We start from the raw sequence: 56,357 nt of genomic DNA, 5'->3' as shown, positions 1-56,357 counted from the left end.
GAGCGATCGGAAAAAGGCATTTCAAGTTGGATCGGTGGCCCTCTTGTATTACAAGAAAAAGTGAAATTGGGAGAATCGGTTGATTTTTGGGATGGAATAGAGGCTCTGAATTCTCCCAGCATTCCCCAAATCATGGAGACTCTTGTTCAAGGCGAGCCTGTTGGTGTTGTGGATGTCGGGCTTGCAAGTTTGGAGTTAATTGAAAATCCATTAAGTCCAGTTATGGATGGGGCTGTCGAATCATGTCTCAGCGCTCTTAAAGCCGCTAATACGCCACCCGTTGCCGTTAAGACAGCGGCTGCAATGGGTAAAGCAGTTCAGGAGATTTCTCAGGAAGCTACAAAACCTTCTGTGTGGGAAATGGCTGAGGGAAAAGATCATAGCCATTCATCTGCTTTACCCGGTACTTCCATAATGCCCTAAGGAGGACTAAAAGCAATTTGGGCAAAAAGGGCTGCGCCCTGGGTGAGAACTTTTTCATTGATACGAAATTCAGGTGAGTGCCAGGTTGCGCCGACGTGTTGGGATTCGTCATGTGTGCCTAAAAAGAAGTAACAGCTTGGAACTTGATCAGCGATGAAAGAGAAGTCTTCTCCGCCCATCATAGGAGTGGTGGTTTGAATTTGATTTTCCTCGTAGGCCAAAGCTTGGGCAGCTTTTCTTACTACTTCGGCAGCTTGGGTGTTGTTATGTAGGGGGGGATTGCCTTTTTCCCATTTAAAATGGTAAGTGGCGCCGTGGGCTTGGGTGATGCCGCGAATTAAATTTTCCAACTGATCGCGTAATTGATGATGAATTTCATGTGTCAAAGCGCGAGTGGTGCCATTAAGAAAGACTTTGTCTGGGATGACGTTGTAAGCTTGACCCGCTTGGATTTTACCGAAAGAAATTACGGCACTATCTGAGGGACAAATTTTTCGACTAATAATAGTTTGCGCGGCGCCAATCATTTCGGCGGTTATGGTGATGGGGTCGATGCAATGTTGCGGAAAAGCGCCGTGACCGCCTTTGCCGATGATTTCGATTTCAAATTTTCCCGCCGCAGCCATGACGGCACCAGTATTGATGCCTAAAACGCCTGCGGGCAAGCCGGGATGGTTGTGCAAGGCATAAGCGTTTTTTACTCCTTCAAAAGCGCCGGCTTTTAAGAAATCTTTTGCGCCACCAGGAATGACTTCTTCAGCATGTTGAAATATGAGACGAATAGGATGTTTTAATTCGCTTTCATGTTTTTTAAGGAGGGTGGCGGCGCCTAATAAGATGGCCGTGTGCGCATCGTGTCCGCAAAGGTGTGCTTTGCCAGGAATTTTGGATCGAAAGGGTAGATCATTTTTTTCTTCAATGGGCAGGGCATCAAAATCGGCGCGTAGAGCAATGATAGGACTGGCTGCGGTGGGCCTGGGGCCAAGAGAGGCAAGAATGCCTGTTGCGCCAATGGGCGCTTGAAAAGGGATGCCGATTTCTTTGAGTCGACCTTGGATAAATTGGGAGGTCCATTGTTCTTCATGCGCGGTTTCAGGATGTTCATGTAGGGCGCGACGCCAATGGATAAGGGTTTCGGACAATTCTTTGGCTTCTCTTAAAAGCGAAGTTGGCATATAGAAACAAGCATAGCGGATATGAAACAAGTGCAAGTGAAAGTTCGTGTGCCGGCGACAACGGCGAATTTAGGGCCCGGGTTTGATTGCTTAGGTGTGGCGTTGAAACTTTATAATACCATCGCCATCAAACGTGAAAATTCTAATAAAATTTCATCAGGCATGATTCGCGAAAGTGCGAATTTATTTTTTAAATCGATTCAGCAAAAGCCTTTTTCTTTTTCCACAACTATTCAGGGTGATGTGCCGATTTCGCGAGGATTGGGTAGTAGTGTGACTTTACGTGCGGGAGTGGTTTCAGGTTTGAATTTTTTAGCAGGCGAGCCTTTGTCGCAAGCGGAATGTTTGAATTTAGTGATTCAGTTAGAGGGGCATCCTGACAATGCTGCGCCGGCATTTTTAGGTGGGTTTACTGTCGCAACAGATGAAACGATTTTGCGAGTTCCCATTTTGCCGAAGCTAAAATTTATTGCTGTGATACCTGAAATTGAAGTAGAGACCGAAAAGGCGCGAAAAGTTTTGCCGAAAACTTTACCTTTTACCGATGCGGTAAAAAGTGAAAAGCAAGCCGCGCTGGTGGCGGCAGCGTTTGCTGCGCAAAAATATGAGTTGTTGCAAAACGCGTTTGAAGATCGGTTGCATCAACCTTATCGCAAAAAACTTTTGCCTTTTTTAGATGAGGTTGTTGAAGCGGGTATGCAAGCGGGTGCATTAGGAGGTTTTTTAAGTGGATCAGGTTCGACAATGATGTGTCTAAGTTTAGGAAGTCCAAAACTAGTGGCTCAAGCCATGAAAAAAATTTTGGCTAAACGACGTCTTTCATTCAAGGTTGTTATTTTAGAAGCAGACAATGAAGGGATTCGAGTGTTGGTTGGCTAATCACAAAGTCGTTCCAGACCCAATAAACACTAAGAAAACTTTTTTGCTTGTTGTTAAAAGTGTTGTAACTTCACAAAATTATTTTTAAGGAAAGTTTAAAAATTATGAGATTGTTTCGAATTAGTTTTCTTTTAGGGTTCTTGTTTAGTTTTTCTTTTTTTCTGGGTGCGGAAGAAGTCGATTTTTTCCCGGTAGAGGAATACAAAGCTGGCGCTTCTCCTATGGCTGTGGCAGTTGGCGATTTGAATGGAGACAGTGCTCCTGATTTGGCGGTAGTTAGTTTGTTGGATAATGCGATTAATCTTTTCACGAATTTTGGAAATGGAATTTTTACTAATCATATAACTCTTCCTTCTAATTCGCCGGGCGATTTGAAGATGGCGGATGGGGATGGGGATGGAGATTTAGATTTATTAGTGGTGGGTTTAGGTAATCAAACAGTAAGCGTTTTTAAAAATGATGGTAATGGTCTGTTTGGCATGATTGCGGATATTTATCAGCTTCCTCCCGATGCAGGTTTTCCAGCGACGATTGAAGTTAAAGATCTAAACGGCGATGGTTGGCTAGATTTTGCAGTGGGAAGGGCGGGAAATTCTTCTGTGGTAGTTTGGGTATATTTAAATAATGGAAATGGTAGTTTTACCCAAGGTGATGGGATTACTTTATTTGATAGTGTTTTTTCTTTTGGTTGCGGGGATTTTAATGGGGATAATTTTCCTGATTTAGCCGTGCCGGAAGTTTTTTTTGGTGTCATTCATATTTATCTTAATAACAATGCGGCTGTTTTTAATATTCCATCGCAGACAATTAACTTCCCTAACAATGCTGCTGCTTTTGCTGTGGAAACGGCTGATTTAGATGGCGATGGTGATCGAGACCTAGTTGCTGGTGTTTCAGCTGGATTTCAGAGCAATAAGGTTGCGATTGTAAAGAATAATGGAACGGGTTTTTTTACCTTAACTACGAATTATGTTATGAATGCACCGTTCTTTATTGATTTGAAAGATTTGGGTCGTGATGGTGATGTGGATATAGCTGTGGCATGCAATAATACGAATTTTGTTAGTTTATTATTGAATCAGGGTGATGGAACTTTCGCTAGTCCGATTAACCTTCAAGTAGGCAGTCGACCACGCTCGATTCAAATTCAGGATGTCGACGGTGATGGAGGGCAAGATATTATTGTTGCTAATATGGATGATGCTACTTTGAGTATTTTGCGAAGTCGTTTTTTGGACATTTCCGATATTCCAGATCAAATTTCTTTTCAAAATCAATTGGCAGGTCCTTATCCGTTCCAGTTGTTAGGGCAAATTGGAAATGTGGTGTTAACAGCTAAATCTAGTAATACTAACTTAATACCGAATTCGAATATCACTTTTGGCGGATCGGGAAAAAATCGAACTATTGCGCTTCAACCGTTGACTAATCAAATTGGTGGAACTTTGATTACAGTAATAGCGAGTAACACAGTTGAGAATTTAACCGCCAGTGATAGTTTTGTTCTGACGGTAATGAGTGCCAATAATCCTTTGCCGCCGAATCAAACTAATATTATTGAAACTAATATTGTTATTAATTCTTCCACTGCATTCGGGTATACTTTGGCGATTAAGAAACCTAAACTTGGGAAGCAAATTCGATTTAAAGCACAAAAGGGGTTAAGAAAATTTAAGGCACAAATTATTACAACCAACTCGGTGGATAAAGTTTCTTATGCTTTGGGTGATATAACTAATGCCATTTTTACGAATTTAGATTTTGTTCCAGCAAGTCGTTTAAAAGAGATGAAAAAGCGACGATTTGAAAAGACAGGAGTGAAGTATAAAGTAGCTAATTTATCAAAAGACCCCAAAACTGGGAAAAACTTATCTCAGAGATCAGGTTTTTTTAATTTTATCATTAAGATCGAAGGGGTGATTCAAACAAATCCGGTTACCTTTTATTTTGTTAATGCTTATAAAGGGTTAGTGAAATAATTTAATTCTCGAATCAAGATAAAACTTCTAACTGGTTTATTTTTCTTTTTTTTCACTTGTCGGGAAAGCGAAGTTTCGATAAGTAAATGGAATTATGTTCGGTAGGTCGTGTTTTTTTTATAGCAAACAGGTAATGATTGGGATGATTTGTTAGGATGGCTAATATTTTTCCACGTTGGACCAATTGGTTACCTCTAAAACTTTTCATTGCAGCTTTGGTTTTAGGTGCGGCAGTAGTTTGGGGTGTCACTTATTATTTTACGCCGAAATATACGCGGGTGGGTTATATGCCGCAGCAACCGGTGAATTTTGAGCATGCAATTCATGTGAATCAGTTGGGCATGGATTGTCGCTATTGTCATGTGGGTGTGGAAACTTCTCCGAATTCGACGATTCCTACTACTCAGACGTGTATGAATTGTCATCAGCAGGTAAAGAAGGATAGTCCTGCTTTAGCTGTGGTTCGCGAAAGTTGGGAAACAGGAAAACCCATTCCCTGGGTGCGCATTCATCAAACGCCGGATTATGTTTATTTTAATCATGCGGCCCATGTGAATCGCGGTGTAAGTTGTGTGAGTTGTCACGGGCAGGTCAATCAGATGCGCGTGGTGTATCAGGATCAACCGCAAAGTATGTCGTGGTGTTTAGAATGTCATCGTTCGCCCGAAAAGAAGATTCGTCCGCTGAATGAAGTTTATCATTTGGATTGGAAGCCGGAAAGCGAGAAGGCCCAATTGGAAATGGGCAAGAAATTAGTAAAAGAATGGAATATTAATCCGCCGAAAAGTTGTGCGGGTTGTCATCGTTAATTTGTCATAGTTATGAAGAGAATTTGGCAACATCCAGAAGCGGAAAAAGGCAAAACCGGAAAAAACTATTGGCGCAGTCTGGGTGAATTGTCCAATACGCCAGATTTTCGTGATTGGTTGGAAAGAGAATTTCCTCAAGGTGCGGCGGAGTGGTCAGCGGATGATGGACTTTCGCGTCGCAATTTTTTGCGTTTGATGGGCGCTTCGATGGCTTTAGCGGGTTTGGGTTTGTCGGCTTGTCGACGGCCAGAAGCGCATTTGGTGCCATTTACTAAAACGCCGGAATGGATGATTCCAGGTAAATATCTTCATTATTCCACGGCGATGCCGCGTCGCAATGGAGCCATGCCGTTACAGGTAAAATCTTACAATGGACGGCCGATAAAAATTGAAGGAAATCCTTTGCATTCTTATAGCTTAGGTAAGTCGGATGCGTTTGCACAAGCGTCGCTTTTGGAGTTGTATGATCCGGATCGTTCTCGTTCTTTTCTTCAAGATGGCAAGCCAGTCGATCGTAAAACTTTTGATGAGGCTTTGGAAAAGTTGAAGCAAAGGTGGTCGAATGGCGCAGACAGAAAATTGGCTTTTTTAGTGGATGAAACGTGTTGTCCCACGCGCGAACGGTTTCGCTCAGAGCTTTTTCCTGATTCCATTTGGTGCGTTTACGAGCCTTTGTTGACTGGCAATAGCGCGGAAGCGGCCTCTTTGGCTTTTGGCGGTGGAGTGAAAGTATTGCCCCACTATGACAAAGCGGATCTTGTTTTTTCGATCGATTGCGATTTTTTAGATTGTAATGATGGTAATTTGAAATCTATTCGCGATTTTATGAAGGGTCGCCGTGTGCGTAAGCCGGGTGATAAAATGAATCGTTTGTATGCAGTAGAAAGCCATTACACTATTACTGGCGCGACAGCGGATCATCGCTTGCGTTTGCCAGCGAGTCATACGGGTGCATTTGTGTTAGCTTTGGCTAAGGAGCTGGTGCGTTCGGGTGTGGAAAGCGGTTTAGCTGAGTTAGTAAGTGCGATTGATAATAATCCTGAAACTGTTTTGGGAATTGATAAGAATTGGATTCGCGAAGCGGCACGTGATTTGATTGATCATCGTCGTCGTTGTTTGATAGTGATTGGCGATCGTCAGCCCACTTCGGTGCATATTTTGGGGTTGGCCATTAACGAAGCGTTAGGCAACTTAGACAATACGCTGTCGATAGTTGAGAAAAACCAGGAACCGGGATGGGATATTACTGAGTTAGCGGATGCAATTCAGAACGGTTCGGTTGAAACGCTAGTAATTTTGGGCGGCAATCCGGTTTATAATTCACCAGCAGATATTGATTGGAAAACACTGTTGAAAAAAGTTCCGACAGTAATCCGTCTCGGCATGCATGAAGATGAAACTTCGGCGTTAAGCCATTGGCATGTGCCACAAGCGCATTATTTAGAAAGTTGGAGTGATGCGTGGGCTGAGGATGGTTCTTATCTTTCTTTGCAACCGATGATTTTGCCTTTGCATGGTGGGCTTTCGGATTTGGAATTCATGGCACGTTTGGCGGGAGTTTCTTTTAATGATAGTTTGGAGCTGGTCCAAGAGACGTTTCGAGGTGTAGTGAAGAAGAGATGGGATGCATTTAAGTTTGGAGAGCAATGGAACAAATTTTTGCATGACGGTTTTTTAGAAGATAGTGCGGCTAAGGCGAAAAAAATCTCTTTCGATGTGATCAATCGATGTGTGGATTTTCTTAAACGCAATCCGTTAAGGGCGGAGCCGTTGGCGAAAGATCGTTTAGAGCTGGTTTTTGTGGCAGATCGTAGGGTGGATGATGGTCGATTTGTCAATAATGCTTGGATGCAAGAATTTCCGGATCCTATTACCAAAATGACTTGGGAAAATGCTGCATTGATGAGTCCTACCACTGCAAAGAAGTTGGGCATTGTGAATGAAACGGTAAAGGGCATCATGATGGTGGATAAGGTGCGGATTAGTTGGGCGGGTCGCTCGATTGAGGCGCCCGTGCTGATTACGCCGGGTAGTTGCGATTTTTCTTTGGCCCTACCTGTAGGTTATGGCCGCGAAATAACGGGTAAAATTGGAGAGGGAAGCGGGTTTAATGCTTATGCATTGCGTGTTTCAGATGCGGCTTACTTCGCGGTAGGAGCTTCGATTAAGAAAACGGGCGATAAACATGATTTGGCTTTGACGCAGGAGCATAATGTGATGGAGGGGCGCGCTTTGGTTCGAGAGGCACCCTTAGAACATTTTAATCAAGACCCGAATTTTACTGATAAAATGGGAATTGATGCTCATGCGCCTTCGGGACCGTCATTTTATCATGTACCGCCGATGAATGCGCCACATCAATGGGCGATGTCAATTGATTTAACGACGTGCACGGGATGTAATGCGTGTGTGGTAGCGTGTCAGAGCGAAAATAATATTCCCGTTGTTGGCAAGGATCAAGTGCAGCGAGGTCGCGAGATGCATTGGATTCGAATTGACCGCTATTTTTCGGGTGAGGATGAAGAAGATCCGCAGATGATGATGCAACCGATCGCGTGTATGCAGTGTGAAAATGCGCCTTGCGAAACGGTGTGTCCGGTTAATGCCACGGTGCATAATGATGAAGGTTTGAACGTGATGGCATATAATCGATGCATTGGCACGCGTTATTGCGCAAACAACTGTCCTTATAAAGTGCGACGATTCAACTTTTTTGATTTTAATCAACGGCCTATTGATGAGTTGTATAAAGGGCCGCTGGCGCCTAAGGGAACACCGGAATTGCTGAAGATGAGTAAGAATCCGAATGTGACGGTGCGTATGCGTGGGGTGATGGAGAAGTGCACGTTTTGCGTGCAGCGTTTGGAAATGGCCAAGATCGATTGGCGAGCTAAACAAGGTGGTTCACCGGATGTTACGATTCCTGCAAATTCTGTGCAGACGGCATGTCAACAGGTCTGTCCCGCCGATGCGATTGTATTTGGAAATTTGAAAAATGAAGAAAGCGAAATCGTTAAGGCAAAAGCTTTAAAGCATGATTACGCTTTGTTGGAGTATTTGAATATTAAACCGCGTGTGAGTTATTTGGGTCGCATTCGTAATCCTAACCCGAAAATGCCAGGAGCAGATAAGATAGGGATGACGACAATTAACGAAATGCATCATCACGGTCATTCGCCAGAAAAGACCCAGGAAACTTTGCAGCAGGAGCACTAATGAAAATAGATAGTTCAGCCCTTTTAACTGCTGATGCCCAAGTCATGGAGCGCGAGCCATTGGTGACTAACCAGCGCAGCATGGCGTGGATTACCGATAAGGTGTCCGGCATTGTGGAAGGAAAAACGCCGTTGTGGTGGTGGATAGCAACTTTGGTGACGGGCGCGATTGCGGCGTTGGTTCCTATTTTTATTAGTTATCTAGTTTCAACGGGGGTTGGTGTTTGGGGGAATAATAATCCGATCATGTGGGCGTGGGATATTACTAATTTCGTTTTTTGGATTGGTATTGGTCATGCGGGCACCTTAATTTCGGCGATTCTTTATTTAACGCGACAAAAATGGCGAACATCGATTAACCGATCAGCTGAGGCGATGACGATTTTTGCGGTGCTTTGCGCGGCTTTGTTTCCTGTATTTCACGTGGGTCGCGTTTGGTTTGCGTGGTGGTTATTTCCTGTGCCTAATGCAAATGGAATCTGGCAGAATTTTAAAAGTCCCCTTTTGTGGGATGTGTTTGCTGTTTCGACTTATTTTACAGTTTCGCTTTTGTTTTGGTATACAGGTTTAGTGCCTGATTTGGCGACGTTGCGCGATCGTGCGAAATCGCGTTTTAAACAAATGATTTACGGTATTTTTGCTTTGGGTTGGCGTGGTTCCAATCGGCAATGGCGCCATTATGAGAAGGCTTATTTGATTTTAGCGGGTATTTCTACGCCGCTGGTGTTGTCAGTGCATAGTGTGGTGTCCTTTGACTTTGCGACGTCGGTAATTCCGGGATGGCATACAACGATTTTTCCGCCTTATTTTGTGGCAGGTGCGATTTTTGGTGGGTTTGCGATGGTGTTGACTTTGTTGTTGCCGGCTCGAGCGATTTTTAAGTTGCACGATTTGATTACGCAGAAGCACATTGATAATATGTGCAAGATCATTTTGTTGACGGGCACAATTGTGGGTTATGCTTATTCGATGGAGTTTTTTATTGCGTGGTATAGCGGTAATGAGTTTGAAAAATTTACGTTTATGAATCGTGCTTTGGGGCCTTATTGGTGGGCGTATTGGACGATGATTTCATGTAACGTGTTATCGCCACAGTTGTTTTGGTTTAAGTTTTGTCGAACGAATCCGTTTGTGATCTTTTTTGTGATTAATTGTGTGAATGCGGGAATGTGGTTTGAGCGGTTTGTGATTATTGTGACTTCGTTGCATCGGGATTTCTTGCCGTCTTCATGGGGATATTTTAAGCCGACGCATGTGGATATTTTAACGTTTATCGGGACGATTGGTTTGTTTGTATTTTTATTTTTATTATTTATTCGCGTATTGCCTATGATTGCGGTGTTTGAGGTGAAATCGATTTTACCGGAAGCGGATCCGCATTATCACGGGGAAAAGAAAGGATAGCGATGGATAAGATTTACGGTTTAGGAGCGGAATTCAAGAGTGCGAGTGAGCTTTATCACGCGGCGGAGAAGGTGCGTGATAAAGGGTTTATTCGTTGGGATGCGCATTCTCCTTTTCCGATTCATGGAATGGATCAAGCAATGGGCTTGGGGCGGTCGCGGTTGTCATTTTGGTCGTTGTTGGGGGGCGCTGTGGGGTTAACGGTTGCTTTTTTGATGATTTTTTTGATTAGTGATGAGGGCGCTATCGCAACGTGGATTGGTAAGTTTACCAATCAAAATTATCCTTTGGTTGTGCAGGGAAAACCGTATTTTGCGGTGGAGCCTTCGGTGCCGATATTTTTTGAATTAACGATTTTGATTACTGCATTTGGAACGATAGCGGCGTTGTTGGTGATGAATTGGTTGCCACGATGGCATCATCCTGTGTTCAACTGGGATCGTTTTGCGAAGGTAACGGATGATAGGTTTTTTATTGTGATCGAGAGTCGCGATCCCAAGTTTGACGAGGCAGAAACGAAACAATTTTTGGAGGGGCTAGGCGCTCAGTGCGTGGCTTTGATTCAGGATGAATAAACCGGTATTGCGATATTTTTTCACCATTTTTTTTGTGGCGGTGGTGGCCGTGTTTGTGGTGGCGGGACGTCGAGGCGATAAGACGACGCGAACGCCGATTGAGATTTTTTCGGATATGGATCATCAACCTAAATTTAAGACTCAGGCTGAGAGTCAATTTTTTGCAGATGGTCGTGCGGATCGTATGCCAGTGGAGGGAACGGTATCGATGGAGCAACCCGTTGACGATAGTTATCTTGTTACGGGTAAGATGGGAGATCGATGGGGAGACGGATTTCCGATTGCGATTACGGAAAAAGTTTTAGAGCGAGGTCAAGAAAGGTTTCAGATCAGTTGCGCGATTTGCCATGGTGCGACAGGCTACGGCAATGGGATTGTTACGGGGTATGGGTTGGCGGGTGTGGCTAATTTTCATACGGATCGGTTGCGCACAATGGAGGATGGACAGATTTTTAATACGATCACGCATGGGAAGGGATTGATGAATGGTTACCCTCAAATTAAGGTTGAGGATCGTTGGGCGATTATTGCTTATTTGCGCGCGTTGCAGTTGAGCCAGAATATTTCGCAAAAAGAGTTGTCGAAGAAGATGAGAAGTCAGATCAAATAGATTGCTATGAATCACGAAAACGATCAGTCGAGAAAAGAGGAAAGGTTTGAGTTAAAACGGTTGGGTGGTAAGGCCGAGTTAGCTTTGATTTTTGGCTTGTTATGTTTGGGAGTTAGTTTTGCTTGGGGTTGTTGGAAGAATCCGACGCAGTTGGCTTTTTCGTGGTTGATTGGTTTTATTTATTTCTTTTCGTTATGTGCTGGTTCGCTGTTTTGGATTTTGTTGCATCATGCGACGAATTCGGGTTGGTCGGTGGTGGTGAGGCGATTTTTGGAAAATGTGGCGGGGCTTTTCCCTTTCTTAATGATTTTATTTATTCCGATTTTATTTTATGGGAAATTGATTTATGAGTGGATGCGCGTTGATCCTAAGGATAGTTTAGTATTGGCCAATAAAGCGGCTTTTTTAAATCAACCTTTTTATTATGGTAGAGTAGTTTTTTATTTTTTCTTTTTTTGTGTAGTGGCTTGGTTGTTTAAATATTTTTCTAAAAAGCAGGATCGAGAAGGTGCTCCGTATTTATCGGTTCGCATGAGGCACATGTCTTATATTGGTATGTTGCTTTTTGCGTTAACGCTTACTTTTTTTGCGTTCGATCATTTGATGGCGCTAGATTATCATTGGTATTCGACGATGTGGGGAGTTTATATTTTTGCGGGAGCGGGAGGGGCGGCGATGGCATTGCTTATTTTGGTCAGCAACGCTTTTGTAAGAGCGGGTTATTTGAAGGATGTTTTTACGAAGGAGCATAATCATTTGATGGGCAAGTTGCTTTTCGCTTTTACGGTGTTTTGGGCTTATATCTCGTTCAGTCAGTATTTTTTGATTTATTATGCTAATATTCCTGAGGAGACACTTTTTTATGTGTATCGCAATACGGGAGGGTGGTTTTGGGTAAGTGTAGGATTAGCGGTATTTCGATTTATTGTGCCTTTTTTATTATTGTTAACGCAGCCGGCTAAGACTAATCCGAAACGGTTGTGTTTTTCAGCAGGGTTGATTTTGGTGATGCATTTTGTGGATGTGTTTTGGATTATTGCTCCGCAGCAGCAGTTGAATGAGGCGGGCAACGAGATAACGGCGTCACCTCATATTGCGATTCATGTGTTGGACTTTTTAATTCCCTTAGGATTTTTGGGAATTTTGGGTTATTTATTTTTGCGAGCCACGTCGCGAGGAATGCTTTATCCTTGGCGCGATCCCCGTTTAACGGAATCCATAGGAGCACAGAATTGATATGGGAAGTGATGATTCGAATCGTACTAGTGGAAAGCAAAGCCTGTTTTTATTGTTAGGATTGTTGGTGTTTGGTATTTTGTCATGGATACTTTGGCGAGGCAGTTGGCGTGAAGAGGAAAATTATGATGTCAAGCGAGCGGCTCAGCGCGCTGAGAAGTTAAAGGTTTTGAAGGAAGAGGATGCTAAAAAATTAACGAGTTATGCTTGGGTAGATAAAGAAGCGGGGGTGGCAAGTATTCCGATTAAAGAGGCGATGAATTTGGCATTGGAACGATTGCAGAAAAAGTCTATTCGCTCAGGTAGCGTGATTGCAGCGGCAGTTTCAGGTGGTGCAACAAATGTTGTTGGCACGAATAGCGTTACTCCTGATAACATGGGAACGAATGCAGGAACGATGATGATGACGAATATGCCGAGCACGAATGGGATGGATACAAACGGATCGGGAACCAATTCTATGAGCGAAGAGGTGAATAAACCTTAACGTAATGGAGGAAGCGAAAGAAGTTTGTTTTTAATAAATTTTATGGATGCGAATAATAAGACAGACTGGTTAGGAGCGGAAGAGGTAGATGCTTCTTTTCGTCGTGTGGTAGTAGGATTTTGGGCGCCGGCCTTTTTCTGGCTTTTGGTGAGCGCAGTTTTGGGTTTTGTTTTGTCAGTGAAATTATATAAGCCGGATTTTCTTACCACTTTTTTTGGCTATCCAGTGGGTTGGTTGTCTTATGGTCGACTGTTTGAGGTGTGGCAAGCGGTGACGGTTTATGGATGGGCGGGATCGATGGTGTTGGGTGGAGGCATTTGGATGATGGGAAGAATGGCTGGTAAAGCTTTATCGAATCGTTTGACAGTAGGAGCTTCGGCGTGGTTGTGGCATTTGGGTTTGGGAGTTGGAGTGTGGTTAGTTTTGGTGGGTGGGGTGCGAGATTTGAGTTTGTTGGGTTTACCGCGTCAAGGTTTGGCGATGGTATGGATAGCAGCAGTGTTGTGGAGTTGGAGTGTGTTGAAATTGTTGCGACAGGGTAAGAAGGAGTTTATTGCGCAATGGTATGGGTTGGGAGCGGCATTGTGTTTGGTTTGGATTTTAACAACGGTGTTGTTTTTTATGGGTCGACCGGTTTCTGGGGTAGTAGAGGGATTGTTGATTCATTGGGCAAAGCAAAGTTTGGTAAATTTGTTTTTGGTGCCGATGGCTATTGCAATGGCTTATTATTTGGTGCCAGTAATTGTGAAAAAACGGCTACCGCTTTATTCGTTGGCTGCTGTGGGTTTTTGGAGTTGGTTCTTTTTTGCTAGTTGGAGTGGAGCGCATGGGTTAACCGGAGCGCCTTTACCTTTGTGGCTTTCCACATTGGGAATGACTTCGAGTGTTTTGTTGTTAGTGCCGATTGTGGTGGTGGCATTGAATTTGTTGGGAAGTTTGCAAAATGATCCTGAGGCGATGATAGAAAGTTGGGTATTGCGTTTTGTTGCGATGGGGTTGGCTTTTTTATTTTTTGGCGGTTTGGCTCATATGGTTGAGGGAATTTCAAATTGGAGTGGGGTATTGAGTTTGACTTATTTTTCTTTGGGCGAGATGACAGTGTGGGTGATGGGATTTGTGACTTTAGTGAGTTTAGGTGCTTTTTATTATGGGTTGCCTTATTTATTGCGAAGAAAGCCCTTTGAAGAAAAAGGGGTGCGAGTGCATTTTTGGTCAATCGTTTATGGAACAGCAACTTGGGTTGTGTTATTGTTGGTTGCGGGAATTGTTCAGGGTAAAACGATCGCGAATCATGAGTTGACGTTTAATCAGGTGATTGAAAGTGGACTTCCTTATGCCAGAGGGCGAGTGATTGCTACGCTTTTTTTGTTGATAGCTTGGGGAGTGGTGTTTCTTAATGTAATGAAATGGTTGGGTATGAATGGATTTCGAATATGCAGTAAGAAAGGTGAAGATGAAAAGCAGGTTGTAATGGAGGCGCAAGGTGAAGCGGTTTAGTGAAATTTTTTTGGGAGTTGCTGTTGTATTTGGTATTGCTTGGTTAGTGACTGTGGCTATACCCTATACAAAGTTTGCTCAGTTGCAACCTGTGGTGGATGAAGAAACGGGTGATAGAACACCGCCGGTTGAGTCAGGATTAGTTCAACGCGGGGCAACGGTTTATGCGGCTCAGGGGTGTGCAGGCTGTCATTCGCAACGGATTCGTGGTGGTGGAGCGGATATTGATAGGGGATGGGGTGTGCGGCAGAGCGTGCCTCGTGATTATTGGGAATCGGGTCCGGTATTTTGGGGAAGCAGTCGAGTCGGACCTGATTTATCCAATGTGGGCATGCGTCAGCCAAGTGCGATGTGGCATTATCAGCATCTTTATAATCCTCGTTCTTTGAATCCGGATTCCATTATGCCTCCTTTTCGTTATTTGTTCGAGGAGCGGAAAATTGTGGGCCAGATTTCTGAAGATGCGGTTGCTTTGTTTGGACAGGATGCGCCGAAGCCCGGTTATGAAGTGGTGCCGACGATGGATGCGAAGGCTTTGGTTGCTTATTTGTTGTCGCGAAATCAGAGTTATGCGTTACCAGAGGCGCCCGTGAAAGAGGGGAAGCAGGAAGACCAAGCGGCAGCTGGCAAACCTTAGAAAGCGTGGAAAGTTTTTGATTATGGATCAGGAAAAGTTGACTGAAAAGAAGAGTGTGGTGGATGTGTCGGAATTGCACGATACGGAGGATTGTTCTTTTTCTGTTTCGATAGGTTTAGGTCGATCGATTTTAGCGGCAGCTGGGATTGTGTTATTTGCAGCGTTTGTGGGGGGAAGTTATTTTGGCCGTTTTTATACGGGATTTCGCAATGATGTTTTTGAATTGCAAGTTGGAGCGGAGAGTGGTTCAGCTAAGGCTGAGGGAGGACAACCGGAAGTGTTTGATCCCATTGCTTACGGTAAAAAAATGTTTAGTTTGAACTGTGCATCTTGCCATCAAGCGTCAGGCCAAGGAGTAGCGGGGCAATATCCGCCGTTGGCTGGATCGGAATGGGTATTGGGTTCGCCCAAGCGTTTGGCAGCAATTGTTTTGGATGGATTAGAGGGGCCGGTGACGGTGAAAGGTGCAACGTATAACGGCGCCATGGCATCTTGGAAAAATACTTTTAATGATAAAAAGTTATCTGCGATTTTATCTTATGTTCGTCAGGAATGGGGTAATCAGGCTTCGCCGATTACGGAGGAGGAGATGGCGGCTTATCGTGCAGAGTTTGGCAGTCGTAATAAGGTGTGGAGTGCGGATGAGTTGTTGAAAATTCCTTGAGCTTCATCAATTTTAAGTATGAATGAAAATTACTTAATTAAGTTGGGCCAATTTTTTGTTTTGTTTTTAGTAGGGGTGATTTTTTCTCAGGCTCAGATGATTCAGGGGAAAGTCACTTTGAAGGGAACACCTCCACCTGATCGGGTGATTCCGGGGGCACAGTCTGTAAAGGATTGCCATAGTAATGAAATTAAAACGGAGTTTTGGAAGGTGGGAACAAATGGCGGATTGGCAAATGTTGTGGTTTGGGTTGAGGGTGTGTCAAGAGAGACGAAACCGAGCGAGCTGTTGGCGAAAGTGGTGATTGATCAGCAAGGGTGTCATTATGTTCCGCATATTACTGCGGTTCAGGCGAAGGAGAAGTTTGTGATTCAGAACAGTGATCCCACGCTGCATAATGTTAGGGCGAATCAGATGTTGAAAGGGAAGAAGAAGGTCGTTTTTAATTTGGCCCAACCCGTTAAAGGGATGAAAAGTGAAGTGAGTTTTTCGGAGCCGGGCTTGTATTCTTTAGAGTGTGATGTGCACCCGTGGATGCAGTCGTGGGTTTGGGCGATGGATTCACCTTTTTATGCGGTAACGGATCAGGATGGGTTTTATCAGTTGCCCAAGGGATTGCCCGCGGGCGATTATGAGGTGAAGGCGTGGCATGAGCGTTTTTTAAAACCGTTATCGCAGAAAATAAAATTGGCGAATAAAACGGAGGAAATAAATTTTGAGTTTGTATTGGAGTCAACGAAAGGGCATAATTAATTTGCTAGTAGTTTTTATTAGGTTTGGTAAATGACAGTTTTAGAAAAAGTAATAGTTGGAGCAATTCGATGGCAAGTGTGGCGTTAAGTGAAAGTGAACATTCTCATGCGGTTGTAGATCATCATCACGAAGAATTAAGTTTTTTACGAAAGTATGTTTTTTCGACCGATCATAAAATAATCGGGGTGCAATATGGAATAACGGCTTTGCTGTTTTTACTATTTGGTTTTGTCTTAATGATGTTGATGCGGTGGCAGTTGGCTTACCCCGGTAAACCGCTTCCTTGGTTTGGGGATTGGATGTGGCTTTTGTTGGGTAAAAAAAATGCGGCATTACTTATGCCGGATGGGGTAATGTCGCCAGACCTTTACAATTCTTTCGGTGCGATGCATGGAACAATTATGGTTTTTTTGGGTGTCGTGCCATTAGGTTTTGCCGCGTTTGGTAACTATGTGGTGCCGTTGCAGGTTGGTGCACCAGATATGGCTTTCCCGCGAATTAACATGGCTAGTTATCACTCTTTTTTGTGGGGTGGTCTTGTCATGTTGATAAGTTTTTTTGTGCCGGGAGGAGCAGCTAAGTCGGGTTGGACTTCTTATTCTCCTTTAGCTAGTATTGCTGACACGGCTTATCATCCATTTTGGAATGGTCAAACAATGTGGTTGTTGGGCATGGTGCTTTTGATTACGTCTTCGTTGTTGGGATCGGTTAATTTTATTGCAACGATTATTCAGTTACGCGCTAAAGGCATGAGTTGGATGCGAATGCCTTTTTTTGTTTGGGCGCAGTTGGTGACAGCCTTTTTATTGTTATTGGCTTTCCCTCCGTTGGAAGCTGCTGGAGTGATGCAGTTGATGGATCGTGTGGCGGGAACAAGTTTTTTTCTGCCTTCGGGTTTAGTGGTGAATGGTCAACATTTTAGCGCTTTAAGTGGTGGAGGAAGTCCCTTGCTATGGCAGCATCTTTTTTGGTTTTTAGGACATCCTGAGGTTTATGTGATTCTTTTGCCGGCTTTGGGAATGGTTTGTGAAATTCTTGCCACAAACGCGCGTAAACCGATTTGGGGTTATCCTTCTTTAGTTTTTTCTGTAGTTGCGATTGGGTTTTTGTCATTCATTGTGTGGGCGCATCATATGTATATGACGGGGATGGGCACTAAAGTGAGTGCTTTTTTTCAGACGACTACGGTGATTATTTCTGTTCCTTCAGTGGTTATTTTAAGCTGTTTGTTAATTTCGTTATGGGGCGGTTCTATTCGATTTAATACGCCCATGCTTTTTGCTTTGGGCTTTTTACCGATGTTTGGGATAGGGGGATTGACAGGAATTCCTTTGGCTTTTAGTGCCTTGGGATCTTATTTGCATGACAGTTATTATGTGATTGGGCATTTTCATTATGTTGTGGCGCCGGGAGTTGTCTTTGGTTTGTTTGCTGGGGTTTATCATTGGTATCCTAAAATTACAGGTAGGTTTATGAATGAATTTTGGGGTAAGGTGCATTTTTGGATTACTTTAGTTTGTATGAATGGAATTTTCTTCCCCATGTTTTTGCAGGGCATGGCGGGGATGCATCGGCGGTGGTATGATGGCGGTGCAGCTTATGAACTTTCCAAGCCGCTATTGCATTGGAATGAGTTTATGTCGGTTTCGGCCTGGATTATGGGGCTAGCACAGATTCCGTTTATTATTAATTTTTTTATTAGTTTCCGAACCGGTAAAAAAGCCTCAGACAATCCTTGGGAGGCAACTACTTTGGAATGGCAAACTCCTACGCCTCCGCCTCATGGCAATTTTGCTACGGAACCAGTGGTTTATCGGGGACCTTATGAATACAGTGTGCCGGGAGAAGCAAAGGATTTCTCGCCTCAAAATGAGCCGGTGAAAGAGTACAATAAAAATTTATAAATTTTATGGAAATTCCTTATACGGTAAAAGCTAGACCTGATACGGGTTTGTGGAATGCTAAGGTTGGGATTTGGCTTTTCTTAGCTTCTGAAGTGATGTTGTTTGGCGGTCTTTTTTCGGCTTACATTTTTTTGCGTTTGGGTTCGTGGCATTGGCCGCATGGAGTTTTGAATATTCCGATTGGTTTGTTTAATACTTTTGTTTTAATTACTTCTAGTGTGACGATGGTTTTTGCCTGGGCATCTTTGAAGATGCGTAATTTGCATAAGTTTGAATGGTTTTTAGGGATTACGATTTTATGCGGATTTATTTTCTTGGGCATAAAATCTTATGAGTATTATGAGAAGTTTCATCATTACGGGTTGATTTTTAAAAATGAGGCGGTAGCAAATCGTTACCGTGCCGAGGTGGAAGCTGCAGGTGGCCAGATCAAACCTTCTATTATTGAGGGACAGTATGAGGTAACGGGTCACATCGAAGAGATGGATGAGGAAACGATGAAGTTTATTCCGGATTCGATTCATAGCAGTGAGCCGATGGTACAAATTGTTTCAGTTTTGCAAACGATAACGGGCAAGAAAACGGAACACGGTGAGGCAGTTGTTTTTCAACAAGACGATATTTATCGCTGGGGACCGTTTGTGCCGCGTTACAGTTCTTATTTTGCGATTTATTTTACGTTAACTGCATTGCATGCATTGCATGTGATTGGGGGAATGGTAGTCATGGCTTATTTTTGGATTCCTGGCCGCAAGCTTTATCATGCCGATCCTGAGCATTTTACAAATCGAGTAGAAGTGGTAGGTTTATTTTGGCATTTTGTAGATTTAGTGTGGATTTTTTTGTTTCCCGTTCTTTATTTATTGTAGGAGTGATATTAGGAGAAAAATATGGCAGGCGACGATGCGGTAGCGATTAAAAATCATTTAAAGTTTTATGTTGGTATTTTTGCAGCTTTGTTGGTTTTAACCGTAATAACGGTGGTGGTTTCCTACATTCACTTGGGAACGGCGGGTAACATTACGTTGGCCTTAGTCATTGCAACGTTGAAAGCGTCTTTAGTGGCGGCTTTTTTCATGCATCTTTCTTCGGAAAAGACGACAATTTATCGTTTAATGATTTCGGCTCTGTTTTTTTTCCTGGTTTTAGTTTTTTTAAGCATTTTTGCGTTTTTAGATCCTATCAGAAATTGAATTTATGTCGCTGCGTTGGTTTCATTTGGTTTTTATTGCTTTGTCTCTCGCTTTATTGTGGGGATTAGCAGGGGCGTGTTATTATATTTATCAAAATCAAGGTGAAGAAAAAGCGTACTTAATTGCAGCGATTGTTGGTAGTGTGTTGGGTTTGCTTTTGTTGATTTATGGAATTGTTTTTTGTGTAAAAATGCGACGTTTAAAATCATGAAAAAGAGGAAAATGTATCAAAGATTAGTTTATGGGAGTGGCATAGGATTATTTTTTTCTTCCCTAGACATGAGCTATGGTTGTACGGCTTGTTTTAGTGCACCTAATTCGATTGTTTCTATTGCCATAGGAAATGCGATTCTTTTTTTGTTGGGTGTGGTGGGGATGGTTTTGTTAAGCGTGGTTGGTTTTATTGGATGTCTGGCTTACCGAGCTAAAAAAGCAAAAATCCAGGCAACAGGGTTGGAACAAAAGGAGATGAGCCATGCTTAATCATTTGTTAGGAATATCGGAAAATGCGTCGGAACACGGGGCGCAAATTGATAATCTTTTGGAGTTTGTTCATTGGTTCATGTTGCTGTTGTTTATTGGTTGGACTGCTTTTTTTATTTGCACTGTGATTCGATTTCGTAAGAAGCGTAATCCTCAAGCGAATTATCATGGGGTAAAAACGCGACTGGCCACTCATTTAGAAGTAGGAGTGGTGATTACCGAGGCGGTTTTATTGTTTGGTTTTGCGTTTCCGTTATGGGCTAAGCAAGCGAAAAAATTTCCTAGCACTCGAGATGCAGTGCAGGTGCGAGCGATTGGACAACAGTTCGGTTGGAATTTTCATTATCCCGGGCCGGATAATCAATTTGGTAAAGGTGACCCGGATCTGGTTACGGCAGCGAACCCGTTAGGATTGGATTATGATAACGATCCGGCCGCGAAGGATGATATTGTGAATTATAATGAAATGCATTTGCCATTGGATAAGCCGGCCATTGTTTATATCAGCTCAAAAGATGTGATTCATAATTACGATTTGCCTAATATGCGAATATCTCAGGATGCGATTCCTGGAACGAGTGTCCCAGTATGGTTTACTCCAACACGAGTGGGAGAATTTGAAATTGTTTGCGCGCAGCTTTGTGGCCAAGGCCATTATAACATGAAAGGGCTTCTCGTGATAGATAAAGCCGAGGATTTTGAAGCGTGGCTTAAAGAAAAAACTGCAGTGACTCAATGATTTAAATTTTAAATCAAAAATAAAATTGTTGCGCATCGCAATTGTTTATTCTGTTCATTGACCCGGTAAGGGTTTCGTATTAATCTAAGAGTTAAAGAATTTGGACAATAACTCATGACTATTCCACAATATCGAGCCAGTTTGTTTTGGGCGAGTTGTTTCGTGGCTTTTGCGACTCTTATTTTGATCGGAGCAGGTGGTTTGGTGACGAGCCATAATGTTGGTATGTCAGTGCCAGATTGGCCAACGACTTATGGTTATAACATGTTTTTCTTTCCCTGGTCTAAAATGGTGGGCGGGATTTTGATGGAACACTCGCATCGATTGATTGCTTCGGGGGTAGGTTTTTTAACAATTTTTTTAGCTATTTTCATTACGATTAAAGAAAAACGGTCTTGGATAAAAAAATTAGCTTGGTTGGCAGTGTTACTTGTTGTTTTGCAAGGCGTTTTAGGGGGATTGCGCGTGGTTTGGATGAAGGATGAAATTGGAATTTTTCACGCTTGTTTGGCGCAGAGTTTTTTAGTTTTAATGAGTTTATTGCCACTCTTTTTTTCGCGAACGTGGTTGGATTTTTCTTTAGAAAAGCCCATTGCAAAATCCACTTTTACTTTAACTGCGATTACATTAGGACTCATTTTTTTGCAACTGATTTTGGGAGCTATTATGCGTCATGAGCATGCTGATCTTGCCATTACGGATTTTCCTTTGGCTTATGGTCAGGTTATTCCCAATTTAGATGAGGCTCGATTGAATCAGATTAATGAAAGAAGATTGCAAATTCAAGGGTTGCAACCGACAGATCGCTTTCAAATTCACTTGCAATTAGGTCACCGAGGCATTGCAGGGCTTATTTTTCTGGGAGTGATAAGCTGTTGGATATCACTATTTCGAGAAAGAAATTTTTTAAGAAAATGGGCAACGTTGTGGTTGTGCTTGGTGATTTTGCAAATTGCTTTGGGCGCATGGACCATTTGGAGTAATAAGGCGGCTGACGTGGCGACTGGACATGTGATTGTAGGAAGTTTGATTTTTGTTACGGGTAGTTTACTTTTAGCTTTATTATGGAGAGCGCGAGTTCTTGCGCGAATTCAAGTTGAAAACTCAGTTCCAATCGAGTTAGCGAGCAGTATAGTATGAAATCGGGCGCAGTAACTTCAGTGAAACAATCTCTTCCTTTTTCCGTACGCCTTGCAGATTATGCAGAACTTTTCAAAGTTAGGTTAACTTTGTTGGTTTTAATTACCACAGGCGTTGGTTTTTATTTAGCTAGCGCTTTTACTTTTGATAGCTTTTTGTTTTTCCATGCGATAGTGGGCACGGCTTTGGTAGCAGGTGGTGCGGCAGCTTTGAATCAGGTTTTAGAGCGAGAATGGGATAAGCGGATGCGTCGCACACAAGATCGGCCTTTACCCGCTGGACGTTTATCAGTTCAAGAAGCTTGTATTGTTGGTTTATTAATAAGTTTAGTGGGCATAGTTTATTTAGCAGGATGGGTGAATGCTTTGGCGAGTTTGTTAGCGGGATTAACTTGGGCGATTTATTTGTTTGTCTATACTCCGCTTAAACGAAAAACACTTTTAAATACGTTAGTCGGTGCGATTCCTGGCGCTTTGCCACCTGTCATCGGTTGGGCTGCAGTGAGAAATGAGATTTCTATCGAAGCAGTTGCGCTTTTTGCAATTATTTTTTTCTGGCAAATTCCGCATTTTTTGGCGATTGCTTGGATGTATCGCGACGATTATGCTGCAGCGGAATTTCAAATGTTACCCGTTTTGGATCAAGACGGAAATCATACCGCGCGTCAAATTTTAGGTTATACGTTAGCCCTAATTCCTATCAGTTTAATGCCGGTTGTGTTGAACATGGCGGGTGGGATTTATGCGCTTTTTGCGCTGATTTTTGATTTGGCTTTTCTAATTTTAGCGATTTGTTTTATGAAACGTCGCGCACGACAAGAAGCTAAATATCTATTTTTGGCATCGATTTTTTATCTGCCTCTTTTGTTAACAGTTTTAGTTTTGGATAAACGTTAATGGCCCTGGGCCGAGTCGAACGGCCGACCAAAGGTTTAGGAAACCTCTGCTCTATCCATCTGAGCTACAGGGCCTTCTTTTAAAAGAATGGTTTGTTGCAATTCGATTTCATCGCAATTTTTATCTTGGCCTTTGCGACCCACTACAAGAAATGATGTTTCTTTTTCTAAAGCGATGACCTGATGATGCCAAGTGCCTCGCGCGTAATTGACGCCTTGACCCGAAGGCACGTAGAATATTTTAATTTTGGCGGGATCGATCTGATCGCTTGGGGGAGCAACAATCGATAAAAAGGGGTGACTGATTAATGGAATAAAAGCCTGACTGGAATGAGGATGACGCTCTAATTTGCGAATGGTGAAAGGGAAGGAAATGGGCATAACACGAAAAATGCTAAGAAGCGGCGAACCTTGATAATCGGTTAAATCTAATTTGGCGACTTCATCAAAGCGAATGGCCGTTCCGTCGTTCGTGGAATAACCGCCTGTTAGAGGGGTGGTAATGAGTTCTCCAAATGGTTTGAAAGCGGTGCTGCTGATAGCTTCGATTGTTGAATTCATATTTTCCCTCATATTAGAGTAAGCTTTCGACTTGCCAAGACAGGATTAAACTCTTCATATCTTAGTAAATTTTCTTTAATAAGGAGAGGTTAAGATTGTTATGTTAGATATCAAAAAAGTTCGTGAGCAGGGGAATGAAGTGAAACAGGCTTTAGCTCGTCGAAACGCTTCTTATTTGTCTTTCATTGAAGAGTGGTTGGGGGTGGATGCGAAGTGGCGCGAAGCCTTAGGAAGGGTGGAAACACTAAAGGCTCAGAAAAATAAATTGGCCAAAGAAATTGGTAATCGCAAGTCGCGCGGTGAAAATGCGGATGAGCTGTTTTCGGAATCAAAAGCGATTGCAGATTCGATTGATGCTATTGAAAATGAGAGTCGAGAACTAGAAATTGACGCTTATCAAAAAGCGCTTTTTATTCCCAATATTCCTCACGATTCAGTGCCAGAGGGTTCAAGTGCAGAACAAAACGTTGTCGTAAAAGAGTGGGGTGACTCAAAAGTGGTAGAGGTAAAATCTCAAATTTCAAATTTTAAAACACACGTCGAATTAGGAGAAAAGCTGGGGATTTTGGATTTTGAGGCGGGTAGTAAAATTTCCGGGAGTGGTTTTGTGGTGTATCGCAAGGCGGGCGCAAAATTAGAAAGAGCGCTTATTCAATTTTTATTGGATTTGCACACTTCAGAGCATCGCTATCAAGAAGTTTCTCCACCATTTTTGATTCATCGCAAGAGTATGATTGGGACAGGGCAGTTGCCAAAATTTGAGGAGGATATGTATGGCACGGGTCAATCGGGTGAGGATCTTTTTTTGGCGCCGACAGCGGAAGTGCCCGTAACGAATTTGCATCGAGACGAATTGTTAAAAGACGCAGACTTGCCGATTTATTACGCAGCTTATACACCTTGTTTTCGTAAAGAGGCCGGAAGTTCAGGTCGCGAAACAAGAGGCCTGATTCGAATGCACCAATTCGATAAGGTGGAATTGGTCAAAATCGTTAAACCTGAAAATTCTTATGAAGAATTGGAGAAGTTGCGAGAGAATGCGGAACGGGTTTTGGAGTTATTGGGGTTGCCTTATCGCACACTTTTATTGTGTGCGGGCGATATGGGTTTTGGAGCAGCGAAATGTTACGATATTGAGGTTTGGGCGCCTGGCGAAAATCGATATTTAGAAGTTTCTTCCTGTAGCAACTTTGAAGATTTTCAAGCTCGTCGTATGGCACTTCGTTTTAAAGATAGTATAGGTAAAAATCGTTTTTGTCATACGCTTAACGGTTCTGGAACTGCTTTGGCGCGTTTGGTTGTCGCTCTATTGGAAGTTTATCAACAGAAAAATGGGACGATCGTTTTACCGGAAATTTTGATTCCTTATTTAGGAGGCAAGCGGACGATTAGTTTAAATGGGGAATTGAGTTAAATCTTTTTCTTTTTATTTCGTTTTGCCCATTTTTGTAGTTCGATCAATTCTTCTTCAGTAACATTATTGGGAATTAAAAGTTTACCATTAGGAAGGGTCGTATCGATAATAGGCGCATAAACGACCCGACCGTTTATGAAAACGACTAAATGTTTTCCGCGATTTGCGGTGGTGGTAACGTTGAGTACGCGTGTTCCATGAACATTAAAAGTTAATAAAGCAGAGTTGGGAAGATCTGAGTAAGGTTGAGCATCGATAAGGTTTAACTCGGAAAGTTCTGGAATAGGAACAATAGCAATAGTTTTTGGAGGTTTTTCCAATACAACATTCACAATTTTATCACTCGGTAAGGCGCCTTCACTTTGTAGATGGATGCGCAGTGCGATTTTGGGTTTTCCGCCTCCAGCTTGGAGTATAGTAAAAGGTAAAAATAAAATAGCGAAAAAAGTGAAATATTTCATCATACGAAAAAAGTATAAGATTTTTTGGAAAAGTAATGCAAAAAAAAATCTTTCTCATAAGATTTTTAAATGATGCGCAAGTTTGGAGGATTAAGTGGTTTGGTTTTGTGGATAGGTTTGTCAGCTTTTGATGCAAATCCTAGTAAGGATAGTAATCGATTACAGCCTTATGTACCGGGTAAACGGTTTGATATTTTTGCTGGTGATCCGGAACGGGTCCGTCGGGTTAATGAAATTCGTCGAGAGGATTTTCAAGTCAGCGCCATTATTGAGCCTTCGCCAGTCATTTTAGAAAATGATCAATCTTTGCCTACGATCAAAGCCGGTATTGTCGTGATAAGCCAAGCCAAGCGTCCCAAAACACTTTCTTTTCCAGATGCTCAGCGTGTTGAAGTTGTATTTCGCGAAAAGAAGGGGAAAGAAGTGTATCGATGGTCTACTGGAAAACGTTTTATCCAAGCTATTGGCACTTCTATGGTCATGCCTGGAGAACGGCTTGTTTTTTGGGTCGATGTGCCACTAAGTCGATGGAAAGAAAAACCGCAAGCAGGCACTTATCAAATGGAAGCTGTGTTAGCCAATTATTCCGATTTTGTGGCAAGCACCAATTGGGTGATGAAAAGCGGTTAGCTTATTTGTTTTTGTTAAGAATTTCTTTGATTTCTTCGATCGTTAATGCTTTTTCTTTTTTTATTTGAAGAGAGCGAGAAACGTTTACTGGTAAATTACCTCGATAATCATTCACAGGATATTTTCCTGAAAATCCCGGAGCTTCTTTGAAGGAAAAAGCATTGGCTGATTGGGTTTCATAAGGCTCTCCGGAAGAAAATGTCTTGTCTTGCCAGGCAAAAGTGGAAAGTTTCATAGTATTAGGACGCTCAGCCCAGAGAGAAGAGGGTAAAGTTTTTTCAAATTTTTTATTAGCAAAATAGGGTGTTTTACTCCAAGTAAAACGTTCGGTCTTAGCCGATTGATCGAAGGATAGGGATTTATTGAAAAATAAAGCAGAATGATTGAAGGAAAAATTTTTCGCATGAAACGCGCGTTGCGCTAAAGTGCTTGTTTTATTGCGATCAATTTGACGATTGGGATCATAAAGATTCTGCAATAAATCGGCGTGAAGACTGGCCGATAAAGAAAAGAGGGCAATGATGAGATAAAGCGATCTCATATCATCCAATTTATTTTATCTTATTGAAATTGCCAGTTTATTTTTCTTTTAAATAATCAGCAGCCCAAGCAACAGTTTCGGTTAGAGAAAGAATTTTGCTTTCTTTTTGGTGGCGCAGTTTCATTTCGACACCGCCTGCTTTTTTGGATTTTTCTCCAACAGTTATCCGAATGGGAAATCCGACTAAATCGGCATCTTTAAATTTAATTCCAGGTCTTTCATCTCGGTCATCTAATAAGGAATCAATACCGTGATTGCTTAATTCTTTTTGTAAAATTTCTGCATCAGCGAGTAAGGTTTGGTCTAATAGCGTAATAACAACGGGAAAAGGCGCGATAGCGGTAGGCCAAAGGATGCCATTATCGTCATGATTTTGTTCAATCACAGCCTGCAAAGAGCGTGTGACACCGATTCCGTAGCAACCCATGACCATGAGTTGACTTTTTCCTTGAGCATCTAAAAAGTTAGCGCCAAGCGCTTCGCTATATTTTGTTCCGAGTTTAAAAACGTGGCCGACTTCAATAGCGCGTTGAATAGCTAATGGTTTTCCTTCCAAAGATTTTTCGCCTTCAAGGACAGTTCTTAGAGAGCAAAAACGATCTACAGAAATATCACGAACAACGTCGACATTTTTGAGATGAAATCCATCTTCATTAGCGCCCGTGACCATGCCTTTTTGGTTTTGAAGCGTTTCATCAGCAAAAATTTGATGAATTTGTTTTTTGATATTGCCCGTTGCACCTAAACTTCCCGGATTAGCGCCTAGCGCTTGTTGAATTTCTTGGGCGGTCGCAGGTCGGTATTCATTGAAACCAAGTGCGCCAACTTTGGCTTCATTCAAAGAATGATCACCACGAATTAAGAAAATATTTAATTTTTCATCACAAAGATAAACTAAAGTTTTGATTTGATCACGAGCTGCGACGGCATGTTTTTGAGTTAAATCTTCAATCGTTACAACATCGGGAGTTGCGAATTTTTCGAGAGATAAAGATTGCGTGGGATTATCGCGAGGGTGGGCCAGGCTGACTGCTTTTTCAATAGCCGCTGCATAGGAAGCGTCTTCAGTAAAAACAATTTCACTTTCGCCAACAGAGCAAGGGACGGAAAATTCGTGCGAAAAACTTCCTCCCATGACGCCTGTGTCAGCTTCCACCACCATCGCTTTTAGCCCTATGCGGGCAAAAATTCGTTCATAAGCTTGATACATTTTTTGATAGGAAACCGTGGCCGCCTCGTCCGTGGCATCAAAACTATAAGCATCTTTCATGCTGAACTCTTTAGCGCGCATCAAACCAAAGCGGGGACGAATTTCATTACGAAACTTGGTTTGGATTTGGTAAAACGTTTTAGGCAAATGACGGTAAGAATTGAGGTTGGTGGCAACGAGATCGGTAATGACTTCTTCATGAGTTGGGCCCAAGACCAATTCGGATTCCTCCTCTTTTTTTTCTTCGAAACCTTGTGCGCGAAACATGACCGGTTTTGCCGCGACATAGCGTGGGCCACGCTTCCAAAGTTCTACAGGTTGCAAAGCCGGCATGAGCAATTCTTGAGCGCCAGCGCGATTCATTTCTTCGCGGGTAATGGTTTCAATTTTTCTTAACACGCGAAGTCCTAATGGCAAAAAGGTATAAATGCCACCCGCTAACTTTCGCGCTAAGCCTGCGCGCAAAAGTAAACGATGGCTTGCAATTTCGGCATCCGCCGGAGCTTCACGCAAGGTGGGAATAAGGAGTTGTGACCAACGCATATTAAAATAGGCATTAAGAATTAGGAATTAAGCATTAAGAAGTCAAACCTCATCCTTTCTACTTCTCACTTCTCACTTTTAATTTCTTACTTTAAATTGAGTCGTGCTTCAAAAAGTAAAAAACATCCTCAGCTTTGTTCGTTTTTCGCACACTGTTTTTGCTTTGCCTTTTGCTTTGGTGGCAATGTTGGTGGCAGCAAATGGATTGCCAGCATTTTCGGTTATTATTTGGATTTTAGTGTGCTTGGTTTCTGCTCGAACAGCAGCGATGGCTTTTAATCGGTGCGCAGATTGGGAGTGGGATAAACAGAATCCTCGCACGGAAGGGAGACATCGCTTGGTTTCAAAACGATGGGCGCGGGTATTGGTCTGTAGCGCATTGTTGATTTTTGTTTTCGGAACTTGGCGATTGAATTTATTATGTCTTTTACTTTCGCCTGTGGCAGTTTTTTTGATTTTTTTTTATTCGTTAACCAAACGTTTTACGGCTTTTTCTCATTTTTTTTTAGGCTTAGCTCTTGCGACTGCTCCGATGGGGGCTTGGGCAGGTGTGACGGGTTCTTTATTAACTTGGCAGCCTTGGATTTTGTCTTTGGCCGTTTTGTTGTGGGTTTTTGGCTTTGATTTGATTTATGCCACCCAGGACACGGTTTTTGATAAAAAGGCGGGACTTTATTCTTTTCCCGTGCGTTATGGTAATCTAGCTGCGTTTCGATTGGCTCAATTTTTGCATGGGTTAGCTTGGGCCACTCTTGCGGGTTTCGGTTTGCTTTCTGACTTGGGTTGGAGATATTGGATAGGATGGAGTTTGATCGGTATGGCTTTATGGTTTGAACATAGTTTGGCACGTAGTGGCGATGTGAAAAAAATTAATTTAGCTTTTTTTCAAGTCAACGCGTTCGTGGGTTGTGTTTTATTGTTGAGCGTTATTTTTGAATTATGGAAAAGTTGATTCGACAGGCGGGTTTGGAAAAAGTGGCGGAGAAGATTTTTTCTCAACAACGTTTAAATCCCGAAGAAGCGTTGCAATTATACGATTGCAATGATCTTCAAGTTTTAGGTTTTTTAGCGAACGCAGTGCGGGTTAGAAAAAATGGCAATATTGCGACTTATCTCAAAAATCGTTACATTAATTATTCCAATATTTGCATTTTGAGTTGTCAATTTTGCTCTTTTGCTCGGAAAAAGCGTGAGCCAGGCGCTTTTGAATATGCCATTGATGAAATGGTCAAGATGGCTGAAGAAGCTGTAAAAGAAGGAGCGACGGAATTGCATATTGTGGGTGGGCTGCATCCCACTTTATCTTGGAATTATTATTTGGAAATGTTGCGTGCTTTAAAATCGGTTTCTTTTGAGTTGCATTTAAAAATCTTTACAGCAATCGAGATTCGTCATTTGGCGGAGCGGGTAGCCAAAAAATCGATTCGCGAAACTTTAGCAATTCTGCGTGAGCATGGTTTGGGTTCGTTAACGGGCGGAGGAGCAGAAATTTTTGATCCTGTGATTCGTGATAAGATTTGTCGTGGGAAGGAGACGGCTGAAGAATGGTTGGAGGTGCATCGTATTTGGCATGAAATGGAGGGGCGCAGTACGTGTACGATGTTATATGGTCATGTGGAAAATAAAAAGCAGCGTGTTGATCATTTACATCGACTGCGTCGACTTCAAGATGAAACGGGCGGGTTTACAGGATTTATTCCATTGCCTTTTCAACCTGAGGATAATGAGTTGTCGTATGTGCAAAAAACTTCAGGTTACGAAGATCTGAAAAATTTGGCGGTGTGTCGTCTTTATTTGGATAATATTCCGCATGTCACGGCTTATTGGATTGGGTTTGGCGTTTCTTTAGCGCAAGTGGCATTAAGTTATGGGGCTGATGATTTGCATGGAACCATTATGGAAGAAAAAATTTTTCATATGGCTGGTGCGTCGAGTCCCCAGGCATTGACGGAAAGTAAATTAAGGCAATTGATTCAAGAAACGGGTCGAGAGCCGCGTCAACGCGATAGTTTTTATCGGTTAGTGGGAAGGGAACCGAACAAAGAAGTTGTTGCCGCGTGAAAGCTCGTGTTGGATCCGTCCCTTATTTAAATGCCAAACCTTTAACCGAAGGGTTGGATGCGGTGATTTATGAAGTGCCTTCGCGTCTGGCTGAGTGTTTGAGAAGGGGAGAGTTGGATGCCGCTCTGGTTCCAATTTTGGAAGTGTTGGAATGGCCCAATTATGAGATAGTGGAAGGATGCGCCATTGGCAGTGAGCGGGAGGTGAAATCTGTTTTTTTAACTTATCCTTTGCATGAAAAAGTTCGTATCGCTACGGATATTGAATCGAAAACTTCTGTAGCACTGGCAAAAATTATACTGGAAAAAGATTTGAATTTTAAGGCGCAATGGGTCGAACCGGAAGAAAAGTTTGAAGCGCAACTCATGATTGGTGATCGAGCTTTAAATTTTCGCAAAAATTATCCGCAAACGCCTGTTTTGGATTTGGCGCAGGCTTGGTATCAAAAACGTCAACTTCCTTTTGTGTTTGCGGTTTGGGCAATTCGTTCTGAATTTCAAGAAAAACAAGCGTTGGCAGAAAGATTAAGAGAGACAAAAGAAAAAGGAGTCAAACAGGTCGAGAAATATACGGCAAGTATTGAGGAAGAAATTTATTTAAAGAAAAATATTTCTTACGAGTTGGGAGTGCTTGAAAAAAAGGCAATTTTGCGATTTCAAGAAGAGCTATTATCGTTAGGATTAATAAAAGAACGTTTGGCTTTGCATTGGTTATGATTGCGTCAATTACCGAGATTCGAGATAAAGTGCTAGCGGGCGATCGCATCACTGTTTCTGAAGCGCGATCGCTCTATGATTTGTCTTTGCCGGAGTTGGGTTTTTTGGCCTCGGAAAGAAAACGTCAAAAAAAAGAAAACGCTTATGAAGGTCGCGGCGATCGCATTGTGACTTATATTATTGATCGCAATATTAATTATACCAATGTTTGTAATGTCTACTGTAAATTTTGCGCTTTTTATCGCACGGAAAAAGACGATGACCATTATGTGTTAAGCCCGGAACAAATCGGCGAAAAAATTCAGGAACTAGTTGAAATCGGGGGAACACAAATTTTGATGCAGGGCGGACATCATCCCAAATTAAATTTGGATTATTATCTGGATTTATTGCGTTATATTAAAACACATTTTCCTGCGATTAATATTCATGGTTTTTCACCGCCGGAATTTAATCATTTTGCCGAAGTGTTCCAGTTGCCATTAGAAGAGGTCATTCGTTTGTTCAAAGAAGCGGGTTTGGGTTCGATTCCGGGCGGTGGTGGCGAAATTTTGGTGGATCGTGTGCGACAACGTATTGCGCCATTAAAATGTGATTCAGAGAATTGGTTGCGCGTGATGGATATTGCGCATGGGTTAGGATTGAATTCCAGTGCGACTATGATGTTCGGTCATGTGGAAACGGTTGAAGATCGTTTGGAGCATTTGGCTAAGCTACGAGATCAACAAGATAAAACGGGTGGTTTTACAGCATTTATTTGTTGGACCTTTCAACCGGATCATACCAAATTGAAAGCGCAACCTGTGGGTTCTCACGAATATCTTCGCATGCAAGCTTTGAGCCGAATTTTCCTCGATAATTTTGATAACGTTCAATCCTCTTGGGTCACGCAAGGACCGCAGATTGGTCAAATTGCGTTACAATTTGGCGCCAACGATTTTGGGTCAGTGATGATGGAAGAAAATGTGGTTTCGAGTGCGGGCACCACATTTCGCTTAAACGCAGATGAAATGAAACGGTTAATTAGCGAAATGGATTACGAACCGCATCAACGCGATAATTGGTATCGATTGCTGAATTAGACTTGCCTCGTGGAGAATTGCCATTCATAACGTTGCTTTATGAGTTCGACACCTAAAAAAGAAGCTGCAGTCCATTTGGAAGATCTGGAAGGAAGTTTTTTCTGGGAAAAATATAAGTTATGGATTATTGCACTTATTTTTGTCGGATTGGCTGCTGCTATTTTTTATACTTATGCGCGTGTGACTAAGGCGTCGCTCAATACCAAGGCACAGCAATTTTTTGATGTACAAGAAACTACGGAAGATTTGCAAAAGGTAGTGGATCAATATCCGGGCACACCGGCTTCGGCTCAGGCGTTGCTTTTTATGGGTGGAAAATTTTACTACGATCAAAAATGGGATAAAGCAATCAATGCTTATACAAAATTTTTGCAGCTTTTTCCTCAGCACGATTTTGCGCCAAATGCCTTGATGGGGTTGGGAGCCGTTTATGAAGCAAAGGGAGAATTAGACTTGGCGTTGGCTCAATACAAAAAGGTATTTGAACAATTTCCTCAATCGTATCGGGCGGCGGAAGCGCGCCTGGCGGTAGGTCAGGTTTATGAAAGGCAAGGAATGAAAGCACAGGCTAAACAAACGTATGAAAGCATTCCCGCTGCTTACCCCCAGAGCGTGTGGCGCAATTTTGCGGCAGAACAGCTCAAGCGATTGGAATCCGAAAAAAAATCGAGTTAAAGTTTTTTAGAATTTTTATCGGTTGTAGTAATAAAATATTTTCTTAATTGGCTCATAGGATTTTCTAATCCATACCACGATAATGCAGCAACACTCCAAGTGGCAAAACAAAGAATCACGGCTTGTATCCATTCGTATTTAGGTAGTGCTGAAAGTAGTGGAGTTAAGAAAGGTTTAAGACCTGCTAAAATAAGAACGTGATAAAGATAAATGCCGTAACTCATTCTTCCCATAGAAACCAAAACAGGATTGGCTAAACATTTGCCCAACCATCCGGAAAAACCGTCGACGGCATAAGCTAAAAAACAGGCTAAGGCCAGGGCTTCTAAAGTTTCTTTCATTGCAATGAGCGGAGTTTCGGGATTGCCGCCTCTTAAAAAATGAGCGGTTACAATGCAAAGAATGGCTGCCGCAACCGCTCCTTTAGATTTAATCCAGAAATGATAGCGGGTTGGTTGCCAAGTTTGTTTGGCGTAGCTAATCATGGCGCCAATTACCAGCGAATCGAGACAGCCAAAGGGTAAAACCCAGCGCGTAATTAAAGGAATTTCCCATGTGATGCAAGTCGCGCGGAAGATTAAAGCGCTTAAGACAAAGCCAATCATAGTTGCCCACAAATAAGTTCGTGAAACAATTAAAATGATACAAGGCCATAACAAGTAAAATTGTTCTTGCACAGCAATGGACCAAAAATGTGAAACCATTGGAGGCCATTCGCCACGTAGGGAAATCCAAAAATTGGTCAAAAAAGTTAATGGCCATATCAATGACCCTTGCACTTGAGGAAAACCCAGAATCACACCCAAAGCGATCGCAACATAATAAGCCGGTAGAATACGGAGAAAGCGACGCGCATAAAAATCAGTAAAGGCACTTGTTAATAGAAGAGAGCGAGCCTCTATTTTTTTTCTTAATCCTAAAAGTGTGTGGGTAATCAGATAACCGCTCATCACAAAAAAAAGTCTGACACCTAAAAGACCCAAATGCAAAAACTCGGCCACAGGAGTGTAATTGTGATCTAACAGGATCACTAAGACAGCGACTGCTCGCAAACCATCCAGTTGAGGTTGATAACGCGAGCGAGGGATGACTCCTAAAGAAGCCTCAGTTTGAGAGGGAACCATAAATTAAAAATTGGACGATGTCTTTTGAGATAGTAAATCAGGACGTTTTGCCTGCGTTCTTAAGCGAGCTTGTTCTACGCGCCATTGTGCAATGGCTGCGTGATGGCCGGAAAGTAAAATTTCTGGAACGTGATGATCACGAAAATTGGGAGGGCGGGTATAATGCGGATATTCCAAAAGCGCTTGCGAATAGGATTCTTCACTCGCTGATTGCTCGTCGCCCAAGACGCCAGGAATCAGGCGTGTCACCGCATCAATGACTACTGCAGCAGCTAAAGCGCCGTTAGTAATCACGTAATCGCCTAAAGAAATTTCATCGGTGGCAAGATGCTGTCGAACTCGCTCATCTACTCCTTCGTAATGACCACAGATTAGCAGGAAGCGAGGCAGCTTTGATAATTCGGAAGCCTTAGCTTGATCAAAAGGTTTGCCTTGAGGACATAATAAAATGCGTGGCACTTCGGAGAATGCTTTGCCCAGAATTGTTTCCACAGCATCAAAAATCGGTTCGCAACGCATCACCATACCAGCGCCACCCCCATAAGGTTTATCATCGACTGTGCCATGTTTATCGATAGCAAATTGGCGCAGTTGGTGTAGTTGTAATTTTAAATGACCAGCCGTTTGGGCTCGTTTCATCATGCTGGCATCCAAAGCACCATACACGATTTCAGGAAAAAGAGTTACGACATCGACCTGAATCATATTTTTATTTTTTAGCGCAAGAAATCTGGGAGACGAGTTAATTTATGAAGAGGAAACTTTTTTCAATTCAGGAAGAAGCAAGGCTGCGCCTAACGCCATTAAACTGGCTGCCATCAGAGCAATGATTGGAGGGGTGAATTGAGGTAAAAGTGCGAAGGCTACAAATGGAGCAATCATTCCACGAATACCTGTGAAGAAAGTGTGAACGGACATATATTCTGCAGCATGTTGCGGTGGAGCGAGTTTGATAACCCATAAGCTCCAACCGATATCGCCACCTGCTTGGGCGATGCCAAAAATAGCGGCGCCAATTACCAAAGCTGTTACGTCGTGAATCAAATAAAAAGTAAGAGTCGAAGCAATAAAACAGAAACTTAAAATAAACCGAAGTTTGAGAAAGGGTAAGCGATCAAACCATCGCCCCCAAAGTGGGCTAGTAGATAAGCGTGTAAAATTAGGAATCACACCAACTAAAAGTGCGACCATAAAGGCGCTAAGTTTTAAACCGTATTTGGCGTTGGCCAGATATTCCACACGTAGGGGCAGGATCATTAAATTGCCAAAACCCATCAGCATCCAACTCATTAAAGTGCGTCGAAAAATAGTGTCTTGTTTTAAAAAACGCATGGCTGCTAAAGGATGAAAAGTTGCCGATTGTCGTAAAGGCGAAGAGGGGCATTGGCGAAGACAAAAACTCGCAAAAGCAAAAGCTGCAGCAAAGAAGAGTAGTAGCCAACGAAATCGATCTAAAGCGCCTTCCAAAAATCGTCCGCCTAAATAACTGAAAATCATGGCTGATAAAACGCGAATGGAAAAAGTGATAGAAAAAAGGCGGCCTTGTGATCCTTGAGGATAGTTGTCTTGATAAACCTGAGTCATTAAAGGAACCGCCGACGAACCGCAAGCCATTGCTAACGTGGAAGCGATCACGTATAAAGGCAGCGTGGGGAAGAGCGCTGCGAGCAAAAAATTGAAACTGCTTAATGCAGCGAGATAGGAAGCCACGCGCGAAGTTTTTTCTTGTGATTGCGCTGTAAAGGAAAGAATAAGAGGCGAAAAGAAAAGACCAATATTAATTCCGGTTGCCAAAATGCCTTTGGCCCAAGCATTGGCTTCGAAATGGCGAACAGCAATTAAAAGAAGAAAAGTAGAGCCGGCTGTTTCAATCGCGCCACTAGAAAGCGCTCGCCATTTTTCCCAAAAATAAGTTTTTTCCGTCACATTCATGAAAAAACTTATAATGTGATTTGTTGATTGGAATAATGCCCGGATTTTAGCCGTTTAGGTTGAGTAGTGGGATTGGTGATGGTCACATGACCTTCAAAACAGACGCCTGGCTCAAACCGAATCGGACCGCGAAGAGTTAAGCTTTGGCATTGTTTTAAAGAAGGCGCGCCAGAGAAAAAATAAGCATCAAAATGGTCAATCATTTGGTAATAATCTTTATCGAGCGTGATCACAGGCAGTCTTCCTTTACAAGCGTTATTCAGTTTTAATTGATAGAAAGAATCTACCTCATAAAGATCAGAACGCAAAATTAAGAGATCAGAAGTGGTTTTTACCGGGGCAAATCGAGACCTCGGCACAACGATAGCGTTGGCTTGAGGAAAACATTCCATGGCTGCACCAACCGCAGTTTCTAGCTGTATGACAATGGGTGATGCTTTATCTTTAGGATCGAGTGTTTTACGGTTTTGGATAAAAGGCAGTGGTAAGAAGCCGCCTTGTTGTTCGAGTTGATCGCGCAGAGCCAAAAGATTCACCCACAAATTGTTAGTATTAAAAAAAGCATGACGTTCAATATCTTGAAAAAAAGCGAGATCGGTTTGAGGGCATTGAGCTAATTCTCGCAAACGTAACCCACCCGTTTTTTGATCGCGACATAAATGACCGCCTTTTCGATCAATTTCAGTTCGTGGTGTCACCTCCATCAAAAAGGGAAGCTGGCTTTGAGCGAAATACTTTAGCAATTTTAAATCAAGTGTAGCGCCAATATTGTCCGCATTGGAAATAAAAAGATAACGAAATCCTTTTTCAATCCATTCATTTAATCGTCCCGAATCCCACAACACAGCATACAAATCGCCATGTCCCGGCGGACACCATTCCAAATCAGGATGAGATAAAGATTGAGCAGGGTGAAAAGTGGTTGCATCAATTTTAGGCACTTTATTTTGCATGAGTTCCAGCTTTGTGAAATCGCCTAATTCAGGATATTTTTTAAGAAAAGCTAAAGTGTCAGCACTCGTGCTAAAACTGTTCAAAAATTGTAAGCCAGCAGAAACGCCATAAACTTTTTTTAAAGCAAGAAATTGTTGAACGATAAAATCCAAAAAAGTTTCTTTTTCTTTAATAGGAAGAAGCGATTTTGCCTGGGCTAATCCCATGCTCGTTCCCAAACCGCCGTTTAATTTGAGAATAACCGTTTGAGGCAAAAGTTCTTTAGCTGATTGCGATTCATCCAATTTTTCCCAGCGGGGGAGCGAACCGATTGCTTGCAAGGAATTTTCAGGAATAAAACCGGTTTGGCCTTCTAAAAGAAGAAAAAAATTACGACGAAATGTAGCGATGGCTGAAGCGCGAACGCCTGCCACCTGCATTTTTTTTTCAAACGCTAAAAATAAAGTTTCGGAATCCATTTGTCGAAGTGCCTAATTATAAAAGTGAAATTTTAAAATCCCAGCGCATAAAACATTGCTTTAACTCGCGTTGACCAAGGTGTTCCATAAGGGCAGAGAATGAGAAGATGCACCCAAGCCGCATAACCTTGAGTGAGAAGGGTAGTTGCGACTCGACCCCAACTCCAACGGAGTTGACGATCGCTACTCGGATCTTTCCCGTTCCAATGCCAGAATTCTACGCACACGCAAACAGCTAACCCTTGCATCAAAAAATAAGCGCTATAAAGCCAGACCATATCATTGCCCACCGTCAAATAACGAGAGCCGATCCAGCCTGTGTGTAAAATCAAAGCGCTTGCTAAAAAAGTAAGTAAAATGTTGCGGTAAACATGACGTGTTCGTCCGCCTAAAGGAAAATAAACCTGTTTAAGTAACAAGCGACGATTATAAATCGCCCAGCGTCTCCATAACTCTACCGGATTCCATGCGAGCAATGCCCAACGGTAGTTATAAAATAAATTTAACCCGAAAAATCGTGCCAAACACACCACCACATCTGCGGTAGCGGAAAGCCATAAAGCATAATGAATATAAGTAAAACTCAGCATGATCCAGATTTCCCATCGAGACAATCCAAACCATTTTTCGGGAAAAGTTTCTACAGGCCATTGTTTATATAAAAAACCGTCACCGTAATAATGAATGAGTTTAATGGCTGCCGCTTTGCAGGCCACTAACCCTAAGGCCTGCCAGGCTGCGCGGTAAGGGATAGCATTTTGCTGGCGATCTGCAAAGTCGGATGGCGCCATATTAATGGGATTCAAAGGATTGGAAGGGAAAAGAAAATAGCCTAACCATTGCGAGAAAGAAAAGGGTTGGATGCGTTCATTACGCTTTTCGCGCCAGTAATAAAGACCGCCTAGAAAAAGAAATGCCAAAGCCGAAGCATCGAGCCAGCTGTGCCAAGCGGGTTGACGGTAGGCCACATAAAAAATGAATTTAGGCCAGAAGAAAATAAAAAGAAATCCGAACAACAAAACGAGGCCTCGTCGATTACGCACAAAATAAATAACGCTCACTGCGCCTAACCAATAAAAGAAAAATTTGGGATTGCGCAAAAACCAGACAGCGCAGCCCGTGCTGATCCATATTTTCAACCGATGCGTTGGCCAATTAGCATTGATAAAAGCGCCAACACCCAAAGCTACAAAAACCGTTTGATTTTCATGCATGCCTAATGAGGCCGCAATCCAATAAAGCCCAACTAACGCGGGGACAATCTGAAGTAAGGGAAGAAAAAATGAGAGATTCAAAAGTTTTTGTCATGGTGCTAAAGCTTATTGTGGAAAATGGAAGACAAAAAACTCTTAATCATCGGTTGCGGCTACGTGGGGCAAGCAGTGGCTAAATTTTTTCTTGAAAAAAACTGGAAAGTAACCGGCTGGATTCACACCGAAAATTCAGCTGAAATTTTGCAATCTTTAGGGGTTCGACCCTATGTAGGCGATGTTGCTAAAGAGGAAAGTTGGCAACAGTTTGTGACCCATTTTCAACCTTCTTCATTTTCTGCAGCGCTTTATTGCGCCGCTGCTGGGCGAGGGGAAGCTCAAATTTATGAGCAAGTTTATCGGCGAGGTATGATTCATGCCATGAACTATCTTTCCGAAAAAAATTTTCTTATCTTTACCTCGTCGACTTCAGTTTATCCGCAAAATCAGGGTGAATGGGTGACAGAACAAAGCGAAGCAAATCCTCAAACGGAAACGGGCAACATTTTGCGCGCGACCGAGCAACAAGTTTTAACGCGTCAAGGCGCGGTTTTGAGATTAGCGGGCATTTATGGTCCGAATCGTATGCGCATGATATCGAACATCAAACAATCGCTTCAGCAAAATCAAGAAATGCCGAATCGTTGGATCAACCACATTCATCGCGACGACATTGTCACAGCAATCGATTGCTTAATCCAAAAACAAAAAAGAGGCATTTTTAATGGATGCGATAATGAGCCAGTGCCTTTGCATCAAATTATCGCATGGTGCGCCGATCAATGGCAAATGCCGATTCCTTCCTGGATCCAGCTCGCTCCCGAACCTTCCACCCATAAGCGCGTGAACAACACCAAAATGCGTCAACTCGGCTGGCAACCTGCCTATCCCACTTATCGTGAGGGTTATGTTTGCTTGCCGGATAACTAAATTTTTTTTATGAATAATAATATGAGTATTTTAGTAGCGGGTTCGGTGGCGTTGGATTCAGTGAAGACGCCGTTGGAAAATCATGATCGTATGTTAGGCGGGTCGGCTTCTTATGCGGCGGTGGCGGCCAGTTTTTTTTCGCCGGTTAAGATGGTGGGGATTGTGGGTGAAGATTTTCCTGTGGATTATTTGGAGCTTTTTGAGAGGCGGGGTGTGGATTTATTAGGGTTGCAACGCGCTAAGGGTAAGACTTTCGCTTGGTCGGGGGAGTATGAATGGGATTTGAATATTCGTCGCACGTTGTCGGTGGAGTTGAATGTGTTTGAGAAATTTAGGCCGGATTTGCCGGAGGGTTATCGCGAAACGCCTTATGTTTTGTTGGGCAATATTGCGCCTGCTTTGCAGTTGCATGTGTTGGATCAAGTTCCGCAGCCGCGATTTGTTGTGGCGGATACGATGGATTTGTGGATTCAAACGGCGCAGGAGGATTTGAAGGCGTTATTGAAACGGGTCGATATGTTGATTTTGAATGACGGCGAAGCGCGCGAGTTGACGAAGCAAACCAGTTTGATTAAAGCGGGTTGGCAGTTGCAGCAGATGGGACCGCGTTATGTGGCGATTAAAAAGGGTGAGCATGGTTGCTTGCTTTTTGGGCAGGGCGAATTTTTTTCTGCTCCAGCTTATCCCTTGGAAGACATTCATGATCCGACGGGCGCTGGCGATTGTTTTGCAGGGGGATTACTGGGTTTTTTGGCGACGAACGATTCGTTTTCTTTTGCTGAGCTGAAACGAGCGGTGATTTTTGGCAGTGTGTTAGCTTCGTTTAATGTGGAGGCGTTTAGTTTAGGGCGTTTGCAAACGTTGACCCAATCTGAAATTCAGGAGCGGTTTAAAAAGTTCCGAGAATTAAGCGAGTTTGGTTTGTGATAGGCACGTTGGCAAGCGGTGCGCTTGCCCTACAACAATTAAAGTGAAATTATCGCCAGGTGGAAACCAGGTCGCTGCGTTTCATTTTTTCCGGTGTTACGGCAGCGCCTTGTGACCATAGCGCGACATTGCCGGAGATATCATCGTCTGGTTTAAGTTCGGCAGGCATGTTTTGGCCAATGGCATTTTGATCGATGAGATTGTCGTAATTGAAGTCGAGGATGATGTAAAAAGGACGTTTCCAGGCATCAACGAGTTCGTGAGAGCTTATGGAGCCGTTTTTAAAATCTTTGGCTTGAAAATCGCAGAAAGGAATGCGTCGAGGATTTAATCGAATGGCTTCGGCATCGTCATCTTTTGCTCCGGATAAAGTGTTGACGAGGGTTTTGAATTCCTGGCTGTCGGAGCGATATTCTTCGTCGGAAGAAGCCGAACCGATATCTGGTAGACGTCCGTATTCGGTCATGTAAGCAGTAATGCCAATTTTGATAGTGTTGAGCAAGCTGGCGGTTTGTGTTTTGCGCGCGGCATTTTTGGCAGCGGTGAGAGCCGGGAATCCGAGACCGGCTAGGATGGCGATAATGGAAATGACGATTAGGAGTTCAACAAGGGTAAAGGCGCGTTGCGGGTGAGAACGGTTGGAGATGATTTGCATAAGTTAAGTTTGGATAGGAGTGGGCGAGAAGGCAAATTATTTTTCTAACTCTTTTTCCAAGCGTTCGGCGAGCCATTGCTTGATCATGCTTTGGTAGTTGAGATAGCGTTGGCGGGCTAATCTTTTCAAGCGAGCGAGCATGCGAGGATCTAAACGCAAGGTGATGAGGGTGGAATCGGTGGATTCAGGATTGTAAAGTGATTCTTTGATGAGGGCAGGTTCCAGTTCTGTATCTATCCAGTATTGTTGTTCTTCTTTTAGTGAAGTGAAGGTTGGTACTTGATTCCATTTTTTTAGACGTTGTGTGGGAGTGTGGCTCATAAAACCTCGCGCAGTTTGCGTTCGTAATAATGATTTTCTGATTCGCTAAGCCGGCGAGTTGTTAAGATACGAAGTTGTTTTCCGTTTGTGGTATAGACTATGAACCAACCGTTTTGCGCAGTGTCTTTACCGAGACAAAAAAAGCGGTGATGATCTTTTGCCAAAGGCTCTTCTGGCATGAGTTTGAGGTTAAACGGATCTTCAAAGCATTCTTCGATTTGTTGTCGGTTTTGTGCCGAAAGCGCGGGAACCAGACTCCAGTCGAATTCCATAATGAGTGAGTTAAGAAAGTTTATGTGAGATGGGTGGTTTCATGTTGAAGGAAGGAATTTTAGTCATGATTTTTTCGCCTTCTTCGGTGGTGCCGAAATAAGCGCCTTCGGCAATGCTAGGGGTATCGATCAAATGGAAACTGTGATAGCTGAACGTTTCACCAGGTTCCAGGTGAGGATTGACTCCGACCACGCCATCGCCTTCTACCACTAATTTTTCGCCTTGTTCATTAGTGACTACCCACTTACGTGCCTGAATGGTAATCGTTTCCTGGCTTTTATTGTGAATGGAAAGATCGTAGCGAAAAGCAAAGGGTTTATCTGGTGGCGTATCGGCTTCAGGAATGTGAATGACGCTATCGACCGTAACATAAAGTCCGGGCAATTCTCGGAGTGTGTTTATCATGGTTTGTTAAAGGTAAGAGATTTTTAAAACTTAGACAACTCTAACTCAAACTTCGATCAGCTTAGATAATTATGATCCAAGCATAATAAGGCAGCCACTGACTAAAATGCCTACTCCTGCCCATCGCGTGAGTAAAATGGAGCGTCCGAATAAAAGAGGCAACATGAGTCCGATGCCATGAAGACTGGCTGTTGCCAAGAGAAAGCCCAGACCATAATTCAAACCCGAGTAGCCTATAGGAATTTCAAGGCCGTGAGCGTAGCCATGCATCCAGCCAGAAATTCCAACAATTAATAGGGAAACAGAAATAGGCAAAGGTTTTGCTAACATGAGCAAAAGTCCTAATAAAATGACTGAAGCTAAAATGCCGTCCTCCAGTAAGGGTAGAGGAATTTGTTTTGAGCCCCAAAATCCTCCCGCCATCATACTCGCAAGAAATGCGCAAGGTAGTTGCCATAAAGCCGATTGTCCCAGTTGCACGGCCCATAGTCCGATGGCTAGCATGACTAAAAGATGGTCTAAACCGAGGAAGGGATGTGTGAATCCTTGAGGGAAACTATGAACAGTATGGAGTGGGTGAGCTTGTGCAAGTGCAGGAGTTATTAAGCAACTGGCGAGAATGAGGATGATTCGTTTGTGCATAGGTAAGTTCTTGTGGTTTCAGTTTTTTTCATCATTACATTTAGTCGAGGGTTGTCAAGAAGGTAAGAATGGCAGGAGTTGAAGTTGAATTAGAGAGTTAAGATTCTTAATTTAAAATCTATCGAGCAGTCTCAATTTCACCCTTTTTTACGAAAATTTTTAGGTTGGGTCCTTGATAAAAGTTAAAGCTGTGTTTTATTTATGTTTTAGTAATAAGTTGTATGGCTTTAAGACGTAATTTAAGTAGAGACAAGAAAAATGGTTTAGTAGAGTCCTCGGTAAAAAATCGGCTCGGTTTAACTCTAACACCTTATGAAAAACCCGCTCTGCAAATCTTGGATTTCAAAGGCAAAAAAGCTGCGTCTTTAGATATTGCTAATTTGCATGACAGCTTACAAGCCTCTGACAAGAGTTCGATTGCTAACTCTAAATTTAATCCTGAAAAATCCAACGACCGGTTTTATCTCCGATACGAAAATCCAGCTTTGGCTGGAAAAGGTTTTATTGTAGCTAACATCGAAAGCAGCAATCCCACGAATCCCGATAGTTCTTATCAGGATTCTACGCTGGTTTATTTATATGAAGATCCGCAGCAACCGGGCACATTTTATTCGAAGCCTATTGTTTTAGTGTCTAATCGATCCTTTGATAACTACCCACTGAATGGCCACAAAGATAATGATCCCAAAGATCAGACGGTTTTAGCGGAGTTAGGCAGTCAAATTACTGTGACTTATCAAGATGATGTGGTAGGTAAACAAGAAACGGCATCGGTTTCAGTTCCCATAAAAAAAGTTATGGAAGTTCAACCTTTTCTAGTTAGGGATAAAAAGGGAAGGCTTTTATCTACGGAAAAGGATGCTGAAAAGAAAACTGCTCTTATGCAAGAATCCCTGGCGCCCGCAGGAATTAAAGTCGAAGTTTTACCAGCAAAAATTATCGATTTGCCCAGAGGTATTAAGCTGGAAGATGGACTATCCGCAAGAGAACTTAGGAGGCTCGCGCGTTACACAGCAAAATTTTATCCGCCTGAGAAGGGGCTTAGATTCGTCATGACGGGAGACACTCCTTTATTAGAAGGAAAGGTGCATGGAATAAGCTATACTAAGGAATTTAGAAGAATTTCATTAAAAACAGAAAATGCCGTATTTGCTTCTGATCGATCCGCAGCAAGAACACCGGGACACGAGTCAGTTCATTGTTTAATTGACAGTGTTTTGGTAGAAGACGAAAAAGCATTTCGTTCTATCGGTCATTATCGTTCTACGGGTCGTAATAGTGTAGGATTTCATCACAACAGTGATTTTAATTTAATGTCGCGGATGGCATCGACTCGCGTGAGAGAATTGTGGGGTTCAGAGCATCTTACTGATGCGCAAATTGAAATTATTTTACAATCATCCATTCTCAAAGATCCTTCTTTGCAACCTAAATCATTTCAAAGAAATCAGTCCACTCGTCAAATCTTGGATCCAAACGATAATCGTCTTGTTTTGAGCCCATTAAACATCATTTAAGGGTGCGGCATCCGATCAATCTTGAGACAAGATTGGTAATGCGCTATTTGATTTAAAAATTGCGATCTTCTTTTAGGGTCAGATTTTAGTTTTTTTTAAAGAATTTACCACAAGACTTGACCTGTTTTGAGAAATCGGTAACGTGCCATGTCTTCTCAAATCAAAGGTTAGTTATGAATTTGTTAATTGAAAAAATTGAATCGGAACAGTTTAAAAAGGAAATCACCCCTTTTCGCGTGGGCGATACGATTAAAGTCCATACTCGTGTGAAGGAAGGGGAAAAGGAACGGGTGCAGGTTTTTGCCGGATTGGTGATCGCTAAAAAAGGGCGCGGGTTGAATGCGCAGTTTACCGTGCGCCGCATTTCTTATGGTGAAGGTGTGGAACGCGTTTTCCCTTTGCATTCGCCGATTATTGAAAAGATTCAGGTTGAGAAACGGGGTCATGTGCGTCGTGCCAAGCTTTATTATCTTCGAGGTGTGGAAGGGCGTGATGCGATTACAGTCAAAGAATTAAAAGCTTCATCTACTAAAAAATAGTTGAAGCCGAGTTTTCAATTCGAAGAAAGCGCTCAAAAAAAAGGGTTTCGTTACGTAGTCGGAGTTGATGAGGCCGGTCGAGGGCCGCTTGCGGGGCCAGTGGTTGCCGCTGCGGTCTGTTTGAATGGATGCGTTTCAAAGCGGGAAGTCAAAGGGATAAAGGATTCCAAATTATTATCAGAAAAAAAAAGAGAAGAACTTTTTACGCGTTTAACCGAAACTTTACAGATGACCTGGCATTACGCAGTTGTTTCGGTCGAAGAGATTGATCGGGATAATATTTATCAAGCTACACGAAGCGCGATGGAGTTGGCACTGTGCCAATTTGTATCGCCTCCGGATTGGGTGCTAATAGATGGACGACCTTTTCGAGATTTTCCTTTTCCTCATGAAGGCATTGTGAGCGGTGATCGACTGAGTTATTCCATTGCTGCCGCGTCAATTATTGCTAAAGTAGTGAGGGATCGTTTGATGCGCGAATGGCATCAGCAATGGCCTCATTATGGATTTGATGAACATAAAGGTTATGGCACACCTCAACATTTGGAGGCGTTGAAACGTTATGGCCCTTGCCCCATTCATCGCAACTCGTTTGCGCCGGTTATGCAAGCGATTGGGCAAAAAGCAGAGTGTTGATTGCGATATAGGGAGATGGGGTGAAGCTGTTGCTGCCGATTTTTTACGAGGACAAGGATATAAAATTTTACTGAAACGGTTCCGGGGTAGAGGTGGAGAGATTGATTTAGTGTGTCGAGATGGTGAAGTTTTGGCATTTGTGGAAGTGAAAGCGCGCAGTTCCACAGAGTTTGGCAGACCGGGGGAGTTTGTGGATCGTGCTAAGCAAAAACGATTATCCAAAACTGCCTTGGAATATTTGCGTTTACTCGGGAATCCTTCTCTTATTTTTCGATTTGATGTGGTGGAGGTGGAACTTGCTCAAGAAATAGAAAAAAATTCAACCTGCTTTTTGATAAGAAATGCATTTGAATTAACGGAGCCTTATCTTTACTAGAGATGGTTTCATAATTAATCATAAGTTGCGTTACGAATCCATTTTGGCAAAGATCAAGAAGCGAAGAGGAAGGCTATCGAAACTAGATAACCGACCGAGGAGCGACGCAGAGCTATGCCAAAAGGAACGTAACCGAAAGGCCGCAATCTTTTGTTTGAATTACTTTGTCATTCGATCAGTCGCCTATATATTAACATAGGCTCCTTCCTTATTCCTCGCACTTCATCACAAAATCCTTGCGGCGCAGCCTATGATTACTTATGAAATCATCTCTGATTATGCGTTGGTTTCAATCATTTTTTTTAAAAGCGGGCAGACTTGCTATCTCCTTTATTGAACAGTTAGGCGAGGTGGCTTTGTTGATGATGGAAACGTTTCGCTGTTTTTTTTCGCGACCATTGCGGATGAAGCAGACGATTCAACAAATTTATTTTGTAGGGGTGCGATCTCAGGTTGTGGTTTTAACAACGGGCATTTTTACGGGAGCGGTGTTTGCCGCGCAGATTCAGTTTCAATTTCATCGACTCGGTATGGATTCCGCTACAGGTTCGGTAGCGACTTTGGCTATGTGTCGCGAGTTAGGTCCGGTGTTAAGTGCACTCATGATTGCGGGACGAGTGGGTTCGGCAATGGCTGCAGAGTTGGCCACGATGAAAATTTCGGAGCAGATTGATGCGTTGCGCGCGTTGGCGGTTTATCCGATTGAATATCTGATCGTCCCACGATTCGTGGCGATGATGATTTCATTACCTGCATTGGTGGCGATGGCAATTGCGGGAGGAATGGCAGCGGGTTATGTGGTGGCAGTGCCGCTTCTGGGAGTGGATGGCACTTATTACTGGTATAATATTTTGCAGTTTACCGAGGCGCGCGACATGTGGATTGGTTTGATTAAAGCATTTTTATTTTCTATTATTATTGTAAGTGTGTCGTGTCATAAAGGGTTGATGTCGGGCACGGGAGCGGAAAGCGTGGGTAAAGCGACGACCGAAGCGGCAGTAAGCTCCTCTTTGAGTGTTTTGATCGCGAATTTCTTTTTCACGTTCATGTTAAATTCATTATTTCCGGCTTCATGAAAGACGACGTTGTTATCGAGTTTAAGAATTTGGAGAAACGGCTGGGAAAACAGCATGTGTTGCGAGGGGTGAGTCTTCAAATTCATCGCGCGGAACGTTTAGTGGTTATCGGGCGAAGTGGTTGCGGCAAAAGCGTTTTGTTAAAGCATTTGATTGGGTTAATGAAGCCCGATAAGGGGCAAATTTTGGTGGATGGTAAAAATGTGGTGGGTTTAAATGAAATGGAGATGGTCCCGATCCGAAAAAAAATTGGCATCGTTTTTCAAGGAGGAGCACTTTTTGATTCCCTTTCGGTTGAGGCGAATGTTGGTTTTCCTTTGAAAGAGGAAAAAAAGTTTACTGCTAAAGAAATTAAAGAGCGCGTGGCAGAAGTGTTGGAGGCGGTCGGATTGCCTAATCAAGAGCGGAAAATGCCATCGGAGTTAAGTGGAGGCATGAAGAAACGCGTCGCTTTGGCGCGAGCGATTGCGCGTCTGCCAGAAATAATTCTCTATGATGAGCCGACGACAGGATTGGATCCGATTACGGCGGATAGTATTAATCAGTTAATTAATCAGATCAGCGAGCGTTACGGTGTCACGAGTGTAGTGGTGACGCATGATATGAAAAGTGTCTTTGCTATTGCCGATCGGATTGCTATGTTGCGAGAAGGCGTTATTTATAAGATTGATACACCAGAAAATTTTCAGAAAAGTAAAGATGAAGCGATTCAACATTTTATTGAGGGAGTGTCTGACACCAGCGAAGTCATGATTTAAAATTATGGAAAAACGGGGTATTGAAATTGTTGTTGGGATTTTTGTTCTCGTCGGACTAGTGACAGCTGCGACTTTAGTTCTCATTGTGGGTGTGGAGCAAAGTTCGGTGCATGATGATTATCGGATTACTGTGGCTTTTCCCAGCGCAAGCGGAATTATTAAAGGATCTAAAGTTTTGATGTCGGGCGTACACATTGGCAAAGTGGTGTCATCGCCTTCACTGGGTGAGGGAGGCGATCGGGCTTTGATTCAGATTGGGTTGGGAAAAGAATATCAAATTCGTGAAGGTTCCAAGTTTGTTATTCGTGAATCGGGTTTGTTAGGGGATCGCTATGTGGAAGTGCAGCCGAATAGCGATGCCAAGGCTTCCTTTATTAAAGCTAACGAAACTACCGAGGGTTCGCGCACGACGGGTATTGGGGATTTGACAAGTGATGCCCGACCAGTAATCCAAAAATCGCAAGAAGCTTTGAACCGTTTGAATCAAATTTTGGTGAAGGTAGACGAAGAAATTTTAGATGATGCTACTAAAGATAATTTAAAAAATGCTGTGTCGAAATTGAATTCCGTTTTAAATCGCACGGATAATTTATTGGCGCAAGCGGAAAAGGGACAGGGATTACTTGCAAAAGTTTTAACTGATAAAAGAATGGCACAGGATTTACGCGATTTTATCTATAATCTTCGAACCCGCGGCATTTTATGGTATAAAGATGTGGCATCTCAAGAAGAGGACAAAGCGAGACATTAGTTATGATTTCTGCTGTGGTAGTTGCTGCGGGCAGCAGTCGTCGCATGGGTAAGGATAAATTATTTCTTCCGCTTTGTGGTAAACCGGTTTTTTTTTATTGTTTGGAAATTTTTGAGGCTCATCCCCTGATCACTGAAATTATCATGGTAACGCGCTCAGAAGCGAAAACGTTATTTCAAAATCATCTTCCTGAAACTATTACTAAAGTAAAACAATGGATTGAAGGCGGTAAAGAACGGCAACATTCCGTTTGGAATGGATTGCAAGCAGCGAATCCTAGTAATGATTTGGTTTTAATTCACGATGCTGCGCGACCTTTGATTACTCGGAAAATTGTTGATGCTGTTGTCGATGCGGCACAAAAAACGGGAGCAGCAGTTTGTGGCTCAGCGTTGGCCGATACGATTAAAGAAGTCGATGAAAAGGGTTTTGTTACAAAAACTTTAGATCGAGATTGTTTGGTTGCTGTGCAGACACCTCAAATTTTTCATGCTTCTTTAATTCGAGAGGCTTATCAAAAGTTAATGGCGACCCAGGAGATTTTGACCGATGACACAGCCGTGGTAGAAAGAATGGGAAAATCGGTGCAAGTCGTATTATGCGACGAGCCTAATTTAAAAATGACTCGACCGCAGGATTTGATCGTGGCGGAAGGCATTTTACAGTCGCGTTCCACCTATTAAAATTCTGAAAGTGGGACAGGGAGCCGTTTTCCTTCTCGAAACTGTTGCACAAAACGGTAGCCAACATCCCAGGCAAACTGTTTGGCCCAATCGAAATCGCGTCCTACCTCTTCGGGGTTGTGCGCATCGGAAGAGATCACAATCGGGATATCTCTTTCAAACGCCAACTCAAGAAACCGAACACTGGGATAAGCTTCTTCAATGGGCTTGTGACGTCCCGAAGTGTTAATTTCGATGCAAAGTTTATTGTCAGCAATCGCTTCGAGCGCTGGCAAATAGTAAGGAGTTAAATCGCCGGGCGGAATGTGACAGAATTTTTTGCATAAATCGGGGTGACCAATGATGTCAAATAGACCACTTTGCGCCGATTCCGTGATGCAACGGTAATATTGTTTCCAGCTCACTTCGTAAGGCTGATCCTTCCATTTTTCTAGTTTGGTGGGATTATCCAAATCCCAGTCGGGACTGATGTAATGGACGGAACCAATAAAATAATCAAAAGCCGCTTGTTTTCTTAACTCGCGAATATGATTTTCGAAACCCGCAATATAATCGGCTTCCAAGCCCAATCGAATATTGAGTTCGGGAACTGCTTGGCGAGCTTCTTCCACGAGGTCCAGATAATCGGGAAATTCGTGAGGCGCCATTCGCCAGTCGTCATATTGTGTTGGCATGGGGCAATGATCGGAAAAACCGATTTCTTTTAATCCTGACGCTTTTGCGGCTTTGGCATAATCTACGGGACTGCCTTTGGCATGCTGACAAAGCGGTGTGTGCATGTGATAGTCAAAACGCATCATTTAGCTTTAAACGATTTTACAAAATTTACAGCTTATCTTTTTATGCTATAATCAAAAATGAGGGTGTGACAATCGCTGCCTTGTTCCTACCACGGTGGGACTAGGGAGAGGAAAGTCCGAACACCATAGAACAGCGTGCTCCTTGAAAAGGGAGGCATTGGGTTTCGAAAGATCCCAATGACAGAAAGTGTTACAGAAAATAAACCGTCCGGCAGCTGCCGGATAAGGGTGAAAAGGCGGGGTAAGAGCCCACCGTTCCATCTTGCGAGAGTGGAAGCTAGAAAAACCTCACGCGGTGCAAGGCAGAACAGAGGCCATGCGTGGTTCGCGCGGTCCGGCAGTTGCCGGATCAGCCTCGGGTACTAGCCGCATCCCGCCGCGGCGGGATTTCACAAATTAATTTTTGTGGAAAGAGAAATGGTTGTCCCTTTGTCCCGCCTCGGCGGGATAAAGTGAACAGAATTCGGCTTACGGCCCTCAAGCGAAAGTGAGGCGCTTTGCGAAAGTAAAGCGCCTCGCGCTTTTTAAGGTTTTAATTTGTATTATTGGTGTTATTTTTTTAATGAAACTATAAAAAAGTAATATGATTAAAAAGCTTGTTAAAACTCTTTTGGAAGAAATTGGTATTTTAGGCAAAAAAAGCATGACACATGCTGGAAATTTTAGCGAACTATGGGTAGGAAATGAATTAGCACTTCGTGATATTGCAAAAGAGATAGGAAAATTATCTCCGGAGGTTAAGGTATTAGGTCCCGATCTTGAAGCCGTGATAGTCAGGCGAAAGACAACGGATCGAGACATTGTAGCAGAGGTGAGATTTGAGACGCGAGAGGATCGGCAGGCACTAAGAGCTGCTATTAAAGAACAAGAAGGATTAATTAAAGGATTGAACGATTATATCCGTGATTTAAAACAAATCCGTAAGCAAGCTTTGAGTGAAGGTAATACTGAGGCTGTTACTATAGCTGATGCAGAAATTCATAAAACCACCACTTGGGTAGATGATTTCAAACAAAAATTATCAGAGCATAAACTTGCGTTGAAAAACTTTGAGTATGAGATGGGAATTGTTCGAAAGGGTTCTCATCATTCTTTAGTTTTTCCTTTTGCTATGACGGGTGGAGAAAAAGGAGAAGTTACTTCGGCCGATTTGGCTTGGTCTGCTTTAGATATGCTGGATGTTGTTGCAGGTCCGGCTGACATGATAGTCGGCTGTTTAATTGATCCTGCGGATGGAGTTAAAAGAAGTGATATTTTTTCTTGTTTGACAACTAAAGCGAATAAATTAGGAGATGAAATAGTGAAAAAACCGGCAGTGCAAAATGCTTGGAGCTATGCAGAAGATTTTGTAAAAGCCGGTGGGCCTGGGATGGCTTATTAAATAGTTAAGAGCAGCTTGTGTTTTGCGCTTTTTTAAGGTCGCCTTCCACGAATTAAGGAAAGGATAAAAAGAATAAGGAAAATAATAAAAAGCACTTTGGCAATCCAAGCTGCGGTGCCAGCGATAAATCCAAAACCTAAAACGCCAGCAATGATGGCGACGATTAAAAAAATTAGCGCATAACTTAACATAAGATTATCCTTTCTTTAAAAGTTGTCTTAAGACGTAAGACAATATGCCGCCATGCTGATAATAATCAATTTCAATAGGAGTATCGATGCGGCATTTAACCGGGACTTCAGCGATAGTTCCGTTTTTTCGCGTGATGCGAAGGGTAAGATTTTGTTGAGGTTTTAAATTTTGATCTAAACCTACGATATCATAAATTTCAGTGCCATCGAGTTGAAGAGTGGCGGCATTGGTTCCCTCTAAAAATTGAAGCGGAAGCACGCCCATGCCTACGAGGTTTGAACGATGGATGCGTTCATAGCTTTGCGCAATGACTGCTTTGACACCGAGCAAAGCGGTTCCCTTGGCTGCCCAGTCGCGTGAAGAGCCGGTGCCATATTCCTGACCTGCGATTACGACCAACGGAATATCTTGTTTTTTATATTGCATGGCAGCGTCGAAGATGGACATTTTTTCGCCATTAGGTTGAAGCAAGGTGTTGCCGCCCTCTTCGCCGTTGAGCATTAGATTTTTAATGCGCACATTGGCAAAGGTTCCTCGAGTCATAACGAGATCATTACCACGTCGTGAGCCATAGCTATTAAAGTCTTCAGCTTTGACACCGTGATCTTGAAGGAAAAGTCCAGCAGGCGAAGTTTTTTTGATTGCACCGGCTGGCGAAATATGGTCCGTGGTGATGCTGTCAGCGAAAATTCCCAAGGCTCGCGCTTGTTTGATTTCCTGAATGGGCGGGTAATCTAAAGAAAAATTTTCAAAGAAAGGAGGATTGTGAATGTAAGTGGATTCTTTATTCCATTCATAGATTGCGCCAGTCGAAGAAGGAATTTCGTTCCATTTCGGATTTTGATCAGCAAAATCGCGATATAATTTTTGAAACATTTCTGCTTTTAATGCAGTGCGCAAAGTGTCACGAACTTCTTGTTGACTAGGCCAGATATCTTTCAAGTAAACGGATTTTCCTTCTTTATCAGTTCCGAGAGGTTCTTGACTCAGATCAAGGTCAACCCTGCCTGCCAGAGCGAAAGCCACAACTAACGGTGGCGACATGAGAAAGTTGGCTTTGATACTTTGATGCACGCGCGCTTCAAAGTTGCGATTGCCCGAAAGCACCGATGCTGCAACGAGATCATTTTTGAGAACAGCTTCTTCAATATGACTTTCTAGCGGGCCGCTGTTACCGATGCAAGTCGTGCAACCATAGCCTACGAGATTGAAACCAAGTTGGTCCAGATAAGTTTGCAAGCCGGTTTGAGCAAAATATTCACTGACCACGCGCGAACCTGGCGCTAGGGATGTTTTAATAGTGGGAGAAACTTTTAAACCGCGTTCCACCGCTTTTTTCGCTAACAAACCAGCAGCTAACATCACACTGGGATTGGAAGTGTTGGTGCAACTGGTAATGGCGGCAATGAGAACGCTGCCATGACCGATTTCAGCATGAAGTTCAGGATTTACATTGGCAACGGAATCTGGCGCAGGGTGTTGATCACGCATTTCACTTTCACTGGGTGAAACTCGTTCTTTTCGCATGCCGTAATCCTGAAGAGGTTCCACATGGGGTCGGTGATGATTATTAATTTTTACGCGCTTGTTTAATTCATCTAGCGACTTGGCATAGCCACTTTCTGAAACGGGTTTACTGAAGAGTTCGACAAATTTATTTTTAAGATTGTTAAGTTGAATACGATCTTGAGGCCGTTTGGGGCCGGCGACGCTAGGGGTTACTGTGTTGAGATCCAATTCAACAACTTGAGAGTAGTCAATTTCACCTTTTTTAGGAACGCCCCATAATCCCTGAGCGCGATAATAATTTTCGTAAAGTTTACAATGTTCTTCACTGCGACCTGTGGCGCGCAAATAATTTACGCATTCGGTGTCAATCGGGAAAAATCCCATCGTTGCGCCATATTCCGGAGCCATGTTGGCAATAGTGGCGCGATCGACAACAGGTAACGCTTCGGCGCCAGGACCGAAAAATTCCACAAATTTTCCGACGACTTTAGTTTGACGCAAAAGTTGAGTGATAGTTAGCGCTAAGTCGGTAGCTGTAACACCTTCTTTTAGTGTGCCAGTGAGATGCACGCCCACTACATCAGGCGTTAAAAAGTAAACGGGTTGACCGAGCATTCCCGCTTCGGCTTCAATGCCACCAACGCCCCATCCGACAATGCCGAGACCATTAATCATCGTGGTGTGCGAATCGGTGCCGACGAGTGTGTCGGGATAATAGATTTGAATTTTTTTTCCTGAAATCTCGCACTCTTTAACAATCACGCCTTTAGCGAGATATTCCAAATTAACCTGGTGAACAATGCCAATGCCTGGGGGAACTACCTTGAAAGTTTCAAACGCTTGCATTCCCCATTTGAGGAACTGATAACGTTCGCGGTTACGTTTAAATTCGTAATCCAAATTCAATTGAAAGGCTCGAGGCTCGCCAGCAAAATCGACTTGAACAGAGTGGTCGACGACTAAGTCTACAGGCACTAAGGGTTCAATGAGTTTGGGATCTTGTTTGAGTCGCGCAACAGCGTCGCGCATCGCTGCGAGATCCACTAGCAACGGAACTCCAGTGAAATCTTGAAGAATAATGCGCGCTACGGTAAAGGGAATTTCATCAACACGTTCAGCGCCTGGCTGCCAATTCGCCAAGGTTGTGACATCTTTTGCAGTTATTTTTTCTCCATCGCAATGACGTAAAACCGATTCCAAAACAATTCGAATGGAAATGGGCAAACGAGAGATGGGTCCAATGCCGGCTTTTTCCAATGCAGGAAGAGAATAAAAATGGCCATTTTTATTGTTGCCAAGATCAAAAGTTGTTAAAGTTTCGGGTAATGATTTCATGAGATGTCAATTTGAGATTTAGACTAAGTTTTGCAAGTTAGAATTCTAGGAGTGAAAAGTTTTTTTCGAAGTCGAAGTAATAAAATTTTCGGTAAGAAAATGGCGATTTTTTTGAAAATAAAGAAAACCCGAAGCTATGGTAAGTAGTGTGGCAATCCAAAAACTAAGCGTGATCAAAAAATCAAGGTTGCTAACGATTTTTTCAGGAAGAAAAGTTTTATCGCCTAATTGAAATTGAATTTCTTCTACAGCTAGATAAGCCAAAGCCAGGAGAATGGCAACGATTTGAGAAATCGTTTTATGTTTACCGGTGCGTTCTGCTGCTAAAACGACGCCCTTGGCGGTAGCGATAAGTCGCAAACCAGTGATTAGAAATTCTCGAGACACCATAAGAATAGCCATCCAGACGGGAACCATATCGACGTAAACAAGAAAAAAGAGGGCGGAAGTGACAAGAATTTTATCTGCTAGAGGATCCAACAATTTTCCCAGATCGGTGGTTTGATTCCATTTTCTAGCGAGATAACCATCTAGCCAATCGGTTAGGCTTGCAATGACAAAAATACTAAAGGTAATGATGGCTTGAAAGCTAGATTCATAAGAAATGGCCACTACAAAAAGTAGCGTGAGAATTAATCGCGCAATGGTAATTTGATTGGGGATGTTCATGCTTGGGCGATTAAATCATAGTCGGTTGCTTCTTTTATAAGAACTTCAGCAAATTGGCCAGGCGCTAAATTTTTATCGCAAAATACCTTGCCATCAATTTCTGGAGCATCGGCCTGGGTGCGACCCAAACCGGGTGTATCCACGAGAATTTTTTGTCGCGTGCCAATGCGACTTTGTTGAATTTTTCGAGCTAATTTTTTTTGAAGTTTCATGGCTTGATGAAATCGCTCTTGCTTGATTTCTGCCGAGAGATGATCAGGAAATTGATAGGCGCGTGTGCCCTCTTCCAGGGAATAAGTAAAAATGCCAAGTCTTTCAAAATGGGTCTCTTCAATGAAATTGAGGAGATGTTGAAAATGGTTTTCGGTTTCTCCAGGAAAACCAACAATAAATGTGGTTCGAATAGCGATGTCGGGGATGATTTTTCTCATTTGAACAATCAAATCGCGAATGTGTTGCTCTGAAGTTTCGCGTCGCATCAGTTGCAGCATTTTTTCATGAATGTGTTGCAGTGGAATATCGATATAGCGCGCAATTTTTTCACAAGCAGCAATCGTTTCCATTAATTCCTGGCTCCAATGCGCGGGATGGGTGTAAAGAAGTCGAATCCAAAAATCGCCTTCAATGGCGTTCAATTCGCGCAACAGATGAATCAGGCTTTGACCGCGTGACGAATCAACTTGTTGTCTGGGAGTGGCGCGTTGCTCCCATGAGTCCATGCCAAAATAAGTGGTGTCCTGGGAAATGAGAATTAATTCCTTAACGCCACTGTGAATTAAAGCGCGCGCTTCAGCGACGATGGATTCCACAGTGCGACTGCGGTGACGTCCTCGCATTTGAGGAATGATACAAAAAGAGCAGGGATGATTGCAGCCCTCGGCAATTTTTATGTAAGCGTAATGATTGGGTGTTAAGCGAAGTCGTGGCGTGTCAAAATCAGGAATATAACGTGGTCGTGGTGTGACATAATTTTTTTCTCCCGACTCTTGCCAGACTTGGTCGACGATTGAGGTAATATCTTTGATTTGGTCTAGTCCAATAAAAGCATCCACTTCTGGCAAGGCTTCCGGCAACTCTTTGCTAAAACGTTGAGCCATGCAACCAGCAACAATAAGTTTTTGCGAATGACCGCTTTTGCGCAATCCTTTGTAACGGTTTGCCTCAAGAATGGCTTCAATGCTTTCTTCTTTAGCGCTTTCGATGAAACTGCACGTGTTAACAATTAAAATATCCGCTTTCTCGGCTTCATTGGTGATGGGGTAACCTTCCTTTTGCAAGCAGCCTAGCATGATCTCGGCGTCCACCAAATTTTTGGCGCAACCCAGGGAAATCATGCCCACTTGCGGGCGATCGAGAACAGCAGTTACTGGCATAATACTTGGTCTAGGCGAAATTTTGATTCAATCAAGATTACCTTCTTGCGCCTGGCGAAAAAGCCGCTTAAACTACCAATTATCTGTGGGTGAGATGGCTGAGTGGTCGAAAGCAGCGGTTTGCTAAACCGCCGTCCTGTGTAAAGCGGGACCGAGGGTTCGAATCCCTCTCTCACCGTCATTTAATAAATTTTATGTCTATGTTAAAGCAAAGCTATTTTTACTTAAATAAGATTAAATCATACGCATTAGTTAAAAAATGGTCGCTGTTAATTATTTCTATTTTGTTTATAGCGAGTG

The 56,357-nt window shown here is 42.9% G+C and carries 60 protein-coding genes, 2 tRNA genes and 1 other RNA gene (1 of these 63 running past the window's edge); 42 read left to right on the top strand and 21 right to left on the bottom strand.

All coding sequences use genetic code 11. The annotated features are described in order from the left end of the window. Positions 1-423, top strand: the 3' portion of a protein-coding gene (locus K1X66_00315; protein MBX7156816.1) for a hypothetical protein. It extends 414 nt beyond the left edge of the window; 423 of the gene's 837 nt are visible here — the last part of the coding sequence; the start codon falls outside the window, past its left edge; its stop codon occupies positions 421-423. Here the strand turns inward: K1X66_00315 and K1X66_00310 are convergent. Continuing rightward, a complete protein-coding gene (locus K1X66_00310) occupies positions 420-1,598 on the bottom strand; it encodes an amidohydrolase (protein ID MBX7156815.1) in 1,179 nt (392 codons plus the stop codon). The genes K1X66_00315 and K1X66_00310 overlap by 4 nt on opposite strands. A 21-nt stretch (positions 1,599-1,619) precedes the next feature. Here K1X66_00310 and thrB point away from each other — a divergent pair, with 21 nt between their 5' ends. The 21 genes from thrB (at position 1,620) to cyoE (ending at position 22,698) form a co-directional block, all read left to right on the top strand. Further along, positions 1,620-2,477 (top strand): homoserine kinase, encoded by an 858-nt coding sequence (gene thrB, locus K1X66_00305; protein MBX7156814.1) that lies wholly within the window; start codon positions 1,620-1,622, stop codon positions 2,475-2,477. Positions 2,478-2,581: 104 nt separating this feature from the next. Further along, on the top strand, positions 2,582-4,456 hold the full coding sequence (locus K1X66_00300; GenBank protein MBX7156813.1) for a VCBS repeat-containing protein: 1,875 nt from the start codon (positions 2,582-2,584) through the stop codon (positions 4,454-4,456). 155 nt (positions 4,457-4,611) lie between these two features. Continuing rightward, positions 4,612-5,265, top strand: coding sequence for a cytochrome C (locus tag K1X66_00295; protein MBX7156812.1), 654 nt, complete (start codon positions 4,612-4,614; stop codon positions 5,263-5,265). A 12-nt stretch (positions 5,266-5,277) separates the two neighbouring features. Next, a complete protein-coding gene (locus K1X66_00290; protein ID MBX7156811.1) occupies positions 5,278-8,481 on the top strand; it encodes a TAT-variant-translocated molybdopterin oxidoreductase in 3,204 nt (1,067 codons plus the stop codon). Then, positions 8,481-9,884 (top strand): polysulfide reductase NrfD, encoded by a 1,404-nt coding sequence (gene nrfD / locus K1X66_00285; GenBank protein ID MBX7156810.1) that lies wholly within the window; start codon positions 8,481-8,483, stop codon positions 9,882-9,884. Before K1X66_00290 ends, nrfD begins: the two co-directional genes overlap by 1 nt. Before the next feature lie 2 nt (positions 9,885-9,886). Continuing rightward, positions 9,887-10,459, top strand: coding sequence for a DUF3341 domain-containing protein (locus tag K1X66_00280; protein ID MBX7156809.1), 573 nt, complete (start codon positions 9,887-9,889; stop codon positions 10,457-10,459). 7 nt (positions 10,460-10,466) lie between these two features. Continuing rightward, positions 10,467-11,069, top strand: a complete 603-nt coding sequence (locus tag K1X66_00275; protein ID MBX7156808.1) for a cytochrome c — start codon at positions 10,467-10,469, stop codon at positions 11,067-11,069. Positions 11,070-11,075: 6 nt separating this feature from the next. After that, positions 11,076-12,305: a hypothetical protein gene (locus K1X66_00270; GenBank protein MBX7156807.1), complete on the top strand. Its 1,230-nt coding sequence runs from the start codon at positions 11,076-11,078 to the stop codon at positions 12,303-12,305. 1 nt (position 12,306) lies between these two features. Next, positions 12,307-12,792 (top strand): hypothetical protein, encoded by a 486-nt coding sequence (locus tag K1X66_00265; GenBank protein ID MBX7156806.1) that lies wholly within the window; start codon positions 12,307-12,309, stop codon positions 12,790-12,792. 42 nt (positions 12,793-12,834) lie between these two features. After that, positions 12,835-14,289 carry a cbb3-type cytochrome c oxidase subunit I gene (locus K1X66_00260; GenBank protein MBX7156805.1) on the top strand — a complete coding sequence of 485 codons (1,455 nt, stop codon included), beginning with the start codon at positions 12,835-12,837 and terminating at the stop codon, positions 14,287-14,289. Further along, entirely contained in the window at positions 14,276-14,926 is a 651-nt protein-coding gene (locus K1X66_00255; protein ID MBX7156804.1) for a cbb3-type cytochrome c oxidase subunit II, read from the top strand. Before K1X66_00260 ends, K1X66_00255 begins: the two co-directional genes overlap by 14 nt. A 22-nt stretch (positions 14,927-14,948) precedes the next feature. Beyond that, a complete protein-coding gene (locus tag K1X66_00250; GenBank protein MBX7156803.1) occupies positions 14,949-15,590 on the top strand; it encodes a cytochrome c in 642 nt (213 codons plus the stop codon). An 18-nt stretch (positions 15,591-15,608) separates the two neighbouring features. Next, positions 15,609-16,343 carry a hypothetical protein gene (locus K1X66_00245; GenBank protein MBX7156802.1) on the top strand — a complete coding sequence of 245 codons (735 nt, stop codon included), beginning with the start codon at positions 15,609-15,611 and terminating at the stop codon, positions 16,341-16,343. A 68-nt stretch (positions 16,344-16,411) separates the two neighbouring features. Beyond that, complete coding sequence (locus tag K1X66_00240; protein MBX7156801.1) at positions 16,412-18,247, top strand: cbb3-type cytochrome c oxidase subunit I; 1,836 nt, start codon at positions 16,412-16,414, stop codon at positions 18,245-18,247. Positions 18,248-18,252: 5 nt separating this feature from the next. Further along, positions 18,253-19,116: a cytochrome c oxidase subunit 3 gene (locus tag K1X66_00235; protein ID MBX7156800.1), complete on the top strand. Its 864-nt coding sequence runs from the start codon at positions 18,253-18,255 to the stop codon at positions 19,114-19,116. Positions 19,117-19,137: 21 nt separating this feature from the next. Continuing rightward, complete coding sequence (locus K1X66_00230) at positions 19,138-19,440, top strand: cytochrome C oxidase subunit IV family protein (protein MBX7156799.1); 303 nt, start codon at positions 19,138-19,140, stop codon at positions 19,438-19,440. Between the two features lie 4 nt (positions 19,441-19,444). Next, positions 19,445-19,651, top strand: coding sequence for a hypothetical protein (locus tag K1X66_00225; GenBank protein MBX7156798.1), 207 nt, complete (start codon positions 19,445-19,447; stop codon positions 19,649-19,651). Next, on the top strand, positions 19,648-19,923 hold the full coding sequence (locus K1X66_00220; GenBank protein MBX7156797.1) for a hypothetical protein: 276 nt from the start codon (positions 19,648-19,650) through the stop codon (positions 19,921-19,923). The genes K1X66_00225 and K1X66_00220 overlap by 4 nt, the downstream gene beginning before the upstream one ends. Continuing rightward, positions 19,916-20,662, top strand: coding sequence for a hypothetical protein (locus tag K1X66_00215; GenBank protein ID MBX7156796.1), 747 nt, complete (start codon positions 19,916-19,918; stop codon positions 20,660-20,662). The genes K1X66_00220 and K1X66_00215 overlap by 8 nt, the downstream gene beginning before the upstream one ends. Positions 20,663-20,776: 114 nt before the next feature. Continuing rightward, positions 20,777-21,802, top strand: a complete 1,026-nt coding sequence (locus tag K1X66_00210; protein ID MBX7156795.1) for a COX15/CtaA family protein — start codon at positions 20,777-20,779, stop codon at positions 21,800-21,802. After that, entirely contained in the window at positions 21,799-22,698 is a 900-nt protein-coding gene (gene cyoE, locus K1X66_00205; protein MBX7156794.1) for a heme o synthase, read from the top strand. Before K1X66_00210 ends, cyoE begins: the two co-directional genes overlap by 4 nt. On the opposite strand, the gene K1X66_00200 is transcribed toward cyoE, so the two are convergent. Together K1X66_00200 and K1X66_00195 are read right to left on the bottom strand one after the other, a co-directional pair. Continuing rightward, a tRNA-Arg gene (locus tag K1X66_00200) sits at positions 22,699-22,772 on the bottom strand. Further along, on the bottom strand, positions 22,734-23,270 hold the full coding sequence (locus K1X66_00195) for an ureidoglycolate lyase (protein ID MBX7156793.1): 537 nt from the start codon (positions 23,268-23,270) through the stop codon (positions 22,734-22,736). The genes K1X66_00200 and K1X66_00195 overlap by 39 nt, the downstream gene beginning before the upstream one ends. 88 nt (positions 23,271-23,358) lie before the next feature. On the opposite strand from K1X66_00195, the gene serS reads away from it, so the two are divergent. After that, on the top strand, positions 23,359-24,672 hold the full coding sequence (gene serS / locus K1X66_00190; GenBank protein MBX7156792.1) for a serine--tRNA ligase: 1,314 nt from the start codon (positions 23,359-23,361) through the stop codon (positions 24,670-24,672). Here the strand turns inward: serS and K1X66_00185 are convergent. Then, entirely contained in the window at positions 24,669-25,136 is a 468-nt protein-coding gene (locus K1X66_00185; protein ID MBX7156791.1) for a hypothetical protein, read from the bottom strand. The genes serS and K1X66_00185 overlap by 4 nt on opposite strands. 66 nt (positions 25,137-25,202) lie before the next feature. Between K1X66_00185 and K1X66_00180 the strand changes: the two genes are divergently transcribed. After that, the gene (locus tag K1X66_00180) at positions 25,203-25,763 is read left to right on the top strand and encodes a hypothetical protein (protein ID MBX7156790.1); all 561 of its coding nucleotides are present in this window, start codon (positions 25,203-25,205) and stop codon (positions 25,761-25,763) included. A gap of 1 nt (position 25,764) precedes the next feature. On the opposite strand, the gene K1X66_00175 is transcribed toward K1X66_00180, so the two are convergent. Together K1X66_00175 and K1X66_00170 are read right to left on the bottom strand one after the other, a co-directional pair. Then, the gene (locus K1X66_00175; protein ID MBX7156789.1) at positions 25,765-26,304 is read right to left on the bottom strand and encodes a hypothetical protein; all 540 of its coding nucleotides are present in this window, start codon (positions 26,302-26,304) and stop codon (positions 25,765-25,767) included. Between the two features lie 37 nt (positions 26,305-26,341). Then, complete coding sequence (locus tag K1X66_00170) at positions 26,342-28,057, bottom strand: proline--tRNA ligase (GenBank protein MBX7156788.1); 1,716 nt, start codon at positions 28,055-28,057, stop codon at positions 26,342-26,344. 103 nt (positions 28,058-28,160) lie between these two features. Here K1X66_00170 and ubiA point away from each other — a divergent pair, with 103 nt between their 5' ends. From ubiA to K1X66_00145, 5 genes are read left to right on the top strand one after another with little or no spacing between them, the layout of a single operon-like run. Continuing rightward, positions 28,161-29,009 (top strand): putative 4-hydroxybenzoate polyprenyltransferase, encoded by an 849-nt coding sequence (gene ubiA / locus K1X66_00165; GenBank protein ID MBX7156787.1) that lies wholly within the window; start codon positions 28,161-28,163, stop codon positions 29,007-29,009. Further along, positions 28,997-30,118, top strand: a complete 1,122-nt coding sequence (gene mqnE, locus K1X66_00160; GenBank protein MBX7156786.1) for an aminofutalosine synthase MqnE — start codon at positions 28,997-28,999, stop codon at positions 30,116-30,118. Before ubiA ends, mqnE begins: the two co-directional genes overlap by 13 nt. Further along, on the top strand, positions 30,115-30,834 hold the full coding sequence (locus K1X66_00155) for a menaquinone biosynthesis protein (GenBank protein ID MBX7156785.1): 720 nt from the start codon (positions 30,115-30,117) through the stop codon (positions 30,832-30,834). Before mqnE ends, K1X66_00155 begins: the two co-directional genes overlap by 4 nt. Continuing rightward, complete coding sequence (gene mqnC, locus K1X66_00150) at positions 30,831-31,916, top strand: dehypoxanthine futalosine cyclase (GenBank protein ID MBX7156784.1); 1,086 nt, start codon at positions 30,831-30,833, stop codon at positions 31,914-31,916. The genes K1X66_00155 and mqnC overlap by 4 nt, the downstream gene beginning before the upstream one ends. A 39-nt stretch (positions 31,917-31,955) precedes the next feature. After that, positions 31,956-32,591: a tetratricopeptide repeat protein gene (locus tag K1X66_00145; protein MBX7156783.1), complete on the top strand. Its 636-nt coding sequence runs from the start codon at positions 31,956-31,958 to the stop codon at positions 32,589-32,591. On the opposite strand, the gene K1X66_00140 is transcribed toward K1X66_00145, so the two are convergent. Genes K1X66_00140 through K1X66_00120 form a run of 5 tightly spaced genes read right to left on the bottom strand, consistent with a single transcriptional unit; the run spans position 32,588 to position 38,354 of the window. Then, positions 32,588-33,715 (bottom strand): acyltransferase, encoded by a 1,128-nt coding sequence (locus K1X66_00140; protein ID MBX7156782.1) that lies wholly within the window; start codon positions 33,713-33,715, stop codon positions 32,588-32,590. The genes K1X66_00145 and K1X66_00140 overlap by 4 nt on opposite strands. Positions 33,716-33,718: 3 nt before the next feature. After that, positions 33,719-34,417, bottom strand: coding sequence for a tRNA (guanosine(37)-N1)-methyltransferase TrmD (trmD, locus tag K1X66_00135; GenBank protein MBX7156781.1), 699 nt, complete (start codon positions 34,415-34,417; stop codon positions 33,719-33,721). 45 nt (positions 34,418-34,462) lie between these two features. Continuing rightward, positions 34,463-35,647 carry an MFS transporter gene (locus tag K1X66_00130; GenBank protein ID MBX7156780.1) on the bottom strand — a complete coding sequence of 395 codons (1,185 nt, stop codon included), beginning with the start codon at positions 35,645-35,647 and terminating at the stop codon, positions 34,463-34,465. 8 nt (positions 35,648-35,655) lie between these two features. Beyond that, positions 35,656-37,059: a UTP--glucose-1-phosphate uridylyltransferase gene (locus tag K1X66_00125; GenBank protein MBX7156779.1), complete on the bottom strand. Its 1,404-nt coding sequence runs from the start codon at positions 37,057-37,059 to the stop codon at positions 35,656-35,658. Positions 37,060-37,091: 32 nt separating this feature from the next. Next, positions 37,092-38,354 (bottom strand): hypothetical protein, encoded by a 1,263-nt coding sequence (locus tag K1X66_00120; protein MBX7156778.1) that lies wholly within the window; start codon positions 38,352-38,354, stop codon positions 37,092-37,094. 36 nt (positions 38,355-38,390) lie between these two features. On the opposite strand from K1X66_00120, the gene K1X66_00115 reads away from it, so the two are divergent. Next, on the top strand, positions 38,391-39,239 hold the full coding sequence (locus K1X66_00115) for an SDR family oxidoreductase (protein MBX7156777.1): 849 nt from the start codon (positions 38,391-38,393) through the stop codon (positions 39,237-39,239). A gap of 21 nt (positions 39,240-39,260) precedes the next feature. Next, positions 39,261-40,166, top strand: coding sequence for a sugar kinase (locus tag K1X66_00110; protein MBX7156776.1), 906 nt, complete (start codon positions 39,261-39,263; stop codon positions 40,164-40,166). A gap of 49 nt (positions 40,167-40,215) precedes the next feature. Here K1X66_00110 and K1X66_00105 read toward each other — a convergent pair whose 3' ends face one another. The 5 genes from K1X66_00105 to K1X66_00085 form a co-directional block, all read right to left on the bottom strand. After that, positions 40,216-40,821, bottom strand: coding sequence for a type II secretion system GspH family protein (locus K1X66_00105; GenBank protein ID MBX7156775.1), 606 nt, complete (start codon positions 40,819-40,821; stop codon positions 40,216-40,218). Between the two features lie 36 nt (positions 40,822-40,857). Next, positions 40,858-41,142, bottom strand: a complete 285-nt coding sequence (locus tag K1X66_00100; protein MBX7156774.1) for a BrnA antitoxin family protein — start codon at positions 41,140-41,142, stop codon at positions 40,858-40,860. Then, on the bottom strand, positions 41,139-41,414 hold the full coding sequence (locus K1X66_00095; protein MBX7156773.1) for a hypothetical protein: 276 nt from the start codon (positions 41,412-41,414) through the stop codon (positions 41,139-41,141). Before K1X66_00095 ends, K1X66_00100 begins: the two co-directional genes overlap by 4 nt. 10 nt (positions 41,415-41,424) lie before the next feature. Beyond that, positions 41,425-41,820 (bottom strand): ApaG domain, encoded by a 396-nt coding sequence (locus K1X66_00090; protein ID MBX7156772.1) that lies wholly within the window; start codon positions 41,818-41,820, stop codon positions 41,425-41,427. Between the two features lie 69 nt (positions 41,821-41,889). Beyond that, on the bottom strand, positions 41,890-42,462 hold the full coding sequence (locus K1X66_00085) for a HupE/UreJ family protein (GenBank protein MBX7156771.1): 573 nt from the start codon (positions 42,460-42,462) through the stop codon (positions 41,890-41,892). A gap of 221 nt (positions 42,463-42,683) precedes the next feature. On the opposite strand from K1X66_00085, the gene K1X66_00080 reads away from it, so the two are divergent. The 8 genes from K1X66_00080 to ispD all read left to right on the top strand — a co-directional run bounded on the left by K1X66_00080 (position 42,684) and on the right by ispD (position 48,798). Continuing rightward, a complete protein-coding gene (locus tag K1X66_00080) occupies positions 42,684-43,979 on the top strand; it encodes a hypothetical protein (GenBank protein ID MBX7156770.1) in 1,296 nt (431 codons plus the stop codon). A gap of 173 nt (positions 43,980-44,152) precedes the next feature. Further along, positions 44,153-44,518, top strand: a complete 366-nt coding sequence (gene rplS / locus K1X66_00075; protein ID MBX7156769.1) for a 50S ribosomal protein L19 — start codon at positions 44,153-44,155, stop codon at positions 44,516-44,518. Continuing rightward, positions 44,519-45,154 carry a ribonuclease HII gene (locus tag K1X66_00070; GenBank protein ID MBX7156768.1) on the top strand — a complete coding sequence of 212 codons (636 nt, stop codon included), beginning with the start codon at positions 44,519-44,521 and terminating at the stop codon, positions 45,152-45,154. Beyond that, on the top strand, positions 45,081-45,530 hold the full coding sequence (locus K1X66_00065; protein MBX7156767.1) for a YraN family protein: 450 nt from the start codon (positions 45,081-45,083) through the stop codon (positions 45,528-45,530). Before K1X66_00070 ends, K1X66_00065 begins: the two co-directional genes overlap by 74 nt. A 278-nt stretch (positions 45,531-45,808) precedes the next feature. Next, complete coding sequence (locus K1X66_00060) at positions 45,809-46,606, top strand: ABC transporter permease (protein MBX7156766.1); 798 nt, start codon at positions 45,809-45,811, stop codon at positions 46,604-46,606. Further along, positions 46,603-47,364, top strand: coding sequence for an ABC transporter ATP-binding protein (locus K1X66_00055; protein MBX7156765.1), 762 nt, complete (start codon positions 46,603-46,605; stop codon positions 47,362-47,364). The genes K1X66_00060 and K1X66_00055 overlap by 4 nt, the downstream gene beginning before the upstream one ends. A gap of 4 nt (positions 47,365-47,368) precedes the next feature. Beyond that, a complete protein-coding gene (locus K1X66_00050; GenBank protein MBX7156764.1) occupies positions 47,369-48,115 on the top strand; it encodes an MlaD family protein in 747 nt (248 codons plus the stop codon). A 2-nt stretch (positions 48,116-48,117) separates the two neighbouring features. Then, positions 48,118-48,798 carry a 2-C-methyl-D-erythritol 4-phosphate cytidylyltransferase gene (ispD, locus tag K1X66_00045; protein ID MBX7156763.1) on the top strand — a complete coding sequence of 227 codons (681 nt, stop codon included), beginning with the start codon at positions 48,118-48,120 and terminating at the stop codon, positions 48,796-48,798. Here the strand turns inward: ispD and K1X66_00040 are convergent. Then, positions 48,795-49,595, bottom strand: a complete 801-nt coding sequence (locus K1X66_00040) for a histidinol-phosphatase HisJ family protein (GenBank protein MBX7156762.1) — start codon at positions 49,593-49,595, stop codon at positions 48,795-48,797. The two genes, ispD and K1X66_00040, sit on opposite strands and share 4 nt — an antisense overlap. A gap of 61 nt (positions 49,596-49,656) precedes the next feature. Here K1X66_00040 and rnpB point away from each other — a divergent pair. Both rnpB and K1X66_00030 read left to right on the top strand, forming a co-directional pair. Then, positions 49,657-50,082, top strand: an RNA gene (gene rnpB / locus K1X66_00035) — RNase P RNA component class A. A 99-nt stretch (positions 50,083-50,181) separates the two neighbouring features. Continuing rightward, positions 50,182-50,979 carry a hypothetical protein gene (locus tag K1X66_00030; GenBank protein MBX7156761.1) on the top strand — a complete coding sequence of 266 codons (798 nt, stop codon included), beginning with the start codon at positions 50,182-50,184 and terminating at the stop codon, positions 50,977-50,979. Between the two features lie 32 nt (positions 50,980-51,011). On the opposite strand, the gene K1X66_00025 is transcribed toward K1X66_00030, so the two are convergent. The 4 genes from K1X66_00025 to rimO are packed head-to-tail and all read right to left on the bottom strand — an operon-like array spanning position 51,012 to position 56,018. Further along, positions 51,012-51,170: a DUF1328 domain-containing protein gene (locus tag K1X66_00025; GenBank protein ID MBX7156760.1), complete on the bottom strand. Its 159-nt coding sequence runs from the start codon at positions 51,168-51,170 to the stop codon at positions 51,012-51,014. Positions 51,171-51,174: 4 nt separating this feature from the next. Next, complete coding sequence (locus tag K1X66_00020) at positions 51,175-54,015, bottom strand: aconitate hydratase (protein ID MBX7156759.1); 2,841 nt, start codon at positions 54,013-54,015, stop codon at positions 51,175-51,177. Between the two features lie 45 nt (positions 54,016-54,060). Next, positions 54,061-54,684, bottom strand: a complete 624-nt coding sequence (pgsA, locus tag K1X66_00015; GenBank protein ID MBX7156758.1) for a CDP-diacylglycerol--glycerol-3-phosphate 3-phosphatidyltransferase — start codon at positions 54,682-54,684, stop codon at positions 54,061-54,063. Continuing rightward, positions 54,681-56,018 (bottom strand): 30S ribosomal protein S12 methylthiotransferase RimO, encoded by a 1,338-nt coding sequence (gene rimO / locus K1X66_00010; protein ID MBX7156757.1) that lies wholly within the window; start codon positions 56,016-56,018, stop codon positions 54,681-54,683. Before rimO ends, pgsA begins: the two co-directional genes overlap by 4 nt. A gap of 127 nt (positions 56,019-56,145) precedes the next feature. Here rimO and K1X66_00005 point away from each other — a divergent pair. Then, positions 56,146-56,235 (top strand) — tRNA-Ser (locus tag K1X66_00005). The last annotated feature ends 122 nt before the right edge of the window (positions 56,236-56,357 follow it).

The organism is Verrucomicrobiia bacterium (genome assembly GCA_019694135.1).
Classification (GTDB): Bacteria; Verrucomicrobiota; Verrucomicrobiia; order JADLBR01; family JAIBCM01; genus JAIBCM01.
Note: the sequence above shows the minus strand (reverse complement) of the source record. Positions and strands in the feature narration are given on the sequence as shown.

Bases quoted from the DNA above. Each gene is read 5' to 3' on its own strand.
- K1X66_00310 (MBX7156815.1), bottom strand. From the start codon at position 1,598: ATGCCAACTTCGCTTTTAAGAGAAGCCAAAGAATTGTCCGAAACCCTT.
- thrB (MBX7156814.1), top strand. From the start codon at position 1,620: ATGAAACAAGTGCAAGTGAAAGTTCGTGTGCCGGCGACAACGGCGAAT.
- K1X66_00300 (MBX7156813.1), top strand. From the start codon at position 2,582: ATGAGATTGTTTCGAATTAGTTTTCTTTTAGGGTTCTTGTTTAGTTTT.
- K1X66_00295 (MBX7156812.1), top strand. From the start codon at position 4,612: ATGGCTAATATTTTTCCACGTTGGACCAATTGGTTACCTCTAAAACTT.
- K1X66_00290 (MBX7156811.1), top strand. From the start codon at position 5,278: ATGAAGAGAATTTGGCAACATCCAGAAGCGGAAAAAGGCAAAACCGGA.
- nrfD (MBX7156810.1), top strand. From the start codon at position 8,481: ATGAAAATAGATAGTTCAGCCCTTTTAACTGCTGATGCCCAAGTCATG.
- K1X66_00280 (MBX7156809.1), top strand. From the start codon at position 9,887: ATGGATAAGATTTACGGTTTAGGAGCGGAATTCAAGAGTGCGAGTGAG.
- K1X66_00270 (MBX7156807.1), top strand. From the start codon at position 11,076: ATGAATCACGAAAACGATCAGTCGAGAAAAGAGGAAAGGTTTGAGTTA.
- K1X66_00265 (MBX7156806.1), top strand. From the start codon at position 12,307: ATGGGAAGTGATGATTCGAATCGTACTAGTGGAAAGCAAAGCCTGTTT.
- K1X66_00260 (MBX7156805.1), top strand. From the start codon at position 12,835: ATGGATGCGAATAATAAGACAGACTGGTTAGGAGCGGAAGAGGTAGAT.
- K1X66_00250 (MBX7156803.1), top strand. From the start codon at position 14,949: ATGGATCAGGAAAAGTTGACTGAAAAGAAGAGTGTGGTGGATGTGTCG.
- K1X66_00245 (MBX7156802.1), top strand. From the start codon at position 15,609: ATGAATGAAAATTACTTAATTAAGTTGGGCCAATTTTTTGTTTTGTTT.
- K1X66_00240 (MBX7156801.1), top strand. From the start codon at position 16,412: ATGGCAAGTGTGGCGTTAAGTGAAAGTGAACATTCTCATGCGGTTGTA.
- K1X66_00235 (MBX7156800.1), top strand. From the start codon at position 18,253: ATGGAAATTCCTTATACGGTAAAAGCTAGACCTGATACGGGTTTGTGG.
- K1X66_00230 (MBX7156799.1), top strand. From the start codon at position 19,138: ATGGCAGGCGACGATGCGGTAGCGATTAAAAATCATTTAAAGTTTTAT.
- K1X66_00225 (MBX7156798.1), top strand. From the start codon at position 19,445: ATGTCGCTGCGTTGGTTTCATTTGGTTTTTATTGCTTTGTCTCTCGCT.
- K1X66_00220 (MBX7156797.1), top strand. From the start codon at position 19,648: ATGAAAAAGAGGAAAATGTATCAAAGATTAGTTTATGGGAGTGGCATA.
- K1X66_00215 (MBX7156796.1), top strand. From the start codon at position 19,916: ATGCTTAATCATTTGTTAGGAATATCGGAAAATGCGTCGGAACACGGG.
- K1X66_00210 (MBX7156795.1), top strand. From the start codon at position 20,777: ATGACTATTCCACAATATCGAGCCAGTTTGTTTTGGGCGAGTTGTTTC.
- cyoE (MBX7156794.1), top strand. From the start codon at position 21,799: ATGAAATCGGGCGCAGTAACTTCAGTGAAACAATCTCTTCCTTTTTCC.
- K1X66_00195 (MBX7156793.1), bottom strand. From the start codon at position 23,270: ATGAGGGAAAATATGAATTCAACAATCGAAGCTATCAGCAGCACCGCT.
- serS (MBX7156792.1), top strand. From the start codon at position 23,359: ATGTTAGATATCAAAAAAGTTCGTGAGCAGGGGAATGAAGTGAAACAG.
- K1X66_00185 (MBX7156791.1), bottom strand. From the start codon at position 25,136: ATGATGAAATATTTCACTTTTTTCGCTATTTTATTTTTACCTTTTACT.
- K1X66_00180 (MBX7156790.1), top strand. From the start codon at position 25,203: ATGATGCGCAAGTTTGGAGGATTAAGTGGTTTGGTTTTGTGGATAGGT.
- K1X66_00175 (MBX7156789.1), bottom strand. From the start codon at position 26,304: ATGAGATCGCTTTATCTCATCATTGCCCTCTTTTCTTTATCGGCCAGT.
- K1X66_00170 (MBX7156788.1), bottom strand. From the start codon at position 28,057: ATGCGTTGGTCACAACTCCTTATTCCCACCTTGCGTGAAGCTCCGGCG.
- mqnE (MBX7156786.1), top strand. From the start codon at position 28,997: ATGGAAAAGTTGATTCGACAGGCGGGTTTGGAAAAAGTGGCGGAGAAG.
- mqnC (MBX7156784.1), top strand. From the start codon at position 30,831: ATGATTGCGTCAATTACCGAGATTCGAGATAAAGTGCTAGCGGGCGAT.
- K1X66_00145 (MBX7156783.1), top strand. From the start codon at position 31,956: ATGAGTTCGACACCTAAAAAAGAAGCTGCAGTCCATTTGGAAGATCTG.
- K1X66_00140 (MBX7156782.1), bottom strand. From the start codon at position 33,715: ATGGTTCCCTCTCAAACTGAGGCTTCTTTAGGAGTCATCCCTCGCTCG.
- K1X66_00130 (MBX7156780.1), bottom strand. From the start codon at position 35,647: ATGAATGTGACGGAAAAAACTTATTTTTGGGAAAAATGGCGAGCGCTT.
- K1X66_00125 (MBX7156779.1), bottom strand. From the start codon at position 37,059: ATGGATTCCGAAACTTTATTTTTAGCGTTTGAAAAAAAAATGCAGGTG.
- K1X66_00115 (MBX7156777.1), top strand. From the start codon at position 38,391: ATGGAAGACAAAAAACTCTTAATCATCGGTTGCGGCTACGTGGGGCAA.
- K1X66_00110 (MBX7156776.1), top strand. From the start codon at position 39,261: ATGAGTATTTTAGTAGCGGGTTCGGTGGCGTTGGATTCAGTGAAGACG.
- K1X66_00105 (MBX7156775.1), bottom strand. From the start codon at position 40,821: ATGCAAATCATCTCCAACCGTTCTCACCCGCAACGCGCCTTTACCCTT.
- K1X66_00100 (MBX7156774.1), bottom strand. From the start codon at position 41,142: ATGAGCCACACTCCCACACAACGTCTAAAAAAATGGAATCAAGTACCA.
- K1X66_00095 (MBX7156773.1), bottom strand. From the start codon at position 41,414: ATGGAATTCGACTGGAGTCTGGTTCCCGCGCTTTCGGCACAAAACCGA.
- K1X66_00090 (MBX7156772.1), bottom strand. From the start codon at position 41,820: ATGATAAACACACTCCGAGAATTGCCCGGACTTTATGTTACGGTCGAT.
- K1X66_00085 (MBX7156771.1), bottom strand. From the start codon at position 42,462: ATGCACAAACGAATCATCCTCATTCTCGCCAGTTGCTTAATAACTCCT.
- K1X66_00080 (MBX7156770.1), top strand. From the start codon at position 42,684: ATGGCTTTAAGACGTAATTTAAGTAGAGACAAGAAAAATGGTTTAGTA.
- rplS (MBX7156769.1), top strand. From the start codon at position 44,153: ATGAATTTGTTAATTGAAAAAATTGAATCGGAACAGTTTAAAAAGGAA.
- K1X66_00065 (MBX7156767.1), top strand. From the start codon at position 45,081: ATGGCCCTTGCCCCATTCATCGCAACTCGTTTGCGCCGGTTATGCAAG.
- K1X66_00060 (MBX7156766.1), top strand. From the start codon at position 45,809: ATGCGTTGGTTTCAATCATTTTTTTTAAAAGCGGGCAGACTTGCTATC.
- K1X66_00055 (MBX7156765.1), top strand. From the start codon at position 46,603: ATGAAAGACGACGTTGTTATCGAGTTTAAGAATTTGGAGAAACGGCTG.
- K1X66_00050 (MBX7156764.1), top strand. From the start codon at position 47,369: ATGGAAAAACGGGGTATTGAAATTGTTGTTGGGATTTTTGTTCTCGTC.
- ispD (MBX7156763.1), top strand. From the start codon at position 48,118: ATGATTTCTGCTGTGGTAGTTGCTGCGGGCAGCAGTCGTCGCATGGGT.
- K1X66_00040 (MBX7156762.1), bottom strand. From the start codon at position 49,595: ATGCGTTTTGACTATCACATGCACACACCGCTTTGTCAGCATGCCAAA.
- K1X66_00030 (MBX7156761.1), top strand. From the start codon at position 50,182: ATGATTAAAAAGCTTGTTAAAACTCTTTTGGAAGAAATTGGTATTTTA.
- K1X66_00025 (MBX7156760.1), bottom strand. From the start codon at position 51,170: ATGTTAAGTTATGCGCTAATTTTTTTAATCGTCGCCATCATTGCTGGC.
- K1X66_00020 (MBX7156759.1), bottom strand. From the start codon at position 54,015: ATGAAATCATTACCCGAAACTTTAACAACTTTTGATCTTGGCAACAAT.
- pgsA (MBX7156758.1), bottom strand. From the start codon at position 54,684: ATGAACATCCCCAATCAAATTACCATTGCGCGATTAATTCTCACGCTA.
- rimO (MBX7156757.1), bottom strand. From the start codon at position 56,018: ATGATTTCCCTGGGTTGCGCCAAAAATTTGGTGGACGCCGAGATCATG.